This is a genomic window from Ensifer sp. 38_S197 (assembly GCF_056924495.1).
This window is the reverse complement of the sequence record NZ_JBXOVZ010000002.1, coordinates 2754587-2811894: the sequence shown is the minus strand read 5'-3', so window position 1 is coordinate 2811894 and position 57308 is coordinate 2754587. Positions and strand designations below refer to the sequence as shown.

General features: G+C 60.6%; 50 protein-coding genes, 1 tRNA gene, 1 pseudogene and 1 riboswitch (1 of these 53 cut by a window edge). Of the genes and pseudogenes, 18 read left to right on the top strand and 34 right to left on the bottom strand.

The features are described 5' to 3' along the window. The 3 genes from sufA to AC1Z3V_RS26685 all read left to right on the top strand — a co-directional run. Nucleotides 1-355 carry the 3' portion of a Fe-S cluster assembly scaffold SufA gene (gene sufA / locus AC1Z3V_RS26695; RefSeq protein ID WP_483502676.1) on the top strand. The gene continues 38 nt to the left of window position 1, outside the view, so only the last 355 of its 393 coding nucleotides appear in the window; its start codon lies beyond the left edge, outside the window; it ends in the stop codon at nt 353-355. A gap of 92 nt (nt 356-447) precedes the next feature. After that, nucleotides 448-1953, top strand: coding sequence for a sensor histidine kinase (locus AC1Z3V_RS26690; RefSeq protein WP_483502674.1), 1506 nt, complete (start codon nt 448-450; stop codon nt 1951-1953). 40 nt (nt 1954-1993) lie between these two features. Then, nucleotides 1994-2392, top strand: coding sequence for a response regulator (locus AC1Z3V_RS26685; RefSeq protein ID WP_483502672.1), 399 nt, complete (start codon nt 1994-1996; stop codon nt 2390-2392). Between the two features lie 165 nt (nt 2393-2557). Here AC1Z3V_RS26685 and gcvP read toward each other — a convergent pair whose 3' ends face one another. Genes gcvP through gcvT form a run of 3 tightly spaced genes read right to left on the bottom strand, consistent with a single transcriptional unit; the run spans nt 2558 to nt 6940 of the window. Continuing rightward, complete coding sequence (gene gcvP / locus AC1Z3V_RS26680) at nt 2558-5422, bottom strand: aminomethyl-transferring glycine dehydrogenase (protein ID WP_483502670.1); 2865 nt, start codon at nt 5420-5422, stop codon at nt 2558-2560. Then, complete coding sequence (gcvH, locus tag AC1Z3V_RS26675; protein ID WP_429815373.1) at nt 5422-5784, bottom strand: glycine cleavage system protein GcvH; 363 nt, start codon at nt 5782-5784, stop codon at nt 5422-5424. The genes gcvP and gcvH overlap by 1 nt, the downstream gene beginning before the upstream one ends. A gap of 16 nt (nt 5785-5800) precedes the next feature. Next, the gene (gene gcvT / locus AC1Z3V_RS26670) at nt 5801-6940 is read right to left on the bottom strand and encodes a glycine cleavage system aminomethyltransferase GcvT (protein WP_483502668.1); all 1140 of its coding nucleotides are present in this window, start codon (nt 6938-6940) and stop codon (nt 5801-5803) included. A gap of 141 nt (nt 6941-7081) precedes the next feature. Beyond that, a riboswitch (glycine riboswitch) is annotated at nt 7082-7169 on the bottom strand. 222 nt (nt 7170-7391) lie between these two features. Between gcvT and AC1Z3V_RS26665 the strand changes: the two genes are divergently transcribed. Then, the gene (locus tag AC1Z3V_RS26665; protein ID WP_483502666.1) at nt 7392-7781 is read left to right on the top strand and encodes a hypothetical protein; all 390 of its coding nucleotides are present in this window, start codon (nt 7392-7394) and stop codon (nt 7779-7781) included. A gap of 97 nt (nt 7782-7878) precedes the next feature. After that, nucleotides 7879-8865, top strand: a complete 987-nt coding sequence (locus tag AC1Z3V_RS26660; protein WP_483502664.1) for a DUF1775 domain-containing protein — start codon at nt 7879-7881, stop codon at nt 8863-8865. A 22-nt stretch (nt 8866-8887) separates the two neighbouring features. On the opposite strand, the gene AC1Z3V_RS26655 is transcribed toward AC1Z3V_RS26660, so the two are convergent. Further along, a complete protein-coding gene (locus tag AC1Z3V_RS26655) occupies nt 8888-9244 on the bottom strand; it encodes a hypothetical protein (RefSeq protein WP_483502663.1) in 357 nt (118 codons plus the stop codon). Between the two features lie 209 nt (nt 9245-9453). Here AC1Z3V_RS26655 and AC1Z3V_RS26650 point away from each other — a divergent pair, with 209 nt between their 5' ends. Further along, entirely contained in the window at nt 9454-9915 is a 462-nt protein-coding gene (locus AC1Z3V_RS26650; protein ID WP_483502662.1) for a nuclear transport factor 2 family protein, read from the top strand. Here the strand turns inward: AC1Z3V_RS26650 and AC1Z3V_RS26645 are convergent. Both AC1Z3V_RS26645 and AC1Z3V_RS26640 read right to left on the bottom strand, forming a co-directional pair. Continuing rightward, nucleotides 9879-10193 carry a chaperone modulator CbpM gene (locus AC1Z3V_RS26645; RefSeq protein ID WP_429815359.1) on the bottom strand — a complete coding sequence of 105 codons (315 nt, stop codon included), beginning with the start codon at nt 10191-10193 and terminating at the stop codon, nt 9879-9881. The two genes, AC1Z3V_RS26650 and AC1Z3V_RS26645, sit on opposite strands and share 37 nt — an antisense overlap. After that, a complete protein-coding gene (locus AC1Z3V_RS26640) occupies nt 10190-11110 on the bottom strand; it encodes a DnaJ C-terminal domain-containing protein (protein ID WP_483502660.1) in 921 nt (306 codons plus the stop codon). Before AC1Z3V_RS26640 ends, AC1Z3V_RS26645 begins: the two co-directional genes overlap by 4 nt. A gap of 267 nt (nt 11111-11377) precedes the next feature. Between AC1Z3V_RS26640 and AC1Z3V_RS26635 the strand changes: the two genes are divergently transcribed. Both AC1Z3V_RS26635 and AC1Z3V_RS26630 read left to right on the top strand, forming a co-directional pair. Next, nucleotides 11378-11620 (top strand): hypothetical protein, encoded by a 243-nt coding sequence (locus AC1Z3V_RS26635; protein WP_483502659.1) that lies wholly within the window; start codon nt 11378-11380, stop codon nt 11618-11620. A gap of 317 nt (nt 11621-11937) precedes the next feature. After that, a complete protein-coding gene (locus AC1Z3V_RS26630; protein ID WP_429815351.1) occupies nt 11938-12063 on the top strand; it encodes a hypothetical protein in 126 nt (41 codons plus the stop codon). 160 nt (nt 12064-12223) lie between these two features. Here the strand turns inward: AC1Z3V_RS26630 and AC1Z3V_RS26625 are convergent, their stop codons facing one another. The 5 genes from AC1Z3V_RS26625 to AC1Z3V_RS26605 form a co-directional block, all read right to left on the bottom strand. Then, complete coding sequence (locus AC1Z3V_RS26625) at nt 12224-13897, bottom strand: ABC transporter ATP-binding protein/permease (RefSeq protein WP_483502658.1); 1674 nt, start codon at nt 13895-13897, stop codon at nt 12224-12226. A gap of 25 nt (nt 13898-13922) precedes the next feature. Then, nucleotides 13923-15242 carry a glucoamylase family protein gene (locus AC1Z3V_RS26620; RefSeq protein ID WP_483504159.1) on the bottom strand — a complete coding sequence of 440 codons (1320 nt, stop codon included), beginning with the start codon at nt 15240-15242 and terminating at the stop codon, nt 13923-13925. 126 nt (nt 15243-15368) lie between these two features. Beyond that, nucleotides 15369-17831: a phosphoketolase family protein gene (locus tag AC1Z3V_RS26615; protein ID WP_483502656.1), complete on the bottom strand. Its 2463-nt coding sequence runs from the start codon at nt 17829-17831 to the stop codon at nt 15369-15371. Between the two features lie 206 nt (nt 17832-18037). Next, a complete protein-coding gene (locus AC1Z3V_RS26610) occupies nt 18038-18703 on the bottom strand; it encodes a CBS domain-containing protein (protein ID WP_483502654.1) in 666 nt (221 codons plus the stop codon). Between the two features lie 346 nt (nt 18704-19049). Further along, nucleotides 19050-19125, bottom strand: a tRNA-Ala gene (locus AC1Z3V_RS26605). Between the two features lie 186 nt (nt 19126-19311). On the opposite strand from AC1Z3V_RS26605, the gene AC1Z3V_RS26600 reads away from it, so the two are divergent. Beyond that, nucleotides 19312-19995, top strand: a complete 684-nt coding sequence (locus tag AC1Z3V_RS26600; RefSeq protein ID WP_483502653.1) for an RNA ligase family protein — start codon at nt 19312-19314, stop codon at nt 19993-19995. 31 nt (nt 19996-20026) lie between these two features. Here AC1Z3V_RS26600 and AC1Z3V_RS26595 read toward each other — a convergent pair whose 3' ends face one another. The 4 genes from AC1Z3V_RS26595 to AC1Z3V_RS26580 all read right to left on the bottom strand — a co-directional run bounded on the left by AC1Z3V_RS26595 (nt 20027) and on the right by AC1Z3V_RS26580 (nt 23505). After that, the gene (locus AC1Z3V_RS26595) at nt 20027-20458 is read right to left on the bottom strand and encodes a GNAT family N-acetyltransferase (protein ID WP_483502651.1); all 432 of its coding nucleotides are present in this window, start codon (nt 20456-20458) and stop codon (nt 20027-20029) included. 413 nt (nt 20459-20871) lie between these two features. After that, nucleotides 20872-22065, bottom strand: a complete 1194-nt coding sequence (locus AC1Z3V_RS26590) for an MFS transporter (protein ID WP_483502649.1) — start codon at nt 22063-22065, stop codon at nt 20872-20874. 61 nt (nt 22066-22126) lie between these two features. Continuing rightward, entirely contained in the window at nt 22127-22726 is a 600-nt protein-coding gene (locus AC1Z3V_RS26585; protein WP_483502647.1) for an NADPH-dependent F420 reductase, read from the bottom strand. Between the two features lie 26 nt (nt 22727-22752). Then, nucleotides 22753-23505 (bottom strand): 3-oxoacyl-ACP reductase family protein, encoded by a 753-nt coding sequence (locus AC1Z3V_RS26580; protein ID WP_483502645.1) that lies wholly within the window; start codon nt 23503-23505, stop codon nt 22753-22755. 110 nt (nt 23506-23615) lie between these two features. On the opposite strand from AC1Z3V_RS26580, the gene AC1Z3V_RS26575 reads away from it, so the two are divergent. From AC1Z3V_RS26575 to AC1Z3V_RS26565, 3 genes are all read left to right on the top strand, one after another. Next, nucleotides 23616-24545: a LysR substrate-binding domain-containing protein gene (locus tag AC1Z3V_RS26575; protein ID WP_483502643.1), complete on the top strand. Its 930-nt coding sequence runs from the start codon at nt 23616-23618 to the stop codon at nt 24543-24545. A 491-nt stretch (nt 24546-25036) separates the two neighbouring features. Beyond that, nucleotides 25037-30205, top strand: coding sequence for a DUF3320 domain-containing protein (locus AC1Z3V_RS26570; RefSeq protein WP_483502641.1), 5169 nt, complete (start codon nt 25037-25039; stop codon nt 30203-30205). Nucleotides 30206-30363: 158 nt separating this feature from the next. Continuing rightward, complete coding sequence (locus AC1Z3V_RS26565; RefSeq protein WP_483502639.1) at nt 30364-31416, top strand: hypothetical protein; 1053 nt, start codon at nt 30364-30366, stop codon at nt 31414-31416. 208 nt (nt 31417-31624) lie between these two features. Here AC1Z3V_RS26565 and tnpC read toward each other — a convergent pair whose 3' ends face one another. The 3 genes from tnpC to tnpA all read right to left on the bottom strand — a co-directional run bounded on the left by tnpC (nt 31625) and on the right by tnpA (nt 34144). Next, complete coding sequence (gene tnpC, locus AC1Z3V_RS26560) at nt 31625-33274, bottom strand: IS66 family transposase (protein WP_483497905.1); 1650 nt, start codon at nt 33272-33274, stop codon at nt 31625-31627. A 64-nt stretch (nt 33275-33338) separates the two neighbouring features. Then, nucleotides 33339-33692: an IS66 family insertion sequence element accessory protein TnpB gene (tnpB, locus tag AC1Z3V_RS26555; protein WP_483497907.1), complete on the bottom strand. Its 354-nt coding sequence runs from the start codon at nt 33690-33692 to the stop codon at nt 33339-33341. Next, nucleotides 33689-34144, bottom strand: a complete 456-nt coding sequence (gene tnpA, locus AC1Z3V_RS26550; RefSeq protein WP_483497908.1) for an IS66-like element accessory protein TnpA — start codon at nt 34142-34144, stop codon at nt 33689-33691. The genes tnpB and tnpA overlap by 4 nt, the downstream gene beginning before the upstream one ends. A gap of 174 nt (nt 34145-34318) precedes the next feature. On the opposite strand from tnpA, the gene AC1Z3V_RS26545 reads away from it, so the two are divergent. After that, nucleotides 34319-34909 (top strand): hypothetical protein, encoded by a 591-nt coding sequence (locus AC1Z3V_RS26545; RefSeq protein WP_483502638.1) that lies wholly within the window; start codon nt 34319-34321, stop codon nt 34907-34909. Here the strand turns inward: AC1Z3V_RS26545 and AC1Z3V_RS26540 are convergent. Further along, nucleotides 34835-36418: an integrase catalytic domain-containing protein gene (locus AC1Z3V_RS26540; RefSeq protein WP_483497941.1), complete on the bottom strand. Its 1584-nt coding sequence runs from the start codon at nt 36416-36418 to the stop codon at nt 34835-34837. The two genes, AC1Z3V_RS26545 and AC1Z3V_RS26540, sit on opposite strands and share 75 nt — an antisense overlap. Nucleotides 36419-36445: 27 nt before the next feature. Here AC1Z3V_RS26540 and AC1Z3V_RS26535 point away from each other — a divergent pair, with 27 nt between their 5' ends. From AC1Z3V_RS26535 to AC1Z3V_RS26525, 3 genes are all read left to right on the top strand, one after another. Beyond that, the gene (locus AC1Z3V_RS26535) at nt 36446-36931 is read left to right on the top strand and encodes a hypothetical protein (protein WP_483502636.1); all 486 of its coding nucleotides are present in this window, start codon (nt 36446-36448) and stop codon (nt 36929-36931) included. Between the two features lie 100 nt (nt 36932-37031). Then, a complete protein-coding gene (locus AC1Z3V_RS26530) occupies nt 37032-37334 on the top strand; it encodes a hypothetical protein (protein WP_483502634.1) in 303 nt (100 codons plus the stop codon). Between the two features lie 338 nt (nt 37335-37672). Next, entirely contained in the window at nt 37673-38230 is a 558-nt protein-coding gene (locus tag AC1Z3V_RS26525; protein WP_483502632.1) for a hypothetical protein, read from the top strand. A gap of 440 nt (nt 38231-38670) precedes the next feature. Here AC1Z3V_RS26525 and AC1Z3V_RS26520 read toward each other — a convergent pair whose 3' ends face one another. The 8 genes from AC1Z3V_RS26520 to istA all read right to left on the bottom strand — a co-directional run bounded on the left by AC1Z3V_RS26520 (nt 38671) and on the right by istA (nt 47372). Then, nucleotides 38671-39177, bottom strand: a complete 507-nt coding sequence (locus tag AC1Z3V_RS26520; RefSeq protein ID WP_483502630.1) for a CFI-box-CTERM domain-containing protein — start codon at nt 39175-39177, stop codon at nt 38671-38673. Next, on the bottom strand, nt 39137-39397 hold the full coding sequence (locus tag AC1Z3V_RS26515) for an H-X9-DG-CTERM domain-containing protein (RefSeq protein WP_483502629.1): 261 nt from the start codon (nt 39395-39397) through the stop codon (nt 39137-39139). The genes AC1Z3V_RS26520 and AC1Z3V_RS26515 overlap by 41 nt, the downstream gene beginning before the upstream one ends. A gap of 959 nt (nt 39398-40356) precedes the next feature. After that, complete coding sequence (locus AC1Z3V_RS26510) at nt 40357-41040, bottom strand: hypothetical protein (RefSeq protein WP_483502628.1); 684 nt, start codon at nt 41038-41040, stop codon at nt 40357-40359. A 3-nt stretch (nt 41041-41043) separates the two neighbouring features. Beyond that, nucleotides 41044-42366 (bottom strand): biotin/lipoyl attachment domain-containing protein, encoded by a 1323-nt coding sequence (locus AC1Z3V_RS26505; RefSeq protein ID WP_483502627.1) that lies wholly within the window; start codon nt 42364-42366, stop codon nt 41044-41046. A 1470-nt stretch (nt 42367-43836) separates the two neighbouring features. After that, nucleotides 43837-44127 carry a hypothetical protein gene (locus tag AC1Z3V_RS26500; RefSeq protein WP_483502626.1) on the bottom strand — a complete coding sequence of 97 codons (291 nt, stop codon included), beginning with the start codon at nt 44125-44127 and terminating at the stop codon, nt 43837-43839. 73 nt (nt 44128-44200) lie between these two features. Then, nucleotides 44201-44671 (bottom strand): hypothetical protein, encoded by a 471-nt coding sequence (locus AC1Z3V_RS26495; RefSeq protein ID WP_483502625.1) that lies wholly within the window; start codon nt 44669-44671, stop codon nt 44201-44203. 353 nt (nt 44672-45024) lie between these two features. After that, nucleotides 45025-45801: an IS21-like element helper ATPase IstB gene (istB, locus tag AC1Z3V_RS26490; RefSeq protein ID WP_483497768.1), complete on the bottom strand. Its 777-nt coding sequence runs from the start codon at nt 45799-45801 to the stop codon at nt 45025-45027. Between the two features lie 17 nt (nt 45802-45818). Beyond that, a complete protein-coding gene (gene istA, locus AC1Z3V_RS26485; protein ID WP_483497769.1) occupies nt 45819-47372 on the bottom strand; it encodes an IS21 family transposase in 1554 nt (517 codons plus the stop codon). A gap of 162 nt (nt 47373-47534) precedes the next feature. Between istA and AC1Z3V_RS26480 the strand changes: the two genes are divergently transcribed. Both AC1Z3V_RS26480 and AC1Z3V_RS26475 read left to right on the top strand, forming a co-directional pair. Continuing rightward, nucleotides 47535-47861: a hypothetical protein gene (locus AC1Z3V_RS26480; protein ID WP_483502623.1), complete on the top strand. Its 327-nt coding sequence runs from the start codon at nt 47535-47537 to the stop codon at nt 47859-47861. Between the two features lie 44 nt (nt 47862-47905). Then, nucleotides 47906-48409, top strand: a complete 504-nt coding sequence (locus AC1Z3V_RS26475) for an IS66 family transposase (protein ID WP_483502622.1) — start codon at nt 47906-47908, stop codon at nt 48407-48409. Here the strand turns inward: AC1Z3V_RS26475 and AC1Z3V_RS26470 are convergent. The 7 genes and pseudogenes from AC1Z3V_RS26470 to AC1Z3V_RS26440 form a co-directional block, all read right to left on the bottom strand. Beyond that, nucleotides 48406-48600 carry a DUF2199 domain-containing protein gene (locus tag AC1Z3V_RS26470; RefSeq protein ID WP_483502621.1) on the bottom strand — a complete coding sequence of 65 codons (195 nt, stop codon included), beginning with the start codon at nt 48598-48600 and terminating at the stop codon, nt 48406-48408. The genes AC1Z3V_RS26475 and AC1Z3V_RS26470 overlap by 4 nt on opposite strands. A gap of 18 nt (nt 48601-48618) precedes the next feature. Then, nucleotides 48619-48774 (bottom strand): annotated as a pseudogene (locus tag AC1Z3V_RS26465) (IS66 family transposase); the annotation flags it as partial. Nucleotides 48775-49055: 281 nt separating this feature from the next. Continuing rightward, on the bottom strand, nt 49056-49625 hold the full coding sequence (locus AC1Z3V_RS26460) for a hypothetical protein (RefSeq protein ID WP_483502620.1): 570 nt from the start codon (nt 49623-49625) through the stop codon (nt 49056-49058). 190 nt (nt 49626-49815) lie between these two features. After that, the gene (locus AC1Z3V_RS26455; RefSeq protein ID WP_483502618.1) at nt 49816-50382 is read right to left on the bottom strand and encodes a Pycsar system effector family protein; all 567 of its coding nucleotides are present in this window, start codon (nt 50380-50382) and stop codon (nt 49816-49818) included. Nucleotides 50383-50396: 14 nt separating this feature from the next. Further along, nucleotides 50397-51122, bottom strand: coding sequence for an E2 domain-associated cysteine-rich protein (locus AC1Z3V_RS26450; protein ID WP_483504158.1), 726 nt, complete (start codon nt 51120-51122; stop codon nt 50397-50399). A 61-nt stretch (nt 51123-51183) separates the two neighbouring features. Next, complete coding sequence (locus AC1Z3V_RS26445) at nt 51184-52710, bottom strand: adenylate/guanylate cyclase domain-containing protein (RefSeq protein ID WP_483502616.1); 1527 nt, start codon at nt 52708-52710, stop codon at nt 51184-51186. Nucleotides 52711-52967: 257 nt separating this feature from the next. Beyond that, a complete protein-coding gene (locus AC1Z3V_RS26440) occupies nt 52968-56765 on the bottom strand; it encodes a vitamin B12-dependent ribonucleotide reductase (RefSeq protein WP_483502614.1) in 3798 nt (1265 codons plus the stop codon). Between the last annotated feature and the right edge of the window lie 543 nt (nt 56766-57308).

The following is a 57308-nucleotide window of genomic DNA, read 5'->3' as shown; positions in this document are numbered from 1 at the left end:
CGACCGCGTCCGTTCGATTGTCGAAGGCGCCGGCGCCGATGCCAAGGGCATTCGCGTCAGCATCAAGAAGGGCGGTTGCGCCGGCATGGAGTATGCCGTCGATCTGGTGACCGAGCCCAATGCGAAGGACGACCTGATCGAACATCAGGGCGCCAGGGTCTGGGTCGCGCCGGAGGCCGTGCTCTATCTGCTCGGCACGCAGATGGATTTCGAAGTCACGACGCTGCGTTCCGGTTTCACCTTCAACAACCCGAACCAGACATCCGCCTGCGGCTGCGGCGAATCGGTCGAGTTGAAGCCCGCCGACCTCGCGGCACTCGCCGCGCGCGGTGACGCCGTGGTGCGTGCCAACTAAGTTTCTCTGTTCCTTCAAACGGATAGGTCGGCCCGGTTTTCGCCGGGCCTTTTTTCTGCTGAGATGCGCGGACATGGAACAGGGGATTGGGCATGGCGGCGTTCAATGAGGATCTCGTCTTCAAGGCGCTCTACGAGGCCTTTCCCGATCCCGTGATCATCGTCGACGCCGAACGGATTATCCGCTCCGCAAACAATGCCGCCCTTCGCCAATTCGGTTATTCCGCCGAAGAGTTCATCGACCGCTCGGTGCGGCTGATCTACGCCAATGACGCGGAATATGAGAAACGCCTGCGCAACCGCGCGGCGCGCGTCGATGAAACCGCCGCCCGGACGTCGAACTATCTCTATGTCAGGCGCGACGGATCAACCTTTTCCGGCCACCTTCGCACGACGCCGCTGCTCAACGACCAGGGCGAAGAACTGGCGCTCATCGGCATCATCCGCGACGTTTCGGATTTGACCGAGGCTGTGGGCGAGCGGCAGAAGGCTTCCGAGATGCTCAATGCAGCGCTGGAAGCGATGCCCGAAGGCTTTGCCATCTTCGACCGGCAGGAGCGGCTGGTCGTCTATAACAGGGCCTATCAGGCCATCTGCGGGCCGGCAGGAGCTGCGCTGAAGCCCGGCATCACCGCCGAGGAGATTCTGCTTCTGGGGCGACAGGGCGGCCACTATCCCGATGCCTTGCCGGGCACCCGCGAAGGCGACGAGTGGATTGCTTCGCGCCTGCGCGATTTTCGTCACCCCGATGGTCGCCCCAAAATCTACCGCTATGCCGAAGATCGTTGGCTGCGCGTGGAGAACATCAAGGCGAAGGACGGCAACACCGTCGTCGCGCGCGTCGACGTCACGGATCTCAAGCGCGCCGAGCTGGCGCTCGAACGCCAGCGGCAGGAACTCGAACACAAGAATGAGGCGCTCGATCAGTTTACGGCTACGGTCTCTCACGACCTGAAGGCGCCGCTCAGACACATATCCATGTTCTCGGAGATGATCGAGGACGATCTGGCAGCAGGCGACCAGGCCGAACTCGCCGAGAATGCGCGTCATCTACGCGACAGCGTGAAGCGGATGAACAGGGTGATCGACAGCCTGCTCGACTATGCGCAGATCGCGCACCGGATCAGCCATTGGACAAAGGTGCGGCTGGCGGACATCGTTGCCGAGACGCTGACGATGCTTGCCGGCGACGTGCAGGAAGCGCAGGCAACCTTCGAGATCGGCGACCTGCCGGAGGTGGATGGGGATCCGGAGCTGCTTCGCCGCCTGGTCCAGAACCTGATCGGCAATGCGATCAAGTATCGGCACGCCGACCGCCAGCCGGTGATCCGCATTCAGGGCGGCGTCGCCGATCAGATCGTCGAACTGGTGGTCGAAGACAATGGCATCGGCATCGATCCGCGCTTTTCGACACGGATCTTCGAGGTGTTCCAGCGGCTGCACAAGGATGAATCGGTCTATGGCGGCACGGGGATTGGTCTGGCTCTGGCCAAACGCATAGCCGAAAGCCACGACGGCTCGATCCGGCTTGACACCACCTTCCGCGAAGGCGCACGTTTCATCGTGCTTCTTCCGAGGCGGCTACGGAAGGCAAACTAGGGCGGAACAGGTGGTCTCGACGCCAAAGCGACTGCTCTTGGTGGAGGACGACGCGCACGACGCGCGCTTCGTGATGCGTGCCTTCGCGCAGGTGGACGAGACGATCGACCTGGTGCTGGCTGCAGATGCAGACGAAGCGATCGCCCAGCTTGCTCAAACCCATTTCGACTATGTGCTCCTGGATATCAAGCTGCCCGGCAGCGACGGTATCGAGCTTCTGCGGCGCATCCGCAGGGGACAGGCAACCGTCCTTGTTCCCATCATCGTGTTGACATCGTCCAGCAATCCGACCGACGTACTCCATTGCTATCGCGCCGGCGCCAATGCCTATGTGGCCAAACCTGCCTCGGTCGCCGGCTACCGGCACTTTGCCGAGGCCTTCGTCCGCTTCTGGATTGAAAATACCATCCCGCCTCCCGGAATGAGCTCGCGTCGGTAAGGGCGCGGTCCGCAAGGACGACCGCGGACGACCGCTACACCTCCTGGTGCCGGTCTTTGTCGATTTCGGAAACGAACTGGATGAGGGGCACGTAGGGCGCGCTGTCACGCTCGCCGGATGGCACGGGGGGAACCGGCGGAGCGAGCCCCGCCGGTTCGTTTGTCGTTACTCTGCCGCTTCCGCGTAGCTTTCCAGCGGCGGGCAGGTGCAGACGAGGTTGCGGTCGCCATAGACGTTGTCGACGCGGTTGACCGGCGACCAATACTTGTCGACACGGAAGGCGCCCGGCGGGAAGCAGGCCTGCTCGCGCGAATAGGGACGATCCCAATCGCCGACCAGGTCTTCGACCGTGTGCGGAGCGTTCTTCAGCGGATTGTTGACCTTGTCCATGCGACCTTCCTCGATGGCGCGGGCTTCCTCGCGGATCGCCAGCATCGCATCGCAGAAGCGGTCGATTTCAGCCTTGGTCTCCGACTCGGTCGGCTCGATCATCAGCGTTCCGGCAACCGGCCAGCTCATGGTCGGGGCGTGGAAGCCGCAGTCGATCAGGCGCTTAGCCACATCGTCCACCGTGACGCCGGCACTTTCGACCAGCGGACGGGTATCGATGATGCACTCATGCGCGACACGCCCCTTCGACGACTTGTAGAGCACTTCATAGGCGCCCTTCAGCCGGGCGGCGATGTAGTTGGCGTTGAGGATCGCCACCTTCGTCGCCTGGGTCAGGCCTTCGCCGCCCATCATCAGGCAGTAGCTCCAGGAGATCGGCAGGATCGAAGCCGAGCCGAAGGGAGCTGCCGAGACCGCGCCCTCGTGTCCGTCCGTTTCCGGATGACCGGGCAGGTAAGGGGCCAGATGCGCCTTGACGCCGATCGGACCCATGCCGGGACCGCCGCCGCCATGCGGAATGCAGAAGGTCTTGTGCAGGTTCAGGTGGCTGACGTCGGAGCCGATGTCGCCGGGGCGGGCAAGGCCGACCATGGCGTTCATGTTGGCGCCGTCCATGTAGACCTGGCCGCCGTGCTTGTGGACGATCTCGCAGACCTCGCGCACGTTCTCCTCGAACACGCCATGGGTCGAGGGATAGGTGATCATGCAGCACGAGAGGTTTTCCGCGTACTGCTCTGCTTTTGCACGGAAATCGTCCATGTCGATGTCGCCGTTGTCGCTGACCTTGACGACGACGACCTTCATGCCGGCCATCTGGGCCGAAGCAGGATTGGTGCCATGCGCCGAGGTCGGGATCAGGCAGACATCGCGATGGCCGTTGCCATTGGCGATGTGATAGGCGCGGATCGTCAGCAGACCGGCATATTCGCCCTGGGCACCGGAGTTCGGCTGCATCGAGATCGCGTCATAGCCGGTGACGGCGCAGAGCTTTTCCGACAGGTCCTCGATCATGTGCTGGTAGCCAGCCGCCTGATCCTTCGGCACGAAGGGATGGATCTCCGAGAATTCCGGCCAGGTGATCGGCAGCATTTCCGCGGTCGCGTTCAGCTTCATCGTGCACGAGCCGAGCGGGATCATCGCCCGGTCGAGCGCGAGGTCACGATCCGACAGACGGCGGATGTAGCGCGTCATCTCGCTTTCGGCGCGGTTCATGTGGAAGATCGGATGCGTCAGGTACTCGCTGGTGCGCAGCAGCGCTTCCGGCAGGCGGTAGTCCGGGTCGAACTGCTCGACCTTGAAGTCGCCGCCGAAGGCGCGCCAGACCGCCTCGAGCGTAACCGGGCGCGAACGCTCGTCGAGGCTGATGCCGATCTTGGTGTCGCCGATCTTGCGCAAGTTGACTTCCTCGGCGACCGCGGTCTTGAGGATGATACCCTGCAGCTTGCCGACTTCGACGGTGATCGTGTCGAAGAACACGTCGGGCTCGACGGTGTAGCCGAGCTTTTCGAGGCCCATGGCGAGACGGACGGTCTTCTGGTGAACGCTCTGAGCGATCGCCTTGATGCCCTTCGGGCCGTGGAAGACGGCATACATCGAGGCCATGACGGCGAGCAGCACCTGCGCCGTGCAGATGTTCGACGTCGCCTTTTCGCGGCGGATATGCTGTTCGCGGGTCTGCAGCGACAGGCGATAGGCGCGGTTGCCGCGCGCATCGACCGATACGCCGACAAGACGGCCGGGCATGGAACGCTTGTGGGCGTCCTTGACCGCCATATAGGCGGCATGCGGACCACCGTAACCCACCGGGACACCGAAGCGCTGGGTGCATCCGATGGCGATGTCTGCACCCATTTCGCCGGGCGATTTCAGCAGCGCCAGGGCCAGCGGATCGGCGGCGACGGTGGCGACCGCCCCGGTCTGGTGCAGACGGGCGATCAGCCCGGTGAAATCATGCACGTGGCCGTATGTGCCCGGGTACTGGAAGATGGCGCCGAAAACGTCGACCGGATCGAGGTCGGTGAACGGATTGCCGACGACAATCTGCCAGCCGAGCGGCTCGGCGCGCGTCTTCAAGAGAGCGATCGTCTGCGGGTGGCAGTTCTCGTCGACGAAGAAGGTCTTGGCCTTCGACTTCGAGACGCGCTCGGCCATGGCCATGGCTTCGGCGGCGGCGGTCGCTTCATCGAGCAGCGAAGCATTGGCAACGTCGAGGCCGGTCAGGTCGCAGACCATGGTCTGGTAGTTGAGCAGCGCTTCGAGGCGGCCCTGGCTGATTTCCGGCTGGTAGGGCGTGTAGGCCGTGTACCAGGCCGGGTTTTCCAGGATGTTGCGCTGGATGACCGGCGGCGTGATCGTGCCGTAATAGCCCTGACCGATCAGCGAGACGAGCTTCTGGTTGCGGTTGGCCGTTTCGCGCATCTTGTCGAGCGCTTCGCGCTCGGTCATCGGCGCCCCCCAGGAGAGCGGGGTCTTCTGGCGGATCGACGGCGGGACGGTGTCGTCGATCAATGCATCGAGCGTCGGATAGCCGACGACCTTCAGCATCTCATCCATTTCGGCCGGCGACGGGCCGATATGACGCCGATTGGCGAAGTCATACGGCTTGTAGTCGGTAAAGGTGAAATCCTTGGGCATGCTCATCAGGCGACGAGCTCCTTATAGGCCGCTTCATCGAGAAGGGCGTCGGCATCGCCGGGATTGGCGAGCTTGAGCTTGAAGAACCAGGCAGCCCCTTGCGGGTCGCTGTTGACCAGCGACGGATCGTCGACGATCGCCTGGTTCACTTCGACGATTTCGCCGTCAAGCGGACAATAGACGTCGGACGCTGCCTTGACGGACTCGACGGTGGCAGCGGAATCGCCCTTCGAGAAGGTCGAGCCGGTTTCCGGCAGTTCAACGAAGACGAGGTCGCCAAGCTGGCCGGCGGCGTGCTCGGTGATGCCGACGGTCGCGACACCAGCTTCGATCTTCAGCCACTCGTGTTCCTCAGTGAACTTCAACATGTGCGCTCTCTCCTGATCAGCGTTTATAGGTTTGTTTGATAAAGGGCAGGGCGGCGACCGCTACAGGCAGGTATTTGCCGCGCACTTCCGCAAAAAGGGTGGTGCCGTTTTCGGCGTGGCCGACGTCGACGTAGCCCATGGCAACCGGACCATCGACGGAGGGGCCGAAACCACCCGAGGTCACCTGGCCGACCGAGGTCTTGCCCTCGGCGTCGGCGAAGAGCTTGGCGCCGCCGCGAACCGGCGCGCGGCCCTCCGGCTTCAGCCCGACGCGACGGCGCGAAGCGCCATCGGCCAACTGGCCGAGGATGCGATCGGCACCCGGGAAGCCGCCTTCGCGGGCGCCACCGGCGCGGCGCGCCTTCTGCATCGCCCATTCGAGCGCTGCTTCCACCGGGGTCGTAGTCGTGTCGATGTCGTTTCCGTAGAGACAAAGGCCGGCTTCGAGGCGCAGCGAATCGCGGGCGCCGAGGCCGATCGGCTTGACGTCGGGATGTTCCAGAAGGCGCTGGCTCACATCCACGGCGGAGGCGACGGGAATGGAGATCTCGAAGCCGTCTTCGCCGGTATAGCCCGAGCGGGAGATAATGCAGGTGACGTCGTGCAGGTCCGCCTCGGCAACGTCCATGAAGCGCATGTCGGAGACATCGGCCCAGAGTTCGCCAAGAACAGCTTCGGCACGCGGTCCCTGAAGCGCGATCAGCGCCCGATCCTCGATCATCGTCACGTCGCAGGTGTCGGAAAGGCCCTTCTGCAGCAGGTCGAAGTCGGCGTCCTTGCAGGCGGCGTTGACGACGAGGAACAGATGGTCGCCGCGATTGGTGATCATCAGGTCGTCGAGGATGCCACCTTCGGCATTGGTGAAGAGGCCATAACGCTGGCGTCCTTCGGCGAGGCCGAGCACATCGACCGGTACCAGCTTTTCGAGCGCCAGCGCCGCGTCTTCGATCTTGCCGGACTTCGGCCGGACGATGACCTGGCCCATGTGCGAGACATCGAAGAGACCGGCGGCAACCCGGGTGTGCTGGTGTTCCTTCATCACGCCATCAGGGTACTGCACCGGCATTTCGTAGCCGGCAAAGGGCACCATGCGCGCGCCCAGAGAAAGGTGCAGCGCATGCAGCGGCGTATGTTTCAAATGAGGATTGTCTTCCAAATCCGGCCTCCAGGTCTGGCGCTCTCGCGCCGGCTCACACTTCCGGCGTCAATCGCCGTCGATTCGAGCCCCCTCTGTCCCTTTGCCTGAGATTGTTATCCCTTCGGCGAGCGCAAAAGCGCTTCTCTCCAGAGTCCTACCGGCACCTTGCTGGTCCTTTGGCCTGAGAGTTTCCGGGGCGGTTGCTCCTTCGGCACCGGAGTGAACCGGTTTCTCCCAACAAGATCGTCTCCAGATAACGGCGAAGGCGGGAGCTTGGCAAGGGGGCGGTGTCGCGGTGAAACACATTTTTGTCGCATGACCAAAAGACGCAGCCGAGGCCACTGCGGCAATTCTGCCTTTGCTTTCTTCTCCGGTTGAGGATAACCCAAGATCGATACGAGAGCGGGGATGGGAAAAATCTGTGCGGTTTTCCATCCGCATCCCGCTCTAACCCACAAGAGTCGATCGGATGACAGGGCGCGAAGGCAAATTCGGGATAGCAGTGCGGCTGATCGCCGTATTTGCGCTCGTTTTCCTGACCTTTGCCCACAAGCCGCTCAGCGCCAAGACGCTGACACCGGCCGAGATCGCCGCCTATCAACTGCCTGACGGCACGCTCGCCGAAATCTGCTTCGGCATGGACGGCGTCGGCCACCAAAGCGGCAAGGGCCAGTCCATGGCCCCGGTCTGCGAAGCATGCCGCCTTTCGAGCGCGATCCTTCTGCCGGTTCCACCGGTGGAAAGCGTTCGCGCTGATACAGGCACATGGCCAGTTTCGCCCATCCTGATAGAAAACGATGCTGCCCATCAGCATCTGCGCCTCCTGCCGCCTTCGCGCGGGCCGCCGGCGCATTCGTAATCCTCCCTCTCGCATCCCATTCAATACGCCGCCGTCAGGCGGCTTCGACCACCGGAAAACCGGGCAAGGGCCCGGCGCGTGGTCAGGAGATTACGATATGACAAAGACCAGGATCGCTTCGCTTTCGCTCGGCCTTACCCTTGCCGCAAGCGGCATTGCCCGCGCGCATGCCACGTTTGAAAACAACACGGCGCCGGTTGAAAGCACCTTCAAGGCGGTGCTGCAGGTACCGCACGGCTGCGACGGCAAGCCGACGACGGAAGTGCAGATCAAGCTGCCGGAAGGATTTGTCCTCGCTCAACCGCAGCCGAAGCCCGGTTGGGAAATCGAAATCATCAAAGGCGACTACCAAAAGACCTACGACAATCACGGCAAGAAGGTCTCGTCCGGCCCGGTGGAAGTCCGCTGGAAGGGCGGCAGCCTGCCGGACGAATATTACGACACCTTCGTCGTCCGCGGCAAAGTATCGGGCTTCGACAAGGAGACCGTGCTTGCATTCCCCACCACGCAGCTTTGCGGGACCGACGGCAAGGTCGTCTGGGACCAGGTCGCTGCCGAGGGCCAGAATGCGCATGACCTGAAGAGCCCGGCGCCGACCGTGACGGTAACGATGGCCGATGCAGCCGATCCCCATGCCGGCCATGGCGGGCACATGGCTGCTGCCGACGGGTCGGCAAAGATTGGCGATCTCGAGATTTCGGGCGGGTCGCTGAAAGCGATGCTGCCCGGCGCCAAGGTCGGTGGCGGCTTCCTGACGATCAAGAATGGGGGGCCAAGCGAAGACCGGCTGGTCGCCGTCGAAAGCCCTGCGGCTGCGCGTGTCGAGATCCACGAGATGAAAATGGAAAACGACGTGATGAAGATGCGCAAGCTCGAGGACGGCGTTGCCTTGCCGGCCGGAGAAACGGTCGAGCTCAAGGCCGGCGGCCTGCACCTGATGTTCATGGACGTGAAGACGCCGTTCAAGGAAGGCGATGCCGTTCCCGTTACGCTCGTCTTCGAAAAGGCCGGCAAGGTCGATGCGACGTTCCCGGTCGGCTCCGCCAAGGGCGGCGAAGCGGCCGACGGCCACAAGCATCAGTGATCAAGAGACTGCGACGCGCGCCTTAGGCGGCGTCGCTTTCATCCTGTTGGCCGGCGGGTTCCTCCTGCCGGCCTTCGTCTCCCCGCTCTTCGAAACCATCGTCGCCATCGCGCATGAATTCGAGATAGCGGCGCAGGGCTTCGGCTTCCGAGCGTTCCGGCAAACGGCCGTCGGCACTTGCCAGCATGAAGGAGAGGGGCAGGGCACCCTTGGCCTTGGGTATCAAGACCGGCGCCAATGCCGGCTCCTCGGGGCGCTTGATCGAAAGCAGCGTGATCGCTTCATCGGTCGGGCCATCACCACTTACGCGCGCCGACGGCTTCAGCGCTTCCGCCGCATAGGCCGCCGTCGTCGCGGATACTGTGACGACCTGTGTCACGTCTTTCCTGCCTTCCCGTTGTCAGTCCTTTCTTGTCGCTCAATTCCACTTGCAGGCGTGTAAAAACCAACGTCTGCCTTTTAATAGAATCCTAACGATGACCACATTGGCGGCGCTTACGGCAAAAGAATCCCGAAGCGCAGGCCTGTACTTGCGATATTGCTAAAGTGCGCGCACACTCGCCCAGATAGAAAACGGGGAGGCTTCCCATGACCGAGCGAAGCGTGCTGGAAAGCAGAGTGCAGGCCCTATACAGCGCCCGCAATGTCAATGACCTCGATACCATAATGGCGCTGCTCGATCCCGACTTCAGCTTCCGCATCGTCGGAAGCGCCAGGCTCGGCACGATGGCCCTCGCGGTCAACACGCCCGAGACCGTGCGCGGCAGTTTCCAGGCGCTCATAGAGAGCTGGGACTTGAGCGGGATGGAGATGGTCGGCGCCTATGCTGACGGCGACACCCTCGTCGTTCACCGCGCCGGTGTCGTTTGCTTCGTTCCCTCGCAAACCCGCGAACGGACCGAAATCATCGACAAGTTCACGTTCCGCAACGGCCGGATCGTCGATCTGACGGAGTTCGTCGACACCTTGTTCGTCGCCGAAACGGTCGGGCTGCTGGACGCGCAGAACAGAGACTATTCGCCCTCAACGCTCGACAGGATGAGCCTTTGAACCTCCGGGTCCTGGGAGCGGATGGCGTTCATCAACTCGGCGAGGCGGCCGCGCAGGCCGTGGATCTGGTCGAGCAGCCGCATGGCGACGTCGACGCCGTCGTCGTTGACACCCATCGGGCCGGTCAGATCCTGGATCAGCCGGGCGCGGGCAAGATCGGCCTCCTCGAAGAGCCAGCCGGCTTCCGCCTCGCGCGGCATCAGCCAGCGCTGCTCGACCCAGACGCGCAGGACCTTCACCTCGATGTCCAGATTTTCGCAGAATTCACGGTCGTTCATGCGTGCCCTCCCATGCCTTTGCGCGGGTCTTCCGTTTTTCCGGCTGCCCAGCTTTCGACGAAAGCGGACAACGCCGGATCGGGGGTCTGCGGCAGCACGATCTTCAGGCTGACATAGGCATCGCCATGGCCGCCGCCCGGTTTGTGCAGGCCCTTGCCCTTCAACCGCAGGGTCTTGCCGGTGTTGGAATGCGGCGGGATCGTGACATTGACTGCCCCGTCGATCGTCGGAACCCGAATCTTGCCGCCGAGCACCGCTTCACTAAGCGAGATCGGCACCTCGTAGCGGACGTCGTCGCCATCGGCTGCAAACAGAGGATGGGGCCTGACGCGAATATCGATCAGTGCATCGCCTGCCGGCGCGCCGTTAAACCCGGGCTCGCCCTTGCCACGCAGCCGCAGCGTCTGGCCGTCGCGCGTGCCGGGCGGGATGGTGAGATCGAGCGCCGGTCCGCCGCCCGGCAGGCTGATCTCGGTCTTGGTACCGTTGGCCGCATCGAGAAAGCCGATCTCCATGGAAAAGCGATGATCGCGGCCGCGCTGGCCTCGCTGCTGGCCGCCGCTGCGACGGGAAAAGAAACTCGAGAAGATATCGTCCGCATCCGCGAAATCCGAGAAGCCATGCGCGCTCTCGTAGCGTCCCGCCGTATCCCCGGACGCGGCATAGTCGCGGTAGTAGTGACGGCTCGCAGTCTCCGCACCCGTCTCGTCGATTTCGCCCCGATCATATTTGCCGCGTTTTTCCTCGTCACTGAGGAGAGCGTAAGCCGCCGAAATCGCCTTGAAGCGATCCTCCGCTCCTTTGTCTCCCGGGTTTAGGTCCGGATGCAATTTCTTGGCGAGCTTGCGATAGGCGCTCTGAATGTCCTTCAGTGTCGCATCGCGGCTGACGCCGAGCGCTTCGTATGGGTTCGTCATGCGATCTCCTCAGACGGCAACGGTTGCAGGCACATCACCGACGCCTTCATGCGCTGCGATCAGACACCTTCAACCACTCGCCTAAGAGCATAGGGCGGATTTTCGCGTGCGACAGGGGCGGCGCACGATGCGTGACGCATTGTCGCCCGTGCGGCCCGTTGCGGCTCTGCGCCCAGCGCCATTTCGCGCATTCGCGATCCCTGGTACAATCAGCGTCGGGAATTGCGTTCGAGGCGCGATGTGGCCTCGAAGCTCGGGGAGGTCGAAATGTCCGTCCGCCTGCAACTCGCCATCATGGTCGGCCTGATGATCAATGCCATTCTGTTCGGGATCGGCATCGTGACGGTTTTGTCGATCCCGGTCCTCGCCGACAACGCCAAATATTCGATCCCGGTGCTGGTCGTTGCCTGCTTTGTAACGACGCCGTTCGTCGCCTGGATCATGGCGCCGCGGCTTCGCCTCAGATACTGGCAGGAGCGCGAGCAGGCGAACAGGCAGCAGCCGATCTAGAGCGCCGTGCGTTCAGATGAACGCACTAAGGTCGCTCTAGCACTTTTGATTCCAGAGCATCTTTCCGCTTTCGAGTGTTTCCACTTGAAAGCGGGATGCTCTAGCCCGCGCGCTCATCGATCATTGACCACGTTTCACGTTCATCCATGAATTTCCAGCTGCGCGAGGCGCCAAGCGGCCGTCGGCATAATTTACATCTTCAACGATCAAGCGTTTTGTTATACCACCGACTGGATGCCGCTTGTCCTGTGCGATAGTCCTTATATACCCACTAGTCTCAAGGACATAGCCGCCAAGGCCCGAAAGGAATCGACTTCATGAGAACGATCGTATTGCTGCTCGCACTCGCCACCCTGGCCGCTTGCTCGCAGACCGGCGGCGGTGGCCCGCGCTTTGTTGGCGGTGATGGCGATTACTACCAGGGCATCGTCGCCCCCCGCTAAGGCGATCGTCTCCGTCGATCATTCGGCGAGTGCGGGCGGGCTTTCGCGACAGGAACGAGCTGTCCGGGGAGCCGCCGCCGGGCTGGCCCCGAAACCGCAGGCGGTGGGGGGCCATCTTCTACCGTGGCGCTCCGCCGTTTAGGCGACGGCTTGAGGCCCATTATGATCGACGATGGGTCCATGTCCAGCGGCCATCCTCCTGGCAATCCAGTATGGCCTCGTAGAGATCACGGGCATCGCTCTCTTCGCCGTTGGTGATGCAGGTGATCCCGTTCTCGGAGAGCAGGCTCAGCACTTTCCGGAACGTCTCGTGACCGAGGGTTGCCTCGAGCCGGTCAACAAAGACATATCGCGGTCTTGCGAGAAGCACCTTGGCCACAGCCAGGAGCTGTTGCTGCCCCAAGGACATTTCCCGATCCAACTCCTTCTCCAGTGCGTGAGTGTCGCAGGCAAGGCTCTCGAGACCAACGCTGCGCACGACCTCAAGGATACGACTTTCGGAGATGTCGTCCGGTTTGTCGGCGGGCAGAAGAATCTGCCGAAGCGAGCCCGGCGGCAGGTAAGGTCGCTGCGGAAGAAACAACAGGTCGTTCGGACGTGTGATCCTCCCGTTACCGCTGGTCGGAATTCCGGCGGTTGCCCTGAAGAGCGCTGCGCCTGCAGCCGCATGCGATCCCGATATCAGCACCGGCATTCCCTGCGGGATCGATATTGACAGGTCGTGCAGGAAGGCGTGACCGCCAGTTGAACCCAACGTCACATGCTCGAAGACCAGATCGCCCTCCCGCTTTACCAGTTCAATACCAGTCGCACCTCTTGTTCGGCTCTTCTCAATGGCTTCCAGCAGGGAACTCAACCGGGACACCACCGCGGCGAAGTTGGAGATAGAGTTGAACTGCCGAACGATCAGGGAGAACGCGCCCACGAGCATCGCGAAGGCCGCACCGGATTGCGTGATGACGCCGAACTCGATTTCTCCTCGCATGAAAGCGGGCGCGATGATCAGGTCCGGGATGATCTGTATCATCCAGTTATAACCGCTCGTAAAATAGGCGAGGTTCCGGTTGACAGCGGTGATGATGCGAATGTTGCCCACGAGGTCGTCGAGGCGTTGGATCAACCTTGTTCTTTGCTGCCCCTCGACGCCCGTCACCATCACCGACTCGGCGTTCTCGCGGACATGCATAAGGCTGGATCTGAAGCTTGCTTCCTTGTCGAGCCGTTCGTAGTTCAGGCCGATGAGAGGGCGTCCCAAGACGATCGTCATGTACGAGCCGCAGGCGGCATAGAGCACGGCCACGAAGAATAGCAGCGGGCTGATGGACCATAACACGCCGGAGAACGTCACCACCGTCAGCGTGCTGCTGAACAGCATGATGATGTAGGAGAGCGTCGTGACGGTGAACGCCTGGATGTCTTCGGATATTCGCTGGTCCGGATGGCTCAGCGTGCTCGAGACCTCCACGCGGTAGTAGGTCTCATTCTCCAGATAGAGATCGACGGCGCGCCGCGTCATGAATTCGCGCCAAAGCAGCGCCAATCGTTCCTCGACAAAGCGTGCGATGACACCGGTAACGGTGAGGACGGCAAACACGCAGACGTAAAACACGGCCTGCCGAATGAACTCGTCCATCTGCCGTTCGGCGATAGCGGTCATGAAATTGCGACCGACGTAGTTGTTGACGACATTGAGGCCGTTCAAGCCAAACAGCAGCGCCATGAGACCGACGAACATCCATCTGGCCCTGCCACCGACTTCGGAGGTCAAAAGCATTCGAACAGCCCGTGCAAAGCGCAGTGCGGTTGTTCTGATCGGCACTGGCTGGCTGTCCATCAGAATACCTTTGTTGATTTGGCCCTTAGAGCCAGCCGCCGGAGAAACCTGCTCGCCTCAACCCCACCACGATCGGCGCGCACCGGCGCATGATGTTCCACAGCAGGCCGGTTCGGTAATTCTCGATCATCAGAACCACCGGGCCCTGGTCGATGCCGAAGTGGTAGGGGCTGACCCACCAGCCCGATTCGCTTCCCTCGACGGGAAAGCTTCGGTTGAAGGACGGCTTGAAGCCGTAAAGCTTGGTCATGCCGAGGTTCATGCGGGCGCAATTCCAGACTGTCGGGATGACAATCTCCGGCGCGAACGGCAGCGAGGCGACGACGGCCCAGGGCGACACAGTTCCATCGTCCGGGCCGAAGGGGGCGCCGCGGGCGAGGTAGTCGAAGAACTCTCGTTCGGTGCCGTTTACATTGCGCTTGGTCCAGCCCGGTCCGTCGCTCGCCGTGAAGCCCCAGCAATGCTCGCCATAGCCTTCGAAATTCAGCGGGTTGCGGATGGCATATTGCTGCTGGACGAAGGTCGCGTGCCGGCTGTTCTGGAAGTAGTCGCTGTTGTGCTCGCGCATGAATTCGTCGCGGATGCCGCGGAAATCGATCCACATGTGCGAGAGCTGATGCGTAAATAGCGGCCCCGAATAGAGCAATTCGCGACCATAGAGGTTTCGCCAGTCGTAGCTCGCCGTATAGGCAGCATAGGCTTCCTCCGGTAGCGGATGGGTGGGGGAACCCAGCCCGAGGATATAGAGAAGCAGGCCTTCGTCGTAACCGCGCCAGCGATAGGGAATGAAACCGTTTTCCGGCCGCCAGCCGTGGGTGAGCGTTAGCCCGTGGTCGCAGGCCCAGTTCCAGTCGGCCCGTTCATAAAGTGCGTTTGCCGACCTGCGGATTTCGACTTCCTCGGCATCGTCGCCGTCAAAAAAGGCGGCCACCGTCAGAGCACCGGCGAAAAGGAAGGCGGAGTCGATCGTCGACAGTTCGCACTCCCAAACGCGCCTGCCGGTTTCGATATCGAGAAAGTGATAGAAGAAGCCCTTGTAGCCGGAGGCATCCGGCTCCGGCCCCTGCGGGCATTGCAGCAGAAACTGCAGCCGCCGACGCGCGATCTTCGCGGCAAACTTGCGAATGACGATGCCGCGCTCGACAAGCACGGGGATCGTCGCGAGCGCCATGCCGATCGCCGCGATGCTTGCGGGCGCATCGTCCTGCGTCTTGTCGCGCACGAGCCCGTTATCGGGATTGGTGCAATGCAGGTAGTAGAGCAGGGTGGTAAACTGCAGCCGGGCTAGATCCTGCTCGGTCGGCATCCGGTTCAGTTCGGGATCTGTCGACAGCAATTCCGACATGGCCAGCCAGCCGCGATTACGACGAGGGTTCATTCATCCGATGTGAGCGAGACGCCCCTGCCGGAGCGGCTCGCCGGCCCGATCAAGCGATCGGAGCAAGGTCGTCAATCCGGTAGCGCATGGCCCCTAGACATTGTCGCCCTCCGTCGACGTCGCCGGCTTCGCCTGCTGCGCATCTTTAACGCCCCATTTCCAGCCGCTGATCGACGGCATGTCGTCGCCGTGCTTCTCGATATATTCCCGATGCTCGATCAGCTTGGCCTGTATCGCCTGCTTGAAATAGGCGGCACGGGCGCCGAGCTGCGGCAGGCGGTCGATGACGTCGCCGGCGAGATGGAATCGATCCAGCTCGTTCAGCACCACCATGTCGAACGGCGTCGTGGTCGTGCCTTCCTCCTTGTAGCCGCGCACATGCAGGTTGTCGTGGTTGGTGCGGCGGTAGGTGAGACGATGAATCAGCCAGGGGTAGCCGTGGAAGGCGAAGATGATCGGCTTGTCCCTGGTGAAGATGCCATCGAAATCGCGGTCGGAGAGGCCGTGGGGGTGCTCTTCCGCCGGCTGCAGCTTCATCAGATTGACGACGTTGACCACCCGGACCTTCACTTCGGGAAGATGCTCGCGCAACAACTGCACCGCTGCCAGCGTTTCGAGCGTCGGAACGTCGCCGCAGCAGGCCATGACGACGTCCGGCTCGCTGTTGGCATCATTGCTGGCCCAATCCCAGATGCTGACGCCCATGCTGCAATGGCGCACGGCCTGTTCCATCGTCAGCCATTGCGGCCCCGGTTGCTTGCCGGCGACGACGACGTTGATGTAGTTGCGGCTGCGCAGGCAATGGTCGGTGACGGAGAGCAGCGTGTTGGCATCCGGCGGCAGGTAGACGCGGATGACATCAGCCTTCTTGTTGACGACGTGATCGATGAAGCCGGGATCCTGGTGGCTGAAGCCGTTGTGGTCCTGCCGCCAGACATGGGAGCTCAGGAAGTAGTTCAGCGACGCAACGGGCCGGCGCCAGGGAATCTCGTTGCAGACCTTCAGCCACTTGGCATGCTGGTTGAACATCGAATCGATGATGTGAATGAAGGCTTCGTAGCAGGAGAAGAAGCCGTGGCGGCCGGTCAAAAGATAGCCTTCGAGCCAGCCCTGGCACTGGTGTTCGCTCAACACCTCCATGATGCGGCCATCCGGTGAGAGATGATCGTCCTCCGGATAGATCTCGGCCATGTAGCAGCGATTGGTGACCTCGAGCACGTCCTGCCAGCGGTTGGAATTGTTTTCGTCCGGGCTGAACAGCCGGAAGTTCCTGGAGTCCATGTTGGACTTCATGACGTCGCGCAGGAACTTGCCCATGACGCGGGCGGCTTCCACGGTGGTCGCACCCGGACGCGGAACGTCGACGGCATAATTCCGGAAAGCCGGCATCTTCAGGTCGCGCAGCAGCAGGCCGCCATTGGCGTGCGGATTGTCGCTCATGCGGCGATGCCCCGTCGGCGCCAGCGCTGCGATTTCCGGCTTCAGCCGGCCCTCGTCGCTGAAAAGCTCCTCGGGGCGATAGCTCTTCATCCACTGCTCGAGGATGCGGATGTGCTCGGGCTTGTCCATTTCACCCATTGGCACCTGGTGCGAGCGCCAGTAGTCCTCGCATTTCTTGCCGTCGATCTCCTTCGGGCAGGTCCAGCCCTTGGGCGTGCGGAAGATGATCATCGGCCAGGCCGGCCGCTTCAGGTTGCCCCTCACGCGGGCGTCGTCCCAGATCTGCCGGATCTCCGCCATGGCCGTATCGAGCACGCCGGCCAGTTGCTGGTGCACGCTATCCGAATCATGCCCTTCGACGATATAGGGCTTGTAGCCCATGCCCTCGAAGAACTTCTGCAACTCGTCGCGCGGAATGCGCGCGAGGAAGCACGGGTTGGCGATCTTGTAGCCGTTCAAATGCAGGATCGGCAGGACGCAGCCGTCGCGGGCGGGGTTCAGGAACTTGTTGCTTTGCCAACCGGTCGCAAGCGGCCCGGTTTCGGCCTCGCCATCGCCGACGATGCAGGCGACGACGAGATCCGGGTTGTCGAAGGCCGCGCCATAGGCGTGGCTCAGCGCATAGCCGAGCTCGCCGCCCTCATGGATGCTGCCGGGCGTTTCCGGCGCCACGTGGCTCGGTATGCCGCCCGGAAAGCTGAACTGCTTGAAGAGCCGTTGCATGCCCTCGGCGTCTTCGCCGATATTCGGATAGAACTCGCTATAGGTGCCTTCGAGATAGGCATGCGCCACCAGCGACGGTCCGCCGTGCCCCGGCCCGATGATATAGATCATGTTGAGATCGTCGCGCTTGATCACGCGGTTGAGATGCACATAGAGCATGTTGAGGCCCGGCGAGGTGCCCCAATGGCCGAGCAGGCGTGGCTTGATGTGTTCGCGTTTCAGCGGCTCGCGCAGGAGCGGATTGTCGAGCAGATAGATCTGGCCGACGGAAAGATAGTTCGAGGCCCGCCAATAGGCGTCCATCAGACGGAGTTCTTCTGATGGCAGCGGAGTTGCTGAATGCAATTTTCCGGATGCCGTCTCTTGCATCGATGCCGTTTCAGGCGAAACCATCTGAACCTCCCGATCATTAGGACATTGCCTGGATTGCTCAGGCTTGCGGCGGTGCAAGCCACTGCAGTCTTCTGAATTCGCGACAGTCGTTGCTGTTTCCCGATGGCGGGCGGAATGGTGGAACGCCTGTCTTCGGACGACAGCGGCAAGGATCGTCTTGCTATTTCAGCGTCGCGGACACCTGCGTTCCGCGGCGGTGTCACGCTCTATTGCGGATATGGTTCCGAGAAATGCTCGACCACCGCCCGTACGCCGCGGACATTTTCCGCGACGATCCGTGCGGCTCTCCGGCACTCGGCAGTCTCCACATTGCCCCAGAGATGGACGGTGCCGTCGGTCACCGCGACCTTTATATCCAGCCCTTCGAGGCCGGTATTCTCGCCAAGGCGCACGAGAATGCTGCGCCGGATGGCTTCATCGCCTGCGGCGGTCTCGTCCTGTTTCGCTTGCAAAAGCGCCTGCAGCAGGTCGGCGCGGCTGACGATGCCGACCAGGACACCATTTCTCAGGACAGGAATGCGCTTGATGCCGCGCTCCCGCATCACCGCGGCCACACGCGCCACGGACGCATCCTCACCGATCGTCACCGGATCGGCCGTCATCGCGTCGCCGACCCGCCAGGAAGACCGCCGCACATAAGCGTTGGCGCGCTCATCGGCAGCTATCGTCACATCCACCATCGGGATGCCGCCTCCGAGTTCGGTCCGACGGATGAGATCACCCTCGCTGATCAAGCCCACCAGACGACCTTCATCGTCAACGACGGGGAGGCCGCTGACGTGATTGTCGATCATGATCCGGGCTGCCTGTCTGACGCTGTTGTCAGGGGATAGCTTGACGACCGATGTCGTCATTACATCTTTGACGCGCATGTCGATCCAACCCCGAATAGGACCTTGGTACCGTCATCAGCAGGCGTAAGGTAAACCTATCGCGGCTGTTCGACAACCGGTTCGCGCGATGCAATTTCCAAGAAGACAGGGACCAACTGCATCTTCTAGACGAAGAGACATTCCGCCGGCGTTCACTATGAGAGCATGTGGTTGTCCCCATGTCTCAGGGACAAACTGTCACCTATGTCTCCGGGTCGGACACTGAGCGGATGGTAGCGGGGGAGGGATTCGACCCGCCGGCCTGCTGATTACAAATCAGCGGCGTTTCCAACCGAGCAACCATTCTCGCTGCGGAAACGCAAGGCATGATATCTGCAGGCCCTCCTGGTGGAGCCGAAGGGAGTCGAACCCTCGACCTCCGCAGTGCGATTGCGGCGCTCTCCCAACTGAGCTACGGCCCCATCCCAAGTGGGATCATGTACAAATCTACGGTCTTTGCAAGGGCAACGTAGCAGACCTTGGTCCGTTCAGAACGTAAGAAGCGAGGCCGGTCATCCGCCAAAAGTCGTCTTCGCGAATGCAACTTTGACAGGCAGCCGCATATTCTCGTATCGAGAAGGCAACTCGGTTCGAGCAGGGGCGCATTGATGGACGATTTGAAATACCCGCGGACCTACCACCTGCCCACAAGCCCCGGGCTCCAGAACGACGACAAGCGGATACCGGATCTTGCGGTCTTCCTGGGAAAACGTGTGATCATCACCGAAAAAATGGATGGCGAATGCACGACACTGACCGCGGCCAGAGCCTATGCCCGATCGCCGGACAGCGGCTATCATCCGTCGCGTGATTGGCTGCGCGCCTACCACGCGCGCCGCGCACCTGATATCCCGGATGACTGGCGGATTTCGGGCGAATATCTCTATGCTCGGCACTCGGTCGCCTACACACGTGCATCCGGCAACGCGCTGCAGTCATTCTTCTATGGCTTCGGTGTATGGGACGACCGCAACGAGCTCCTCGACTGGGATACCACGCTGGAAATCCTGACGATGCTGGAAATCGCGCCGGTGCCGGTCCTCTATGATGGATCGTTCGGCAAGGGCGTCATTCAAAAGGTGGCGTCAGGCTTGGATACGTCGCGCCAGGAAGGCTTTGTCATCCGGCTTGCCGATCGGATGCCTTACCCAGCGGGAATGGGCAGCGCTGGTCGGTTTTTCGATAGCATCGCCAAATGGGTTCGGCCTGGCCATATCACGAGTGAACTCCACTGGATGGCCGGACCCGTCGTCCCGAACGAACTGCGCGAAGGGCTCGATCCGACGCCGTAGGCCGAAGGTCCCCGCCGCCGCGCGGTGTTCGTTATCCGAATCTCTTCTTCAGGAAATAGCGCGCAATCGCGCCTTCACCGCCTTCGAGTTCACCGAAGACTTCGAATCCGAGCTTTTCGTAAAAGGGGCGGGCCTGGAATTCGAAGGTGTCGAGCCATAGGCCGATATAACCACGCTGCCGCGCGATGCTCTCCGCTTCCTCGATCAATCGCCGGCCAAGGCCCTGGCCGCGATACTGCTCGGGAACGGCGAGGTAGCGAATAAAGGCCCAGCCGTAGCCGTCCGTTGCGTAAAGCCCGCCGATTGCGGTCCTCGTCTCGTGTTCCCTCACGACGATCGCAAATCCCGGCAGATCAGCCATGCCGCTGCGGGCATCATTGTAGGCATTGAGCGTCGCAGTGATGCCGCGCAGGTCTTCGGCGCTTGGGTCGGTCAGGATGATATCGAGGATCGGGACAGTCAAAGGAACTCCGTTCTCGGTGAGTGGCGCGTACGGCAGATCGGCTCGTCCTCAGTCCACCCGGAACGACATTCATGTTTCGTTCCGCCTAACGATCCAGCCCGAAGTACAACTTCGGGCTGGCGCAATTATTGTCAGTCAGCAGCGGCCGAGCGAGGGGGGGGGGGCCTCTGCGAAGCCAATAGAATTGTCCTAAGCACCCAAACGAAATCAGTGGGTTACCAGTACACTGTGCCAGCGTGAAATGTCCCAGTTGAAAGCTTGGATTGTCCCAAATTTCTAAGGCAATGATTCTATTGATGTTTCGGGGGATGGCGGCTATGCGCTCGCCTATCGCGTAACGCTACTGTCGAAGGACGCACGAACACGATCGTCCGTCGGACGTAAACCGGGCCGGCTTACGCAGCGGCGACTCACTATCGGTTTACTGAAGACACACCGACTAACAGAGCGGTGAGAAGGGCGGCCCCGCCACCGATCACTAGCGCGCTTGCGACTCCAAAGTGATCGACCGCTAAACCGCCAACCAATGCTCCTGCTCCAATGGCCATTTGTGCAGTCGAAACAAACAATGCCGCCACGCTTTCGAGTTGGTCAGGCGCGGAGCTGAACATATAGGTCTGCATGGCGATAGGAAGCATTCCAAAGCCGAAGCCCCAAGCCAGCGTCCAGATCGTCGCTGCCACGGCGCTATCCCCGGTCGCCGCAAGGCCGAACGCCGACAAGCTGATCAACGCAGCAGTCCCGGACAAGGCAAGATTCAGGTGTTTGCCTACCGCCCAGCCGCCGAATAGATTCCCGAGGAAGCCGGCAATACCGTATCCAAGAAGGAGCGCGCTGAGCGCGGCGGCGTCGATATGCGATACCTGATTGAGAAAAGGTGTGATGTAGGTGTAGGCGGCGAATTGCCCGATGAATATCAGCACAGCGGCAAGCAGGCCCACTTGCGTCTTTCTGTTTCGAAGTACGGCTGGGACTTGGGCCAGTCCGGATGACTGCTGTGGCTTGATCGAGGGTAAGAGCAACAGGAGTGCCGCAACTACGAAAATGGCTACTCCAGATGCCAGTCCGAACGACAGACGCCATCCCAGTAGATTCCCGACGAGTGCGCCCGCCGGAACCCCGGCAACCGTTCCCAGCGACACACCGGAATAGATCAGTGACGTCGCACGTCCACCCTCCGCTCCGGGACGAAGGCGCGGACCAAGTGACCCCCCGATCGTCCAGAAGCCACCGACCCCGATCCCCAGCAGCACGCGGCCGAACATCAGCGCCTGGAAACTGGTCGCCATCGCAACAATTGCATTTGACAGCACAAGCAGCCCCAGAAGAAGGACCAGCACGTGCTTGCGGTCGAACCGACCCGCAAGACCTATGGTGAGAGGGGCGGCGATGGCGGCGAGGATGCCCGGTGTCGTGACCATCAGGCCAGCCTGTCCCTCGCTGATTCCAATGTCCGCTGCGATCTGCGGCAATAGTCCAACAGGCAGGAATTCCGTCGTGACGAGAGCGAATGCGCCAACTCCGACGCTGGCAACTGCGGCCCAGGACGCAAGCGGGGTATCATGCGCACGAGTTTGTGCATAGCTGGGTGAAACAGGCATATCCATTTGAAGGTCCCTTATCAGTGAGAGCGTTCGGCCGGAGGCGTGAGCTTCCGGCCGAAGTTCGTCATCCAAATTTCACAAGGTTGAGTGCGGGGAGCGGACCGCCCGGGAACTGCACGAGCTTTCCGCCGACCGAGATCGGACCGAGATCGATCCCCGCGAAGCCCAGCTTGGCGATCAGTGCACCAACTTCGGCCTTCGACCTCGCGTCGTCCCCCGAGTAAAAGAGGACTCGGCTTCCCCCCTCGGCGCGCGGATCACCAGAGAGCAGATGCGGAGGGAGATGGTTGAAGGCCTTTACGACACGAGCGCCCGGGACCAGATCAGCGAAGACTTCCGTTGACAGACGGCCATTGAGTTCGGCCGGCTGGAAGAGAGGGCGCTCGATCGGGTTGTTGGCGTCGATCACGATGCGGCCGGCCCAGTCGGGAAGGCCCGCCAACGCCTTTGGCAGCTTCGACCACGGAACGGCGACGAGGACGAGATCGGCCTCGGCCGCTTCCTTGATGGTGCCTGCCGTGATGTGAGGCGACAGTTCGACTGCCAGGTCCCGAAGCGTGTCGGGACCGCGGCTGTTGGAGATCGTCGCGGCGATCCCGTTTTGTGCAAGCGCGCGGGCGAATGCGGAGCCGATCTCGCCGGCTCCAATGATGCCAATAGACATTGGTGGTCTCCTGGATGGATTGATGATCAGGCGGTGAAGCCGCCATCGGCGACGATGTCAGCACCGGTCACGAAGGCGGCCTCGGGGCTTGCGAGATAAGCCACGACGCTGGCGACCTCGTAGTCCTTGCCATAGCGACCGATTGCCATGCCGGGGCCGACGATCTTCGAGACGGGACCTCCGTCGGGATTCATGTCGGTGTCGGTCGGGCCGGGGTGCACGGTGTTCACCGTGATGCCCTTCGGGCCGAGGTCACGCACGAGGCTGCGGTTGAAGCCGGCGACCGCTCCCTTGGTCAGTGTGTAGAGAGAGGCTGTCGGAAAGGCCGCATAGCGGACCATGGAAGAGCCGATGTGAATGATGCGGCCGCCCGATTTCATGCGGCGTGCAGCTTCCTGCGTGCCGACGAACACACCCGTCACGTTCACCGCGATCATGCGCTCGTAGTCTTCGAACTTGATGTCCTCGATCGGACCGCCGAGCGCGATGCCGGCATTGTTGACGAGGATATCGAGGGAGCCGAAGGTTTCCTCCGTCTTGGCCACTGCGGCCCGGACGGATTCAGGGTTCCCGGAGTCGGCATGGATGGCGATGGCACGACCGCCTGCGTGTTCGATTTCCTTCACGACTGCGGCTGCCTTTTCCGGCGAGGCGCTGTACGTGATGGCGACTGCGGCTCCATCTGCCGCGAGGCGCTTTGCGATGGCTGCACCGATCGAGCGCGAACCGCCTGTGACGAGAGCGGTCTTGGCGGACAGTTTCAGAGAGATGTTGGTCATTGTGGTCACTCCATTGCTTGGTTCGATGGAGTGAATATCGCCCTCTTATTCCTCTATGATTAGACGGTATTGGCTGTTATTAATTTCAAGCAATCATTGAAAGCTGCGTCATGGAAACCCTGGCTAATCTGGAATCCTTCGTCCGCAGCGCCGAGCTTGGCAGCTTCTCTTCGGCAGCCCGCAGGCTGGGGCTGACGCCAGCGGCTGTCAGCAGGAACGTCGCCGCCCTCGAATCCAACCTGAAGCTTCGGCTCTTCCATCGCAGCACGCGAAGTCTGACGCTCACGGAGGCTGGCGAGCGCTTCCTTCATTCGGTGCGTGATCACTTGGAGAGCCTCCAAGGTGCCATTGTCGAGGCATCCAACGATCAAGCCGAACCAGCGGGCGTGCTGAGGCTCAGTATGAGTGCGACATTTGGAGTTGAATACATTCTTCCGACCTTGCCAGAATTCATGCGTCGATACCCGCAGATCAGGCCTGAATGGATGTTTGAAAACCGTCAGGTGGACCTGATCGCCGAGGGGTACGATGCGGCCATCGGAGGTGGCTTCGCTCTGACCCCGGGCATCATCGCAAAGACACTGGCCTCCGCCCACATCGTCGCGGTTGCCTCTCCTTCATACATGCATGATCGCATTCAGCCACACGACCCATCTGGCCTGATCGAGCTGGACGGCATTGTCATGCGCTCGATGCGCACTGGTCGAATCCGGCAATGGCAGATGCGAAACGTTGCCGGCGAAGAGCAGCCAGCGGCGCTGAAGGAAAGGATCGTCGTCAACGACCCAGCAGCAATGCGGTCGGCTGCGGTTTTCGGACTTGGCGTCGCCATGATCGCGAAACCCGATGCACTACCCCACCTGGAGAACGGCGAGCTTGTCCGCTTAATACCTGCATGGTACGCGGACGCTGGTCCAATTTCGATCTACTATGCAAACCGGACCTTGCTGCCCGCAAAAACTCGCGTGTTTATCGACTTCATCGGCGAGGTCTTTCAACGCGAGAGGTGGCCGGAACGGTTCGCAGGTACGCTGGGCTAGTGTCCGCTGTCGCTGACGCTCATCGGACGAGGTCCGACTATAAGCGCAGGGCTCCAACTAAACGAGGTCGACGTCTGCACCTCAACCTCAGCTTCTGCAAGTTGGGAAATTTTCTGGAATTGCTCCTTCGATTCAGTGACGTAGGACGGCTTTGGTGGACTTCGCTACCTGAAGTCTGCCGTAAAGCATCGGCGGCGCAGCAGGCTATCGTAGCGAGACTGCGCGGCCAGAACCTCCACGCTGCCGCCAGGAATGTTCTGCTCGACCCTCCATGAGTTGTCTGGCGCAAGGGAACGAGGCGTCCCAGTTCAACGACGCTAGGTGTCACTTTTCAAGGCGAATAGTCGATCCGCCTCGCGGGCGCAAAGGGCAGGGCGCCAAAGGAAGGCGAGAAGGAGGAGGAACTCGTCGAACTTGCGCTTCCCGACGACGAAGACAAGGACGAAAGCGGCCGCCTGGTCCGCCACGCGGACACGAAGCTGCAGACGCGGATGACGCCCAGCGCGTTGCAAAAGCGGCTCCTCGACCTCTACTTCGACGCCCGCACGCTCGAAGAGGAGCAGGGTGTCAACATTCTGTTCCTCGGCCTCGGCACCCTGAAATGGATCGACCCGAACAATGCCGAAAATGTCCGCTATGCGCCCCTGATCCTCGTGCCCGTGTCGCTCGAGCGTGGGAGCGCCGCCGAGCGGTTTAAGCTGAGAGTTCGACAGGACGATTTCGCATCCAACCTCTCGCTCGAAGCATTTCTCGATCGCGTCCACAAGATCACGATGCCGTCATTTGAGGCGTCGGACGAGTTTTCCTTGGAGGACTACGTTGCCAAAGTGGCGCAAGCCGTGTCCCTGAAGCCTACATGGAGCGTTCAGCCCGATGACATCGTTCTAGGTTTCTTTTCGTTCGCGAAGTTCCTGATGTATCGCGACCTCGATCCAGCGCTCTGGCCCGACACTGCAAGGTTCACGGATCGCCCGCTCATCACCTCGCTGGTCTCCAACGGCTTCTCGCGCACGGAGGCGCTCTTGGCCGAGGACGCCAAGATCGACGAGCACATCGCCCCGAGCGACATGACACACATCGTCGACGCGGACAGCTCGCAGACGATCGCGATCCATGAGGCACGACGCGGCCGCGACCTCGTCATCCAGGGACCGCCGGGCACTGGAAAGTCGCAGACGATCGCGAACATCATCGCGGCGGCGGTCGCCGACGGTAAGTCGGTGCTTTTCGTCGCGGAGAAGATGGCGGCGCTCGAGGTCGTCAAGCGGCGCCTCGACCAGGCCGGGGCGGGAGACGCCTGCCTCGAACTCCACAGCAACAAGGCGAACAAACGAGCGCTCCTTGCCCAGTTGCACCACACCTGGGATCTTGGCGCTCCAAAGGGCGATGCCGGCGGGGCGCTGGATCAACGGCTGACGGAAGCGCGGGACGCGCTGAACGCCCATCCGGCGCGCCTGCATCAGGTCTACATGCCGTATGAGCTTTCCCCGTACCAGGTCATCGGCCATCTCGCCCGCCTCCGCCGGCAGGGCATGCCGCCCTCCGAGATCTACTTGTCAGACGCGACCAAGTGGTCCCCCGTGACCAGAGAGCGCGTCGTCATGCTCCTGTCCGAACTCTCTGAACGCATCAGGGACATAGGGCTGCCGACCGGACACCCTTGGTATGGAGTCGGCCTGACAGGGATCACGCCGCTCGATCTCGAACGGTTGATGAGACGTCTCGCCGACGTGAGGATCGAGCTTGCGAAGGTCGTGGAAGCGATCGGCGAGGTGTCGGAGCAGTTGCACCGCCCGGCGGCTGCGACGCTCCAGGCATTCGCAGAGGAGGCGGCGCTGGCTGCTAGACTTGCCACTTGCCCGGAGCAGGCAAGCAACGAGGCGCTGGCAGGCCCCGCTTGGGCCACACGTGGCAGCGAGGTCGCGAAGGTCCTTGAGGACGGATCCACGTTCGAACGGCTGTCGCAACAATTCGCGTCGTTGATGGCTGACGGCGCCTGGGACCTCGCACCGGGGCCACTCCTCGCTCAATTCGAACGGCTACCGAAGGACTTTCCGCATTCAGGCTTCGATACCCTAGCGCAACTCACGGGATTGATCCCGCGCTTCCTGACCGCGGCGAACGGGTTGCGGACGACCCTCGGCGTCAACGCGTCCCCGACGCTGGCTTCCATCGAGCGGCTCATCGCGATCGGACAGCGCGTCGCCGAGGCGCCGGACGCCAGCCCCGACGCCTTCGTGGCAGCTATCTGGGAACGCGGCCTTGATCAGGCGAACGACGTCGCGGAGGCCGTCGCGACCTTCAGGCAGATCAGCGCCGAACTGAGCGGGAAGGTCTCGGATCAGGCTTGGGATACGGACCTTACGGCCGCGCGAGCAGCGGTCGCAATGCACGGGACCCGCTTCTTCAAGTTCCTTAGCGGCGAATGGAGAAAGGCAAAAGCGCTTCTCAGAACGGTCATGCCGGAAGCGGCTCCGGAAGAAACAGTACGAATCCTTGATCTGCTTCACAAGGGCAAGCAGGCACGGGCCGCCATAAAGGAGGGGGATCCTCTCGGACGCTCCGCATTCGGCGCCGATTGGCGCGGCGAGCGCACCGATCCGAAGCCACTGGAGAACCTCGTCCTTTGGATGCGGAGCCTGCGCGGCGTGAGCGCCGAAGCACGCCTCATCGCCAGCAGATTGACCGACAAGCAGGCGGTTGCGACCCGATGCGATCAGGCCCAGACGCTCCTGAACGAGACCAGGCGCCATCTGATTCAGCTTTGGATCGACCTCGGCGAAGGCGCCGCGAGTCTGTTCCCGGACACGGTCGATCCGCAGGAAGTGGGGCTCGTTCAGGCCACGCCGGTCCTCCGAGATATTGCCGAGGCGGACCGCGCATACGCGAGCCAGACGCGAGCGATGCCTGAAAATGCGGGCGGGCGCGTGCAGATGCTGCGCCTTCTCGCCTCGCTTCAAAAACTCAAGACGACGATCGACGACGCGGCTGAACTGGGACGCGCGACCTTCGGGCCGGAATGGCAAGGTTCGGGCTCCAACTGGGGTTCTCTGTCCGAGATCAGCAAGTGGATTTCCGAAAACCCGGACATACGTCTGCTGGCGTCTCGCGTGGCCGACCGTCGGCGCGTCGCGGCGATCGCAGCGGAAACGCTCGCCGCGAGCGATGCCTTCTCGGCAACCGTGACGGACATCCTCGAATTCCTGAGGGCCGACCTGCCCCTCGTGGCAGGAGCTTCGAGGGTCGCCACCCTGGACCTTGCCCGGCTCGACGGAAAGCTCGCCGAGTGGATCGCCACCGAGGAGCAGCTATCGAAGTGGGCCGCGTACAAGGGACGGGCTCAAGACGCGGTCGGGGCGGGCGTTGGAGAAGTCGTCCACCGTCTCGAAGACGGCCGGATCGCTCCCGACGATACGATCGTCTCCTTCGAGATGGCCTTCTACGAGGCCATCCTCCGGGATCAGCACAGCCACGATCCGGAGCTGGCGCGTTTCGATGGCGAGGTCCACAACCGACTCGTCGGGGAGTTCGCGAACCTCGACCGCAGCAGGATGGCACTTTCCAGGCTTGAGGTCGTTCGCGCGCACCACAGGAAAATTCCGGCGATTACAGGGATGGGGCCGGTCGGCATCCTTCGAGGCGAGATGGCCCGCCGTCGCGGCCACATGCCGATCCGGCAGTTGATGCAGCGTGCCGCCCCCGCCGTCCAAGCATTGAAGCCGGTCTTTATGATGAGCCCCTTGTCGATAGCTCAGTTCCTGCCTCCGGGCGTGCTGGAGTTCGACCTGCTCGTGATGGACGAGGCCAGTCAGATCCAGCCGGTCGACGCTCTCGGCGCGGTTGCAAGGGCCAGGCAGGTCGTCGTCGTCGGCGACGAGCGGCAGCTCCCTCCCACCCGCTTCTTCTCGAAGATGACGTCCGGAGGCTCTGAGGAGGATGACGATCAAGACGGGGCGCAGGTCTCCGACATCGAGAGCATCCTCGGTCTGTTCTCTGCAAGGGGCCTGCCGGAACGCATGCTCCGCTGGCATTATCGCAGCCGCCACCAGTCCCTGATCGCAGTCTCGAACTCTCAGTTCTACGATAGCAAGCTGTTCATCGTGCCGAGCCCCTACACGAAGGAAGCTGGCATGGGTCTGCGCTTCCATCACGTGCCGAACGGAATCTTTGAAGACGGAGCGAACAAAGTGGAGGCCAAGGTCGTCGCCGAGGCCATCATCCGCCACGCGCTGCAGTCCCCAAACCTCTCGCTCGGGGTCGCAGCGTTCTCTATCAAGCAGCGGCGCGAAATCCAGGATCAACTGGAATTGCTGCGGCGGCACCATCCCGAAACCGAGCAGTTCTTCCATTCGCATCCGAACGAGCCGTTCTTCGTGAAGAACCTCGAAAACGTGCAGGGCGACGAGCGTGACGTGATCCTCATCTCCGTCGCCTACGCCCGGAATGCGCAGGGATACATGGGCATGCGGTTCGGCCCCCTCGGCGCCGAGGGCGGGGAGCGGCGGCTCAACGTTTTGATCTCCCGTGCAAAGAGGCGTTGCGAGGTTTACGCATCGATCACCGACGAGGACATCGATCTCGAGCGCGGGAAGGGCAAAGGCGTCTTTGCCTTCAAGCTCTTCCTTCACTATGCCCGTACCGGGCGCCTTTCGATCTCCCAGCGCACCGACCGGGGGATGGACAGCGTCTTCGAAGAGCAGGTGATGGGGGCGCTGCAGGAGCGGGGCTACCAGGTGCACCCACAGGTCGGCATCGCCGGATTCTTCATCGACCTTGCGATCGCGGACGACGAGGTTCCGGGAAAATACCTTCTCGGCATCGAGTGCGACGGTGCGGCCTATCACGAATCGCGGTCGGCCCGTGATCGCGATCGGCTACGCCAGGCGGTTCTTGAGGACCACGGGTGGTCCATCCACCGGATCTGGAGCACGGACTGGTTTCAGCGGCCGAAGGCCGAACTCGAACGCCTTGTCGGTGCCATCGAGCGGGCGAAGACGTACGCGCTGTCCGACAGCAAGCCGCGGGCGCCGTCGCATGCCGTTCCAATCGAGGTGGTGACGATAGAGCGCGACGACGTCACGGAGATCGGTCTCCAGCCGATCGCAAAACGGGACCAGGACAACCTCTACCAAGAAGCCGAACTGCGCCCGGAGATTTCCGGAGAGCTGCACGAACTGCCGACAGGCCGAATGGTCGAGCTCATCAAGGAAACGGTAGCGGTCGAAGGACCGGTTCACCGAGACGAGATCGTCACTCGAATCCGGACTGCCTGGGGACTTCAGCGCGCTGGCAACCGCATCGACAACCACGTGGGCAACGCGATCCGCGTCGCCGTGAATGGTGGCGACATCCTCAGGTCGGGAGAATTCCTGTTGTGGCCCGGAGCAGGCATCACGCTCCGAGATCGTAGCAATGTCACCTCCCTGGGGCTCCGTCGCGTCGAGATGCTTCCGCCGATGGAAATCGACGAGGGTCTGAAGTCTGCCGTGCAGTCGAGTTTGGGTGCGACGCCCGATGAGGCCATCAACGCGGTATCCAGAGGCATGGGCTTCAAGGCGACCAGCAGTCAGCTACGCGACGCGATCGCTTCGCGCATCGAGCACCTGAAGGGTCAAGGCGTGCTGGCTGAAAGGGATCAGATGTTGGTGTCCGGGAGCTAAATGCGACTTCGTCACCGCCGTCCCCCACGCCATGCCTTCGCCTTTACGTCTTCAATGCGAGATCACTGCTAATGCCGTTTCCAATCCGACACGCGTGGGTGAGGACGGTCACTCCGTCCCACGACCGAACCTCGATAGCGGCGATCAGCATGTGGCGCATGGCACTTGCGGCGTCGCAGGAGACCCTCCAGACAGGTCTCCTGACGACCGCATGGCTCCGGTTGTTTTCCGAGCAACTTAGCCAGAGCGATACCTATTGGCTGAGGTGGCAGGATATGGGCAACAGCGCGGAAATACGGCGTGCGCAATCCGGGTTGTACGGTCGATATCTTGCAAGGGCGATGCTGGGAGCGCGCACGTCAGCGCGGTTCTTCGTTCCCCTGCAGCGCAACACGACGCTGTTGAGCAACGGGACCCAAGTGAAACGGAATGCCTCCGGCGACATACCGGACTGGATCGCCTGGAGCGGAACCTCCGATGACTTTATCCTTGGTGAGGCGAAGGGCGTCCTGTCGGGCGGAGACAAGCAGTTTAAGCCTCCCGAAAAGCCGACCTGCGTGAAAAATGGCGAGGATCAGTTCGACCGGATCGACGTCTTCGACCCAGCAGGAGCCTCCTTAGCCGCAAAGGGCTGGGTGGTCGCGAACTTTTGGGCGACGGACCGTAAACAGCACGATCCACACATCGTTATGTGGGATCCCCCAGGTCGAGGGCGATCCCTTACAGACGACGAGGCATCGAGCTATCGGGGAGGAATTGCGCGAACCTGGCTCGCCTCGATGGCGGAAGGGCTGGGCAGGCCCATGCTTCGCAGTCTGCGGAGAAGCGACAGCACAGTCGATCCAGGTCCGCTGTTTAGGATCAAGGCGCAGCCGGCGGCTCGAGACCTGTGGGATCGGTCAAAGGAAAACACGACTGCAAGCGATATCTCGCTCTCCGATTTGCCATCTGAACACCCGCACGAGGGCGTCTACTCGATAGCAGTCGCTGGGCGGTTTGGAATTCGGCCAGTCAACTCCTTGGCCGACTTGGGAAATATACGCATACCTTCAATCAGGAGGCGGCGGACGGCGATGGTCATCGCACTTGATCACCTTGCGATAGCAAAGCCTGGGACCATTCGGCAGGACTGGCTGGGCGAGGACGGAATTGTAACGAGCGAGGGCTACGCCGTGTTCGATCTTGCAAGTATTGACATCCAGCCAGCCTGATTTCCCCCGCACGATGACGGGCAAGAACTTCAGAAAGTACTGCTTGAGCGGTCGGAATGGTTCCAAATTCGCTGGCGCCCGACTTCAACAATATTACCCTCAGTCGTTCAGTATGCGGCGTCTCCGCCCCATTGATTTTGCGGTTGCAACGGCGATGTCGATCGCTTGCGGAAGGTCCTGTGAGCTCATCGGGGAGTCCCGGACGAGCTCATTGTGAGGCGCTGCGTTGCGCATAGGCCCAGGGCATGAGGGCCTCGATGTCTTTGGCGAGGTGGCCGTTGGCGAGGCTGATGAAGAGATCGCGCAAATAGGCATAGGGCTCGACACCAATCATCTTGCATGTGCCGATCAGGCTGGCGAAACGGGCCCAATTACGGCCGCCTTCATCGTGCCCGGCAAATAGCGCATTGCGGCGGTTCATGGCGGGGCTTCTGATCGCGTTTTCGACGAGGTTGGAGTCGATGTCGACGCAGCCGTCGTCCAGGAACAGTCGGAAGCCGTCTTGACGTCTCAGCATATAGGCCATGGCTTCGCCGAGGTCGGACTTGCGCGAGACGCGTTTGGCCTGAGCTGCCAACCAGGTGAAGAACTCGTCCACCAGCGGACGGGACAGGTTCTGGCGGACAGCCCGGCGATGATCGGGATCGCAACCGCGGATGCTATCCTCGATCTTGTAGAGGGCGGCGATGCCCAACAGCGCCTCGTCGACGATGGGCGACCCCTTCTTGGGTTTGGCCTTAATCAGCTTTCTGCGACCATGCGCCCAGCAGAAGGCCAGCTTCAACGGGTCCCCGCCCGTGCGGTCTGGCGTAGCCAGGTGCGAGTAGCCACCGTAGGCATCGACTTGGATCGTGCCGTTGAAGCCGTCGAGGATTTCTGCTGCATATTCGCCTTTACGCCCCGGTCGATAATGGAACACTACGCCCGGTGGCGCAGATCCGTTCCAGCCGCGGTCGTCGCGCAGCACGGCCCAGAGATAACCGGTCTTCGTCTTGCCTCGCCCGGGATCCAGCACCGGAGCCGTGGTCTCGTCGACATAGAGCCGCGCGCTTTCCGACATCAGCCGTTTGGCCATGTGGTCGACCACCGGCGCGACCGCAGCACCTGTCCGACCCATCCAATCTGCCAGGACCGTGCGGTCGATCGGCACTCCGTGTCGGGCCATGACCGCGGCCTGCCGGTTCAGCGGCATATGTTCGGAATGCTTGGACACGGCGATCTGCGCCAACAGGGCCTCGGTCGGCCAGCTGCCCTCCAGCAAATGCGCCGGCGCTCTGGCCTGAACGACGCCCGTGCGCCCCTTGGGGCAAGCGTATTTCGGGCGGACCGTGACAATCACCTGATAGCGTGCCGGAATTTGATCGAGCCGTTCCGTCCGATCTTCGCCGATCCGAACCATGTTGCCGCAACCACAGGGACAGACAATGCTGTCGGGCTCGATCACCCGCTCGACCCGCGGCAGGCTCTGGGGCAGTGCGCGTGGCCTCCGCTCCTTGCGAGGAACAGCCTTTGCGGGATCAACGGCGCTGGCCGCGATCTTTTCCTCGACGAAGGCGATCTGGGCCTGCGTTTCGGCAATCGCCGTCTCCAGGTCCTCCAGCGCCAGTTCCATCTGCGTCGGATCAAGCTTTTCCGATTTCGGCCCGAACTTCGTGCGCCGATAGTCCTGAACCTGGCTCTCCAACCTCTCGATCAGCTGCTTCAGCTCGCTGATGAAGGCGTCCTTTTCGGCCACCACCGCCTGCTCATGCTGGCGTGCCGCACGCTCGACCGAAAGCTCGAACTGCACTGCCGCAAAGGCATTCAATACCTCGGGAGGGAGGTCCGGGAACTGGCTGAGATCGATCGGCTTCGACATGTGTCTTCATAGCAAAGCGAAGCAGAAAAGCCCAATAAAACAATGCCAAAATTAAGCTGGTGAGTCATCCTGCCGCAGCCGGGGGCACCACTCGCCGCGCCATCACGCGTCGCCAGTCAAGCCCTTCGAACAAGGCTTCAAACTGTCCCCGCGACAGCCGCATCGTTCCATCCTGCACCTTGGGCCAGGCGAAGCTGCCCTGTTCCAAGACTTTGTAGGTCAGCACCATTCCGGTGCCATCCCATACCAGGATTTTCAGACGATCCCCGCGCTTCGACCGGAAGATCACCGTCACCCCGGAATGCGGATCAAGCTTTAACTCGGTCTGCACCATCAAGGCCAACGCCTGATGGCCACAGCGGAAGTCCACCGGCCGCGTCGCGATCAGGATCGGCAAGCGTTGGCCCGCGACGATCATGCCGGCGCTCGCATCGCACGCACCAAGGCCGCCACCCGATCAACCGGTACATCGCCGGGAACCCGCATCACGAGGTCTGCCCCTATTTCTACCGTCACGATCTGCGAAGCGGCCGCGACCGGCTCCGGGGTCGGCAAAGCATCACAAGTCATGTTCGGCTCCGTCGTAATCGCCAGTGGCACGAAGGCAGGTTCGATAGATCCGTCCGCAAAGGCCGGCATGACCGGCAGCAGCTCAGCAGGCAGCGCCAGAAGACCCTGACGCGCCTGTCGTCGCCAGCTCGAAAGCTGATGTGCAACGAGATCATAACGACGCGCTACGTCAGCGACCCGGGTTCCAGGCTGAAGGCTCTCCGCAACAATCCGCGCTTTCACAGCATTGGGCCAGCGTCGGTTTCCCCGACGAGGCTCCACCACTTCGCATCGTCCGACAAATCCTTCACCATCCGCCATGCCAAATCTCCAGCTCTTGCCGAAAACATTCTGGCAGAAAGGCAGAAACCTCAATGGTCACAAACACGCAAAATCAATGGGGTGGAGGCGGCGCATACGTCGTTCAGACACCGACAACGACTGACCCTTCAGGATGGAACGCGATCACTTCTCGCAAAAAAAAGGATGCAAGCCATGAGCCTGATCACCGGCCTAGGCGATCGATACCAGCACTTCGGATTCGGCGACCGCCCATTGGCGATCGAGTGCGGCGATGGCTGGCTGGGCATCCTGCACGCATTCTTCGCCGATGCCGACAAAGCGATGACTGCAGGAGGCTCGTTCACGCTGCTACACGTTAAAGAGAAGATGGGTGGTTTGCGTATCCACTATGCCACGGCAGACGTCGCACCTGATGCTCGCCGTGCGATCGATGAGGCCCTCCAGCTGGCCTCGGCGCGATCTTTTCACATCTGTGAGGTCTGTGGGCGCCGTGGACGTCTGCACAGCTTCCACGGTCTTTGGAAGGTCGTCTGCAGCGAGCACGCTGACGGTGAGTTCGGCAAGGGCGTTCCTTTCGCAGGCCCCCTTAATGCTCGCGATCCCTATTCCCCTAAGGCAGATCCGTTCGTAGCAGCTCGGCCGACCGCTACAGAATTCGACGCTGCTCCGATTGTCAAGCGAATCGAAGAATTGACCCCCCCTATTGCCTCACCCACGAATGTTACCGAAGTTTTGTGCGCTGAGATGGCCGTTATCTTCTCCTGCCGCGGCGGGAGAAGATAACGGCGCGCGCTTCATCCAGTCTCCATCGAGAATAATCTGCCCGGCTGTTTCGATACGCCAAGCCTTGACGGCCATCTGCACCGTCCGCAGGCTTTTCTGCGTGAAGCGTGACGGATCGGCGCTCATCAGACGCTGCAGGACCGAGGCTGCCGAGAGCGCCGGATCCGCCTCAAGCCACGCTCGAATCTGGGGCTCGAATGGCTCCAGCATGCTCGGCCTTTTCGGGTAAGGCTTGGTCCGACGATATGGCCTCCGATGTGTCGGCCGTTTCTCCCCAACCTGCCAGGCTGTCTTCAGGCTCAAGGTGAAGCGTTGCAGATCGACGGCGAGCGGTTCTTCGGATCTGGCGTTTAGGCCACGCCGATCGACCCGCCTTCCGAGCTCCTCCTGGGCGGCGCGGATCCCGGCAAACAGTATCACTGGATCCGCCCTTTCCAACATCGCCTGCAGCCGCTCCTTGTCGGCCTCGGCCACACCGGAATGGGCCAGCACCCGCGCAACAGGCGGCACGGGCGGATGGTAGCGTTTGATGACACGAGCGCCGATCCGTGTCTTCTCCCGCAACTTGAACGAAGGTTGGAACAGGTTGCCATGCAGACGTACCGCCTCATAGAGGCGAGCCAGTGCTGCCGTCGCCTCCGCGCCGACGAACCTTCCGTAACCGACAAGCCTTCGCACGATCGCACCATTCTTCTGCTCGACCCAGGCTTGATCGTTCTTTCGATAGGCGCGCGAACGCGTCACCTCCAATCCCTGGCTCCGACACCAGCAGACCACCAGTTCGTTCATGAAGGCGCTGTCATTGTCGAAGTCGACGCCAAGCAGCGGAAATGGAAACTGCGAGCGGGCTTGCTTTATGGCAGCGATCACGAGACCGCTTTCGCGCGTCCGCACCGGCACGCACTCGGTCCAGCCCGTAGCGATATCGGTCAGCACCATCGTCTGCGCGAAGCTGCCGGACGAAGAGGTACCCGAATGGGCCACGAAATCGACCTCGACATAACCGGGCAGCGGATCGTTCCAGTCCCCGAAAGTGCGCACCGGGACCGACCGGCGTACCGCAGAACTCATTCCGGCACGCCGACGCTGGCCACCGCGAGCCACCACACGTACCTCTGACAGCAACCGATCCATCGTCGCTGCACTGACGATTAGCAGTTTATCGCGAAGCTCGGTGTTCAGCTCGAGCCGGCCATGACGCTCAAGGGCTGGCAGTAAAATAGGAATCAGCGGCTTCAGGCGTTTCGAGCAAAGACGATCGGACGCTTCCCACAGAGCCACCAGCGCTTCCCGAACCTCAGGACCATACCGGACAGCATATTGCCGAGCGCAAGGCGGCTCGGCCTCACTAGGGCGGAGCACTCGGATCGCATGCTTGCGGTGATATCCGGTAACCGCGACGAACTCATCTAGGATCCTTTGCTTGTCCACCCGACAGCTCGATCGATATCGTTCGATGATTGCCTCGACCAGTTCCGTCCGTGTCGCCATGCTGATCCGCCGTGTCATCCATCCCCCGAGCCGGGACAGAGAACCATGACCATCCCATCGGGAGCATCAACACTATCGGTAACATTTTGCTTGAGGCAATGCGGGGTCAGTTTTTCATTTCGCCCGACACCGATCATTGAAGCATGGCTTATCGAGGAGCGGAGCGAGAGCGGCCGCCCATGGCTGTATGGCTGGTTCTTCAACCAACCTGATATCACCGACGGTGAGCATGGGCACACGTCTCCCATCGTGCAGATGGACGATATGGTGCCCCCGCGCTGGGTTCGGACAGACACTCGGCTTTACCGCCTCGGCATGTATTACCGTCCCGCCGAGCGCGAGATCCGCTACTGGGCGCAGAAGCAGGCTCGACGTCCTGTGGGCTATGGCGAGCCTCCCGGTGGCAGCAACGACATCGAGGCGATGCTGATCTTCCTCCGCTCGACCGGTCGCCTCCGATCGACGAAGATCGACCGCATGGAACGGGCCTACCGCGAAGAGCAGGAATATCACAACCTCAGTCGCGGCTGAAAGAGACCAGAGCTGGTGATATCCGTCCCTAATTGCTATTGAGCTCAAACGTCGGCGAGCCCATATCTGACGACCAAAGTCTTGATGGAGGAGTCGCTCGATGGGACATAGTAAGCAGATGATGCTAGAGCAGGAAGGCTACATGGCCGATGCGACGGATTACCTCGTTCACACCGGCCACCTGAAGAAATGCCCATATCATGACTTCGTTTATGGCGGGGAGTGGAAACTCGAACGCGATTTCTATCGAAACGCCATGGCCGACCGCAATCGTGGCCAGCATGGCCCCATTCCGTGGGCGGCTGACTTCGAAGCCGTCGAGTTCACGGATCTCCTGAAGAGATCTTATGAAGACCATCCCGCTGACGAGTGCAACTACTGCGCCAAGAACGCGATGGACTGACCGCGTCCCGATCGTCCGCGGACGCGGCTCTACATACTGCTGACGATCAGCAGGATCACTAGTTCATGACGAAAACGTCGCGGTCGAAACCTGTTGCCGAAACCCCATCGCGATCGCGGCGCCAGCGCCTCACGACCCATGCCCTGCGTATCGTGCCATGCGCCCGGAAAGACAAGCCGCCGAACGACCCCATTACTGCATCGCCAAGACGGATCCGGATCTGACCGCATACGATGGGGCACGGGAGTCGAGGAAGCACGTGATGAGTTTCGGGATCAACCTTTCGCTAAGTGCGATGTGGGAAAAGTCATTTCCACATCCAAGAGAGCCAGCACGAAATGTTCTTCTTCTTCAAGGATCAACCCGTCCTAAAGTTGACCATCTCCAATGAAAGCATCATCAGCGCGAAATCCTATACCGCTTTGATATCAACTCTAGCCTTTGAATACGCTGGTCTTTCTCCGGGGCGCGAACTTGCTGTGGCGAAGGTCGAAAATGGTTCGATCATCACGTACCTGACGGATTTGGCCGCTTCGAGCCTGAGTGGCTTGGCGGCGGCCGGAAACGCCGCCGAGTCGATCCGGAAGCTGTTCGATGCGGCCGAAGGGAAAGGTAAGGACGCACGCGAGGGTAGAGTTCCGGCGCGGCCAAATTCCATTGATCATGGCCTGAAATCATTGGAAGCCATCACAAACACTGTCGCCGCAGTCGGCGGTAGCGTCTCACTGGAAATAGAAGCTGAAAAGCTCAAGTTCACTATGGATGCCACCGAGGCGCTCAGGCTCCGCGCGGACGGCAGACTGCCTCTTTTGCCCTCGTCCCGAATTGCACCGAACCGACCGTCCCTTATCGCACATAGATCATCGCCTCCGCGTCCGAAGCGTCCTCCGAAGTAGAACGATGGGTGACCGAACCGCATTCCATTCTGTCATGGAAAAGCGAGGTAAAGTGGTAAAGTCAAAAGCCCGCCACGGTAGCATCTCTTGAATGATGGCCAGCTTCTCCGCCGTACTCCAGCGCCGTCGCCGTTCCGGACCCGAAAGGACTTCCATCTTAAAGTTGCTACTAGTCATATTACCAACATTACTCCTTCCCACTTAGCTAAGTGGGGGAGCATGTCCGGGCCTTTCGGGGGCTAATTCAGCCCGTTTGACGTTCCATGGCTCGTAACGCATGGCGGCGAGCCAGCCCGCGTCAAAAGTTGGCGACGGGGAAGGCAGCGCGCCACGACTGAGCGGGCTGTACCGTCTCGGGCTGGTTGAGTTGTAGCCAAACCCGTTCACGCCTCGCCTGACGCGCGCCGCATATGAAATTGATCGCCAAGGTCCTTCGCGGCCTACGTCACCACGAGTCGTGGATCTCGCTTCCAGTGATATAACGAGCCGTCGTACGACAACGTCACCCCAAATCGCGCCGCAAGTGATCTTGTCATGTCCAAGTAGTAGCCCAGGGCTTCTTCGTTCCTGTCATCACGAATGGCAGCCACGGCAGGATCTATCCATGTTCTCCGTATTTCCCGCCAGACATCGCGGTCACTGCTTCGCTCAATGGCCTCGACGATCGTTGGCGCGCGTTCGAGGTAGGTCAGGAGCAGCTTCCTTCCCTCCGGCCGCGTCGCGACATACTCGTCCCGGAATCGACGCAAAAGTGACAAGGTCGGTCCGTCGTCCCGTTCTCCTAACGTTCGGGTCACAGCTTCTGTAATAAAGCATCCGACTCTATCTCCGACCCATTCAGCCGCGTCACCGACTGCCTCCACGATTTTACCACCAACATAGATGACTCCGCCGACGACAGCTCCCTCAACGGCGCCTACGACGACGTTGTAGGTAAATGCGGCCATCGCCCCAACAGAAATTACTGCCGCCGCGATGTCGAGAATGACGTTGGCAGCACTTCCTATCCAGCCCACGGCTTTTCCCACATCTCCGCCAATGGACTGGCCCATGCTTTGAAAGACGTTGGCAAAGCCGCGCAGAAGCTGAAAGCCGAACCCAACTGCCGCGATCCCGAGCCGGAACATCAAAATCCGCCCATACAGCGCCGTGATTGCTCCCGCCCAAGCGAGGTCCGTTACCAGGGTCCTTTGGCCGGCCCCTCCCGAATAGAAATTGTTCGAAAGGCCTTCTCTTATGTTGTACCAGGATCCCGCGATGAGTTTTGCGTCCGACCAGGCGAGCTCGAGCTGCATCGCCGGATCCAAAGAGGTCGCGTTGCCGGCCCAGCCGAAGTATTGCACCAGCATGGGCTCGTCTTCGAGGCCGAACATGCTCGCGAACGACAGGCCATATTCGAACTCGCTGTACTGATACCTCTGATAGATCTCAGCGTACTCGGCGTCATGAACATAGGCCGCCTTGTCCACCGGAGTGAGAGGAAGGCCGGGATTCGGATTCGGTGACGACGGTCCCACGTAGCGCCCGTAGAACGGACCGGAGCCCAGATGGGGATTGAGGAGCCCAGGCTCCTCCTCTAGGACAGGATCCGGAGCATCCACACTATTGCTGAAGGGATCGCGGAACGCTCTCCAACCATGCAAAAGCGGGCGACTCTCAAAGCCGTGTACAAAAGCAACCTCTGGCTCGACCCTTTCACGGCTTCGGAAGCGTCGTTCGCGTTCCTGGGTGTCCGCAGGCAGCGGAGGGAACTGGTATTCCATGGACGCGCCTTTTTGCGCGGCAATCGCGTCTCCCGCAGCCCGCCTTGCGCTGACCTTTTCCGCAAGACCCGCTCGGATCGCCATGGAGGTCGGCGATCCACCGCGAAGCGATTGCTTGACGTCGACATCGTCAGATCCAGGCGGAGAATCGGAAACAAAGCGATGTTCGAATTTCTGCAGGCCTAGTTGGGGAGCGCGCTTGTGAAGCGGGGCCAGTCCATTGTGGCGTTTGGCACTATCGTCGACGGGGCGTCGCTCGAAGCACGATCGCTCGCGGCCGATGGGTTCGCGTTCGGTCACGGACAACCGATGGGCGGGGGTGTATGAGTGTCTGGACGCGGTGAAGTTAGATATTGGCATGGATCACCCGGTGAAAAAACGTATACCCATGAATTTCCGTGCGGCGTGCTGGCTCGCCGTTCGCGCCGCTTCGATACGGCTAGGTAGTGCGCCCACGGGAGAGATCGCGAATGGCCCGTATGCGGACGTCGCCGGGCCAAGCTCCGACTCATTCTGACCCAAGAGGGTCGAAGGAGTTACGAGTTGCAACGAGTATTCTTTGATCACACCGAAGGTGTAGCCAGTGTCCACGAATGTGTCCTCTGGCATGGCTGTTTCTTTCAAAAGGACCCAGGAGCCCCCGGCTTCTCGACGAAACAGCCGGACCTGTTCCGAGCCGGCGCCCGGCCATCCCCCCATTTTCGACCAATGGATCACGATCCCCCAGCCTTGTAAGTCGTAGGGCAAGCGCGGCGGGGCATCTGGAACGGGCGGGCGAGTGACCGTCGGGTACGCAGCAGAAAGATCGGAACTGGCATAGCCGCTGGCGCGCGCCTGCACCTGCAAAGCGTATTCAGTGTTGACGTTTAAGGGGTGGATCCATGAACCGGAGACAATCGGCGTAGGCCATTCGACATTATTGACCCAGACGAAGTACTCCTCTGCGTCCGTTACGGCATCAAATGCGATACACAGCCTCGTCGCCTCGCGGCCCGCGACCTCGTCCGACAACCTTACATTCTGCGGTGTTGCAAGTTTCGAAATCATCTCTCACAAGGCCTTGAAGACGTCGGTGTCGGGATCGAAATGATAATTGAGCGGTAGCACCCTCTGTCCGGAGTGCGAGGTCGGATTTTGACAACGAAAGATTATCTCCCATTCATCGTTGTCGTTCTCGTGTCCTCGTATCGCAACGATCGGACCCGATATTTGATGCGAACTTCCATCTTCAAATATCGACTTCAGTTCGATAGCGACCTGCCGGTTTACCCATAACGGACCTTGATGGTGAACACGCCCAACCACGTAGATGGTAGTGTCGTTTTCGATGCGGATCACAGGTTCACCTGGTTCAACCGTTTCACCTACATCCTTGAAAACTCCGGTGACAATTCCGTCTAGCGGCGCGGCGAGGTAGGTATGCACGAAGTTCAGTTGCAGATTGCGGACCTCTAGATCCATCGCATTCAACTCACTCGATAGGATCGTGGAGATGTCAGCGAGCTTGAGCTCCGTCGTCTTTTGGCGGAGCAACTCAGGAAGGAGTGCGACCATCGCTTGATTGTAGCCAAACACGTTCTCGAGCTTGGGATGGCTGTAAGCTGGTAGGTCGCTGATCATGTCCTGCGGCCCGGCGGTGCGGGTCTCTACGATCTGAGTATCAAAGGGCGCGCTCGCAGGTGTCCAATTCGTCCCTTGAAGCGTGGCCGGGGCGCCAACTGTGCGCGGGGTTTTCTGCGTCTGAACCGTCGTATTACTTCCATCAAGCACCGTTGTCTCAATCATCCCGGCAATTGGTTGATTGTCGTCTTTAAGCGCAGTCGTGATCGTACTAACTGGATTGACACTGGTTTTGCTCGTCGTCACCGGGGCAGTCGTCTGAGTTCTTGTCGTCTTTACGACGCTCCCCGCCCCATATGCCGCGTCGATTTGTTGAAATCGATTGGTACCCGCCGTCTCCATCGCAGTCACGTGGCCGATCATGGCAGGAACGAAGGCGTTCATTTGCGTCTGAATGGCGTCTCTGTGCTTGAACTTGTCGAGATACGCTCCGCGCCGTTGCTGAAGCATCTGATCGAGCGAGGCCCCCAATCCGGCGTTACGAATGACGAAGAGCGAATTCCCCTTAAGGACTCGCGCCAACTCGGAAGCGTCATATTTTAGCATTCCTTCGATCGAGTCGTGAGGCGTGTTGAGAACCGGGTAGACCTGACTCTCGACGTCGAACTTAGCAACGCGCTGCCCAAGATTTGCAGGGCCAGAAAGAGCGTTGTGATCATAGTTTTGCCAGGCGATGACCCCTGGCATGTTGAAGGCGAGATCGACGCTTTGGCTTGCCTGCACGCGAAGCGAACGGATAGAGCTCTTGGCCATGGGTCTTGCTCCTAGGTGTCACGAGGTTGCAAGGATTGAACAGTGAACTCGGAGGTCCTCGTCGGCCTCGGCCCAAACGGCCTTTAGATCGAATAACTGTAATGCATGGACTTGCGATGGTTGCAGCGTACAGATGTCGATGTCGGCGTGACCTCTACCTTTTGCAGTAATCTTGACTGGCGCTCCTTCCGGGTCGACCCTGAATACGATGATGCATCTAGCGTCGAAATACCGATCGACACTATCCGACCCAAACAGGTAGGTTTTTGCCAGCGTTGTTTTCGCTTTTACTTTGACGGTATAAGATACGCCGCCTGGTTGCGCGCCCAAAGTCATCGCGTCACCTCTTCTGAGACATCGACTACGGCGTTGAATGGCTGCCCCACTATGGATTCGCGCCAGACTCCGTCTTCCGATCGAGCGGTGGGGCCGGACAGTCGAAAACCGCCGCTGCACCTCGCTGTTATCGATTCCAACGCAAGGGGAGAAAAAGTTATCTCGGCCGCTTTCTCTGTTTCGTGATTAAAGGGCGCATATCCGACGCCTACCGTCGTGCGGACGTTTCGACCGCGCGGCACGCGCGAGATTGCTCCGAACACCTGGGCACGGAAATCGGCGATCCGATATCCTCGTCCGGTGTCACTTAGGACCAAGCGCCACTTGGCGTAATGAGTTTGGTACTGATAGAAAACGCGTCCGCCAATTTTAATCACGCCTGTCTTGAATGCGAGATCGGGTCTAGCCCTCCAAGCGCTTTCGTCAGAGAAAGCGCCGATTGTTGGTGCGCACCGAATAAGGGCGTCAGAGACCTCTTTCGAAAATGGCCCCTGCTGATCTCCGCGCGTTTCCTTCAAAGGCCCCGGTACGAGCACGACGTAGGAAACTTCCCAAGCGCCTGGGTCCATGCCTTGCTCACTTTGTGAGGGCCTTACCGCTCTAAATACGCGTGGCCCCTTGCTGGCGACCGGTTGAAGTCGGACGTCTCCGACAATTGCGCCCTCGACCGACGACCACCGGTCGCCAGGAAGCCCAGTATTTGGGGTTGTCGAACAGCCTGACACACCTATGAGCGTGCCTAGGACCGTAGACTTCAAACAGAGGCGGAAGATTTTCGATGAAACATTTGCCAAGCTGCCACTCACGCGCAGGCCCTCACAACACGTAAACAACTGGAACGTTAGGAAACCTTAAAATACACTCTCGATTTATTTTTGCAACTTAGGAATGATCTCGGTACGGCAATTCACAGGACCAGCGGTTGCTTAAGCGCAAACAGGGCCGCCTGCTTGCGACCTTCCATCGCGATTAGCCGATCCAAAAATCCGCCGACCGCCACCTTTCGTCGGCTACTTCCGTCCGGCCGATTGCAACGTCGTCTTCCGGTCAGTCGGCGGAAATGCAATGCGACACGAGCACGACGGCAGCATGACATTCCTTATGCAGCGCGCGACATCGGAAAAATCCGTGATCTCATTCCTCCCCATCCAGAATGATGCGCAACGTCCTTACAATGTCGGCGGGGTCGAGCAGCGCCGCACTTACATAGTCGTCATTGCGCCGCTCCATTGTCGCCGCGGTGGTCTGCAGGTCGATCACAGAATCCGCAGTCGTCCGGCTCGGCGGGATGCCGACTTGGTCGCGCATCTCGCGAATGGTGACAACGGCGCGCTCGAGCGATCTCCGCTTTTCATAGGCCGTCAGATGGTCGACCTGATTAGCCTCCCAGACGTGTTCGGAGATAAAAGCGGTGGTGAGGCTCATGTTGCCTCGTTGTAATAAGGCCAATTCGCACTATAGCATCTCCCAAGGCCCCGAAGGCGATAGCGACACGCACTTAGCGGGGCCGCGTCGGTGTCGCATGAGCTGTCGAAGCCAATCGAAGCGCTTTCCAATCCCGCTTGTGCTTCTTGCAGAACTTGCGAATACACTCAAACGTGTCGGACTGATCAATGGCCAGTGCGGCATTCTCAAGAAGCTTTTCATTGGTTTCGATCGAGGCGAGAATATCTTTCAGGAAGGTCGTAGCGATTCTTCCCGTGTGACCGCCGAACTGGCCGTCAAAGTAGATCCCACAAGAGATTTCGATCTCGTTCAATAGGTTGCTGGTCGCCTCAAAGAGGTCATCTGGTTTCGCCTCGGCGACATTATCTATCTCATGCCTGATATTGGTGACGATAGTCGCGAGAGCAGATGAAGAGGCTGCAATTCTAGCGCGACGAACTTGGTGTCCTGCATACCCCAGTCCGATTATCGTTGCCACATCCGCGGCAAAGCCTATGGTCTCGGTCCAGGCCGGGCCAGCCACCGTCAGCTCGCGCTCTTTTTCTCTCCACTGGACCCAGCCGACTCCGTTGCCCCACTGTCGGAACTCTTGTCTTGGCCAGCGGCAGACAGTTTTTCGCGCATGGCGCCAGTTGCGACGCTGACGTCAACCTCTCGTTTTGCTACAGGCTGATGACCAATCGCGTTGAATTCGCCGGTACGAGACATGGCCTACCCCTTGAACGAGTGCTCGAAACCGCAGGATATCCTCATCAAGGATAAGCGCAAGCTGCGGATTTCGGATTAACGGGACACCGATTCCGGTAAATCGCGGACAGTCGTTTCATTAATTCCCGGACAGTTTCACGGGATCGACTTTCGTCCGCCTGGTTGATGTCAGCGGCTATTGATTTCGTCGTTTTGCGTTGTGGTCAAGAGCAGCCGTGATTTTGGTTTTCGCATGCTGTCGCCTTCGAGGGCAATTCGATGGGCGTTGTGAACGATACGATCGAGAATAGCGTCGGCGATCGTCGGCTCGCCGATCATCTCATGCCATTGGGCGACCGGCAGTTGCGCGGTGATGAGGGTCGATTTCCTGCGATAGCGCTCTTCGAAGATTTCCAGGAGATCGCGCCTCTGCTGATCGGTGAGGGCATGCGTGCCCCAATCGTCGAGGATCAGCAGTTGGACGCGGGCGAGCTTGTCGACCAGTCGTGGGAAGCGGCCGTCGAGACGGGCGAGCGCCAGATCTTCGAAGAGCCTGGGCATGCGGACATAGAGAACGGAATAGTCGAGCCGCGCGGCCTGTCGTCCGATGGCGCAGGCGAGCCAGGTTTTGCCTGTTCCCGTTTGTCCGGTGAGGATCAGATGTTCATGGGCTTTGAGCCAGGCTCCTTGCGCGAGCGAGAGGATTTGCCGACGGTCGAGCCCCCGTGTTGCGGCGAAGTCGATGTTCTCGATACAGGCGTCGGGGAAGCGCAGTTTGGCGGTTACCAGCCGATTGGTCAGGCGCTTGTCGGCACGAACGGCGATCTCCCGGTCGAGCATCAGGCCGAGCCATTCATCGCGGCTGAGATCGTTGCCCTGCGGCTGGTCGCTCAGTTCGCGATAAGCTGTCGCCATGCCGGACAGGCCGAGCGCGATCATCTGGTCGAGGGTTGGATGAGTGAGCATTGAGAGGCTTCCTTTCTTCACTGGTAATAGGAGCTGCCGCGGATGTTGTTGTGTGGAGGAGCGGGCTTAACCGGCTCGGCGGCGGGCGGAGCCTGATCGAGACCGGATTTGAGGATGGTGCTGACGGACGAATAGCTGAGCGCATTGATCGTCAGCGCCCGTTCGCATGCCGCCTCGAGACGCTCGGGGCCGTAGCGACGCGAGAGTGACAGAACGCCCTGCGCGGCGCGGTATCCCTGCTGCGGATGCGGCCTGTCGCGCATCAGCCGCTCGACCAGAATCGCCGTATTGCCGCCGACCTTCGCGGCCTGCTTGATCAGGCTCGCCGGCGTGGTGTTGGCGTAGTGCTGATGCGTCTTCGGCATGTGCTCGCTGACGGTGACGTGCCCGGCGCGCTGCGAGGTGCGGCGGTGGCTGGCGACACGCTTGTGATCGTGGAAGACTTCGACGATCCGGGAGGTCAAGCGAACCTCGACCTGCCGGCCGATCAGGCGATGCGGCACAGAGTAGAAGGCCTTATCGACCTCGACATGGTAGTCGGGATGGACCTTCGCCGATTTCCATTCGGCATATTCGAAGGCGGTTGCCGGAAGCGGCGCAAGTGCCGCGCGTTCGATCTCCTCGAAGAGCCGACGCCGGGACTTGCCGATGCGGCGCATCGGCCGATTGTTGAGATCGTCGAGAAGCTGGCTGATCCGGATGTTGAGGTCGGCAAGGCTGAAGAAGTGCTCGTTGCGCAGCCGCGCCAGGATCCAGCGCTCGACGATGAGGACGCTGCCTTCCACCTTCGCCTTGTCCTTTGGCCGTTTTGGACGAGCAGGCAGGACCGTCGTGTCGTAATGCTCGGCGAAGGCCGCAAACGTCGCGTTGATCGTCGGCTCGAACCACAAGGGCTTGGCAACGCCCGCCTTCAGATTGTCGCAGACGATGGCTTTCGGCACGCCGCCGAAGAAGCTCAGCGCCCGTTGCTGGCCCTCGATCCAGTCCGGCAGCCTCTGGCTGAAGCTCGCATAGGCAAAGGTCAAGAGCGACGCCGGCAGCACCGCGACGAAGATCTGCGCCGGCCGGATCTCGCCGCTTAGAGGATCGATGATGGCCACGGTCTGTCCGGCATAATCCGTCTGTATCGCCGCGCCGGCGGTGTGGCGATTGCGGAAAGTCGCATTGGCTCGCTGTTCGAAAGCGGCAAACCGCTCGCAGAACCATGTGTATCCATAGCCATTCGGGTGCCGCTCGCGATATTCCTGCCATAGCAGTGTCAGCGTCACCCCTTTGCGCTTCAGCTCGCTGGCGATGTTCGCCCAACTGGGCTCGTCCAGATCCTGCGGCGGCCGCCCGCGGCGGTGGAACAGGCGACGCTGCAAAACGGCGTCGTCATCAAGGCCGGGCGGCAGGGGCCAGCATGACAGACCCTCTTCCCGAGCCCGCAGAAGGTAGGTCGACACGGTCGTTTTGCTGATCTTCAGCCGTTCCGATATCGCCCGAACAGAAAGCCCTTGTTCGTGCGCCAGTCTCAAAATCGATCGAATGTCCTTCACACTCGTAAGTCTCGCCTGCTTCCGTCTCGCCATTCACCCCACCTCGCTCAAATCGAGGTGCAGAATGACAAAGACGGCGCGGGCGAAAGTCGATCTTTTGTCGCCGAGAAAACTGTCCGGGATTTACCGAAATCGCTGTCCGGGAATTAGCGAAATCCCTGTCCCGGATTTAGCGAAAACGCTGTCCGCGATTTAATGGAATCGCTGTCCGCGAATTACCGAAACCCGCAGCGCAAGCCAGGTCGGGTCGGCAAAGTCGGGGTGGATTCCATCAACATTATGATGTTCCCCCTCAAGCCGTCGCTCTTGATGTTCCGGGGCCTCGCGGACGAACGCGAACAGGTTCGAGAATATCTCCGGGGAGCGACGCCTTCATTTAATAAGGATTTTGCCCTCAATCATTGGAGAGCAGCCGTCGTCCTCAGCCTGTCGGAATGCAGGCCCTTTCTCGACTATCCGTGGATTTATCTCGACAAGCCGCTCGTCCTGACGACGGAACCTGAGGACGAAGAAGTCGGCTAACGGAAGCAGCCTGCTGGGTCCATGCGAGGCGGCCCTTTTATGCGATGGCCGACGTCGATGCGAATGCGCGCCGGAGAGCGCAGGGCAAGAAGCCGGCCGTCATCTCGCCGATCGCCCTAGAAATGGTGCAGCGGATCGACGCTCTGTTCGGCATCGAGCGCGACGTCCACGGTCCGAGCGCGGAGGTCCGAAAGGCCGTTCGTCAGGAGCGCAGCAAACCCTTGGTCCTGGAGCTGGAAGCGTGGATGAAGGCTCAGCGTGCCAAGCTGTCGCGCGATCATGATCTCGCCAAGGCCTTCGATTACCTGCTGAACCGCTGGCCTGCCTTCACCTTCTTCCTCGACGATGGGCGTGTTTGCCTCTCGAACAATGCCGCCGAACGCGCCCTGCGCGGTATAGCGCTGGGCAGGAAATCCTGGTTATTCGCCGGTTCGGACCGCGGTGGCCAGAGGGCCGCTGCCATGTACAGCTTGATCGTCTCGGCCAAGATGAACAACGTCGATCCGCAAGCCTGCCCCGCCGATGTCCTTCACCACATCGCCGGTTAGCCGGGAATTTCATTCGCTAGGAGACCTCTGTATGCAGGCTCTGATAAACCGTCCGCTTCGTATAGTTCCAGATATCGCTTGAAAGTAGGCCACTCGACCTCGGCCCAAACACCCCAGCCGAACGCACCAGGGTGATCGGTAAAAGGCACGAGCAGGATACATCGTATGAAGTTCGCTCGCCGAACTGGCAAAGATCGCTATCGAACCGCGCCTTCGAAGAGGGCGTTCTTGCGATTCAGGGCCATCGGCCGGATGGTTCTCTCGACGGTGTTGTTGTCGATCTCGATGCGGCCGTCGCTGAGGAATAGGCAGAGGCCATCCCAGTATTTGGCGATATAAGCGAGTGCTTCGCCGAGCGGGGATTTTTTGCACGGCGGTGAAGGTCTTCTGCGTTCAGCGTTTGCGCGACTTAGTACTTAAGTTGAGCTTTCTTTCCCTGTGCGTCTTCGGCGAACACCGGTCGCCCCCCCACTTCGTCCTCCAGGTTATCTGCCAACGCCCATAACCCAGCGTTCAAAGAACGTTCCCGGTTTCTATACTCTTCAACTCGGCGTGCAAGTTCGTCGTCCGAGGGAGTGCGCCCAACGGCACTGGAACCCTTGGAAGATAGCTTGGTCTGTAGCTGTAGCTTTAGGGACTTCATCGCTCATATCCTCAGGCTGCAATATCGCACATTAGCGCGAGTCATCGCAAGTTCGAAGCCTAACTGCTCGTAGAGCGGGATCGCGTCATCGACGGGCCTCATAAAGGCCAACTGCCGACACCCAAAAACCGTTCCGAAAGCTAAACCGATTTCGGTCACGCAGTAAGCAATTCTGTTCTTTAGTGGGTGATTGGGATCCGGAGAGCCCTCGAGCACGTCAATGCGAAGATATTCTCGGCCCTTAGTGGCGCATCCAATCATCAAGCCACAAAGTATGCCATCCGCCCAAATGGCTGCGTCCGTGCACCTTAATGTAGTTCGCCAACCTTGTCTTTCAACACGCCAATCCCAATCATACCGCCGCCCATCATGGTTGGCCCAGTCTTGCTCCCAAGTCGAGAGCGCGGCTTCATCGATCGGAGTAACGTCGATCTCGACACCCTGATACGTTCGGTGCGGGCCGTCCAAAAGGCCATCGTCAATTAGATCCTGCAGCTTCTCTTTGGAGATCATTCGCGCGACGCCGCGCATATCTGCATATCTTACTATCGCGGGCGTGTTGTGGTTATTCACGAACTTATCCCAAATTCCTTAGGGCTGCTTCCTTAGGTTGAGAAAATTAAAGTGGATTTAACGCCGTGGGTGCTGGGGCTTCCCTCGGTTGCTCCCGGCCCGACTGCGACTGCCCCCGATCCTATGGTGATCTCGTCCGAGTGGTGCATTCCCCTTGATGTCTTCGGCGATCGTCATCGATGCCACTCCTTCAGCAGGGGAACTGGGCGATCACCCAGCGCAACCAAGCGACAATTGGCGGCAACGCCATGACAACGAAAGCAATCAACACCAAGGATCCGGCCCAATGGAACATCCGGAATTTGCGATAGGCGATCGACGCCTGGATAGCGGTCTGTACTCCAAGGTCACGCACGTAAGTCGGCGTGACGGACTCGCCCTCTGAAGGCATGTACTCTTTCTGGGTCATCTCCGGGTAGTCTTTGACCCCGCCTTTCACGATGTCCGCGAAATAGAGCAGGTTCACCACGTCGTCGTCACTCTTGTACACCTGGTTCAGGAACCGGGGCAGCAATGACTTTAGGCAAAGGACAGCAGCGACCGCGAGCAGGGGAAGCGCTGCTTGAAACGCATATTTGTACCCGAAGGGAAGCTCGTCCGGCGACTTGAGGAGGTTGATGATCGCACCTATCCACACGGATGAGAAAGTCAGCAGCGCAGCATTCTTCGTCTCCGCGAACTTCACGAAATCGATCATCCGGCCATGGTTCGCGGACATCAATTTTTCAAAGGCTTCCTGCTGATCGTTCTTCGCCATCGTCAGGTTCCAGTCTAGTGTTTCGCCAGCGGGCAGTCTTCCATCGTTCCGCAACAGACCTGATTGGTCGATCGCAGGTAGTCGTAGAAGGCCAGCTCGGACCTCCTCCATCCTTCAAGGTTGAGGGCCAGATTGGCGAGTTGACGCGCATGATCACCGCAGGCGCTGAGGGGCAGGTGGCGCGCACCGGTGTTGTCGCACTTGCAACGCTGGCGAAGCGTCATGACCCGGTGCTCCTCCCGCAGGACCGTGATGAGCTTCCGGCCATCGCGGAGGAGGGCAATTCGATCTCGTCGATGACCACGGGCCACACGAAGACGATCGTCCCTCACCGCGTCGAATATCTGTGATCCGAGCTCTGAAGCGTTCTCCTCTGCCAACGCCTGAAACCTGGCTGCTGCCGAGCCGTGAGCGCGAGCGTCCGCCTTTCCCGGCCAACGTCGTAGCGCGGCGGCCGTCCCTTGCCGGAGGAGGAATGTCAACAGCTTTCCCCACCAGACCTTCGCATCTTCCCGACACTTGATCGCTGATGGTTCGGCCTCACCCCAATAAAGACAGAACGTACCCCCCGGATTGATGTGCCGTTCTGCGCAGAAGGAGGGGAGCAGGATTGGATGCTGCTCCTTTACACTGACAGCGTCTCCCTCCCGTCGGATCTCAAGTACGAAGTCTGGAGAAGGCGCGCCGGATGGGCTTGGTGGGCGGACACAATAGATAGCATGGTCGCGCTCCGATGACACGAGGCGGGCATGGTTTTCAAAGGCAACGCTGTTTAGGTACTCGATAGGCGACAACGCGAGCTCAACCGATTTTCAAGTGGGGGCGGAAAGGCGTTTCCGCCGCCTTGACGAGGGCAGGACTGCTGGCGGCGTAAAGGGCCGCGCGCACGGCCTTCGCCGTCTCATCATCTTCGGCCGCGAGCGCTTCGAGTGCGACGTCATAGGTGAGATTGGAGATACGTCGGGAGGACCCAAATAGCTTCCTAACCGACGACGGGCCGTCGTCATACGCCACCTGTCCGATTGCCGTCTGAACTCCGTTGCAGCGCTTTTGCTCCTTTTCGGAAATTAGCACCGATCTCCCAGTCGAACAGCGAACGCGGCTCCCCTGCATTCCCAGACGCGTGATCGAGCCGGGGCCAAACTCGAAACCAATGGCAAGGCCAAGATCGTCGGTGTCCACACCGTTATCTTTGAGGCGATCCAGCGCAAGTTCAAAACTGCTTCGAAGACCGCCTGCACAAAGGACAGCCGTCGAAATCGTGGCTTCCTCATAAGTGGTGTGGGCGGTACCTTCGAGAAGGTGCCCGTGGATGCAGTCGCCGATAAAGCGGATCCGGCGGCCGGAAAAATCCGAGCTTAGAACCCGGTCGAGTTCTGCACGGATCACATGAAGACAGCGCACGACGTCTTCCGCCTCATTGTCGATATGTGAGTCCACATACGCCGTGAAGTTATCGACGTCCGCGTAAACGGAAACCATCTCCATGCGACGGGAGTTTGCCGGGGTGAGCACCGTGATATCGAGGTTCTTCAGCGGCGGCGTTGCCCGAGAGAAGGAGAAGGATCCAATTGGGTTCTTCTCGTTGTCCTTCCGCCACTCCGAAACGATGGAATCTTTATCGAGACCGAGCTTGGCCTCATCCTCGCACTTCTTGACCTCCTCGTCCGAAAGTTTGGTCTTCGCCGGCTCATCGACGGTGTCGAGTTCGATCGCTTCGCGCGCTTCATTACTCAGGTAGATTCCAACCGCCTTGTTGTTGGACGCAAGCTTAGCTGCAATGTTGGCAGGGCGGCCAAGGAACAGAGGCTCTCGATATCCGTTTCTGCCGTTGTTGACGGCAAGCGCTTTGCCGGTATCGATTCCGACACGCAGTTTCGCGCTCGGGATCTTCTCGTCGTCGTCTCCGGTTTCTGCAAGAACGTCCACGATCAGTTTGGCAATTGCTACTGCGCGGTTGACACGATCGTCCTCCGCTTCCTCGCCATAGGGCTTTGCCACAACTGCGTGCAAACGTTGGTTATGGAAATCGACTCGGATCGCATCGGCATCGGAGAGAATCCGATGGACGGCGCGGTAGTGTAGATTGAGGAAGCGAAGGGCGCGTTTGTGGCTTGTCTCGCCTTCCGTGTCAGTCGACCAAAGCATGTCTTCAAAATTGACGATGTCGACGTAAATGTGGACGCCGTTCAGTCGATAGGCCTTGTTGGTCGGGATCGACTGCAATGACGTGGTCCGCGTGTAATCGACTACAGTGACGTTTTCGACGTCTTTAATGCGTGCGTCGATGGCCGTTTTCGCCCGGTCATACTTCCATGAATTCGCCATTTGCCGGTCAACTCCAAATTACACCGAATGTAAGCGGAGACCCAACCAATGCGATTGTTTCACCGTTTGTTCTGAGAGGCATTTTCCGGGCACCTTCAGTGCCCGGACATTGCGCTGAACGCGCCCAGTCAAATCAGTTTCCGCTGTACGGAAACTTCAGTGCGACACTGCGTGACATTTTTAACGGCTCAATCTGTCTCACATTCTGGGCTCCGCGACATTTGTGCGGAGCCCATCCAAGAGGGCCCGCGTTACACTCAGCTGCAGCCGCTCGTCGCGCCGCAGGTGTCGCACTTCTCGCAGGTGCCGTTGCGCACCATCGTGAAGTTCTGGCACTCGGTGCACATGTTGCCGGTGTAGCCCTGCATGATCGAGCGGGCGCGGCGTTCGGCTTCCACCTTCTTGGCATCCGTCTTGGCCGATGCCGCTTCTGCGGCTGCCTTGTCGGAGAAGAGGGCGGTCACTTCCTGCTCGACTTCGCCGGCGATCTCTTCCGCCAGTTCCGCGGCGCGCTCTTCATAGTCGCGCTTGAAGGCGACGACTTCCGAGGTGGTGACCGCTGCAGTCGTCTCGAGCTTGCGGGCCGCGTTGCCGGCAATTGCCGTCACCGTCGCGCCGGACGAAGCGCGGGCAGGGGCTGCCGTGGACGAGCCCTTGGGCTCACTGGCCGCACGATCCGCCGTGCCGCCGACGATCGTCGGCTTGTAGCCGCGGGTCCAGCCCGTCGAGATCAGGTTGGTCTTGCCTTCCTGGATGCCCTTGCCGAGCGCGGTGTTGCCGAAGTCGGAGGTGTCGACATGGGCGAGGTCGTGACGGCCGAGATAGGAGACCGCCAGTTCGCGGAAGACGTAGTCGAGGATCGACGTCGCGTTCTTGATCGCATCGTTGCCTTGGACCATGCCGGCCGGCTCGAACTTGGTGAAGGTGAAGGCCTCCACATATTCTTCGAGCGGCACGCCGTATTGCAGGCCGAGCGAGATGGCGATGGCGAAGTTGTTCATCATCGCACGGAAGGCAGCACCTTCCTTGTGCATGTCAATGAAGATCTCGCCAAGGCGGCCGTCACCGAATTCGCCGGTGCGCAGATACACCTTGTGACCGCCGACGACGGCCTTCTGGGTGTAGCCCTGGCGGCGGTTCGGCAGCTTTTCGCGGGCGCGGATCACTTTTTCGATGACGCGCTCGACGATCTTTTCGGTGATGGTGACGGCCTGGGCGGCGGCCGGCGCCTGGATCAGGTCTTCCAGCGCATCCTCGTCCTTGTCGTCCTCGATCAGCGAGGCGTTCAGCGGCTGCGACAGCTTGGAGCCGTCGCGGTAGAGGGCGTTCGCCTTCAGCGCCAGCTTCCAGGAAAGCATGTAGGCGTTCTTGCAATCCTCGACGGTCGCCTCGTTCGGCATGTTGATCGTCTTGGAGATCGCGCCCGAGATGAACGGCTGCGCCGCCGCCATCATGCGGATGTGGCTTTCGACCGAAAGGTAGCGCTTACCGATCTTGCCGCAGGGGTTGGCGCAATCGAAGACCGGCAGGTGCTCGTTCTTCAGGAACGGCGCGCCTTCGAGCGTCATGGCGCCGCAGACGTGGATGTTGGCGGCCTCGATGTCCTTCCTGGAGAAGCCCATGTGCTCCAGCAGGTTGAAGTCCATCGCGCCGAGCTGCTCGTCGGTGACCTTCAGCGTGCCCTTGAGGAAGTCGGCGCCGAGCGTCCACTGGTTGAAGACGAACTTGATGTCGAAGGCGCTCTTCAGCGCGGCGTTGACGGCTTCCACCTTCTCGTCGGTGAAGCCCTTGGCCTTCAGCGTCGTCGGGTTGATTGCCGGCGCCTGGTTCAGGTTGCCGTGGCCGACTGCGTAGGCTTCGATCTCGGCGATCTGGCTTTCGCTATAGCCGAGCGAACGCAGCGCTTCCGGAACGGCGCGGTTGATGATCTTGAAGTAGCCGCCGCCGGCGAGCTTCTTGAACTTGACCAGCGCGAAGTCGGGCTCGATGCCGGTCGTGTCGCAGTCCATGACGAGGCCGATCGTGCCGGTCGGCGCGATCACGGTCGCCTGGGCGTTGCGGTAACCGTGCTTCTCGCCGAGTTCCAGCGCCTTGTCCCAGGCACTCATGGCGTGGATGATCAGGTCCTGATCCGGGCTGTCGGCATGGATGAGGGCGACCGGGTTGACCGAGAGCGCCTCGTAACCGGTCGTCTCGCCATAGGCGGCGCGGCGGTGGTTGCGGATGACGCGCAGCATGTTTTCGCGGTTCGGTGCAAAGCCCGGGAACGGGCCGAGCTTCTCAGCCATTTCGGCCGACGTAGCGTAGGAGATACCGGTCATGATCGCGGTGAGGGCACCGGCGATGGCGCGGCCTTCGGCGCTGTCATAGGGGATGCCCGAGGACATCAGCAGGCCGCCGATATTGGCGTAGCCGAGGCCGAGCGTGCGGTATTCGTAGGAGAGTTCGGCAATCTCGCGGGACGGGAACTGCGCCATCATCACCGAGACTTCGAGAACGATGGTCCACAGGCGGACGGCATGTTCGTAGTCGGCGATGTTGATGCGCTTGGTCGCCGCATCCTTGAACATCATCAGGTTCAGCGAGGCGAGGTTGCAGGCGGTGTCGTCGAGGAACATGTATTCCGAGCACGGGTTCGACGCGCGGATCGGGCCGGCGGCCGGGCTCGTGTGCCAGTCGTTCATCGTCGTGTTGAAGTGCAGGCCCGGATCGGCCGATGCCCAGGCGGCGTAGGAGATCGACTCCCAGAGGTCACGGGCCTTCAGCGTCTTCAGGACACGGCCGTCCTTGCGGGCGGTCAGGTGCCAGTCGCCATCAGCTTCGACGGCGCGCAGGAAGTCGTCCTTGATCGAGACCGAGTTGTTGGAGTTCTGGCCCGAAACCGTGAGGTAGGCTTCCGAATCCCAATCGGTGTCGTAGGTCTTGAATTCGAGATCCTTGTAGCCCTGCTTGGCGAACTGGATGACGCGCTGGACGTAGTTTTCCGGAACCAGGGCCTGCTTGGCGGCGCGGATCTCGCGCTTCAGCGCCGGATTCTGCTTCGGGTCATAGCAGGCGTCGTCGGTGCCGTCGCAGTTGACGCAGGCCTTCATAATCGCCTTCAAGTGCTTGGCGACGACCTTGGAACCGGTGACGAGGGCGGCAACCTTCTGCTCTTCCTTGACCTTCCAGTTGATGTATTCCTCGATATCCGGATGGTCGATGTCGACGACGACCATCTTGGCGGCGCGACGGGTGGTGCCGCCCGACTTGATGGCGCCGGCGGCGCGGTCGCCGATCTTCAGGAACGACATCAGACCCGAGGACTTGCCGCCGCCCGAGAGCTTTTCGCCTTCGCTGCGCAGATGCGAGAAGTTGGAGCCGGTGCCGGAGCCATACTTGAACAGGCGCGCTTCGCGCACCCAGAGGTCCATGATGCCGCCTTCGTTGACGAGATCGTCGGCAACCGACTGGATGAAGCAGGCATGGGGCTGCGGGTGCTCGTAGGCGGACTTGGACTTCGTCAGCTTGCCGGTGAAGGGGTCGACATAGAAGTGGCCCTGGCCGGGGCCGTCAATGCCGTAGGCCCAGTGCAGGCCGGTGTTGAACCATTGCGGCGAGTTCGGCGCAACGCGCTGGGTGGCGAGCATATAGGCGAGTTCGTCGCGGAAGGCGGAAGCGTCTTCTTCCGTGTCGAAATAGCCGCCCTTCCAGCCCCAATAGGCCCAGGTACCGGCCAGGCGATCGAAGACCTGGCGGGCATCGGTTTCGGAACCGTACTGCTCTTCCTTCGGCAGCGCCTTCAGCGCATCCTGATCGGGAACCGAGCGCCAGAGGAAGGAGGGGACATCGTTCTCCTCGACGCGCTTCATCTTGGCGGGCACGCCAGCCTTGCGGAAATACTTTTGGGCGAGAATGTCGGCAGCGACCTGGCTGAATTGCGCCGGAACGTCGATATCGGCAAGGCGGAAAACGATCGAACCATCGGGGTTCTTGATCTCACTCGTAGCCTTGCGGAATTCGATCTCCGCATAGGCGGATTGCCCGGCCTTGGTGAAACGACGTTCAATCTTCATTGTCCCTGGTCCTTCGTGTTGCCTAGCGCCCGCCACAGGCGCAATTGTCCCCGCCCGGCCGCGAGGGGCATCCCGCAGCCAGTCTCAGCTTCCGTCCTTGGAGAGAAACCCATAACTGGGTGACCCTGTATCTTGTGAGATAGGCTGACTGCAAGCACTAAATATAGTGTTAACAGCTGATTTATGCCAGCCAAATGTTGCTCAAGCGGGCCACAAAGATCGCACAAAAATCCTCACGGCGACCGCATGGTGAAATCCATGACTGCCGCCTGTCAGAACCGACGATTTGGTGAGATGAACCGGGCGCTAAACAATCCGGTCCGCCGCCGTCGCAACGTGAAATCCATTAACCGTGAATCGTCCGGGGGCGTCAAGGGGTGGTTTGTGACGGAAGTTTGGGCGCTAGATGTTGTGTGGACCGACTGTGGAAAACGGGGACATCGGCCAACACCATGAAAATCAGGCACTTCCAGAGGTTGCCTGTGAGACTGCCGCAACGGTCAGCGCGAAATCAAAAAATTGACGGGTAAAAAACTGCATAAA

Bases quoted from the DNA above. Each gene is read 5' to 3' on its own strand.
- AC1Z3V_RS26665 (WP_483502666.1), top strand. From the start codon at position 7,392: ATGACAGGGCGCGAAGGCAAATTCGGGATAGCAGTGCGGCTGATCGCC.
- AC1Z3V_RS26545 (WP_483502638.1), top strand. From the start codon at position 34,319: ATGAGCCTGATCACCGGCCTAGGCGATCGATACCAGCACTTCGGATTC.
- AC1Z3V_RS26510 (WP_483502628.1), bottom strand. From the start codon at position 41,040: ATGATTTCGAAACTTGCAACACCGCAGAATGTAAGGTTGTCGGACGAG.
- AC1Z3V_RS26650 (WP_483502662.1), top strand. From the start codon at position 9,454: ATGACCGAGCGAAGCGTGCTGGAAAGCAGAGTGCAGGCCCTATACAGC.
- AC1Z3V_RS26475 (WP_483502622.1), top strand. From the start codon at position 47,906: ATGGCCGACGTCGATGCGAATGCGCGCCGGAGAGCGCAGGGCAAGAAG.
- istB (WP_483497768.1), bottom strand. From the start codon at position 45,801: ATGCTCACTCATCCAACCCTCGACCAGATGATCGCGCTCGGCCTGTCC.
- gcvH (WP_429815373.1), bottom strand. From the start codon at position 5,784: ATGTTGAAGTTCACTGAGGAACACGAGTGGCTGAAGATCGAAGCTGGT.
- AC1Z3V_RS26530 (WP_483502634.1), top strand. From the start codon at position 37,032: ATGGGACATAGTAAGCAGATGATGCTAGAGCAGGAAGGCTACATGGCC.
- istA (WP_483497769.1), bottom strand. From the start codon at position 47,372: ATGGCGAGACGGAAGCAGGCGAGACTTACGAGTGTGAAGGACATTCGA.
- gcvP (WP_483502670.1), bottom strand. From the start codon at position 5,422: ATGAGCATGCCCAAGGATTTCACCTTTACCGACTACAAGCCGTATGAC.
- tnpC (WP_483497905.1), bottom strand. From the start codon at position 33,274: ATGTCGAAGCCGATCGATCTCAGCCAGTTCCCGGACCTCCCTCCCGAG.
- AC1Z3V_RS26630 (WP_429815351.1), top strand. From the start codon at position 11,938: ATGAGAACGATCGTATTGCTGCTCGCACTCGCCACCCTGGCCGCTTGC.
- AC1Z3V_RS26575 (WP_483502643.1), top strand. From the start codon at position 23,616: ATGGAAACCCTGGCTAATCTGGAATCCTTCGTCCGCAGCGCCGAGCTT.
- AC1Z3V_RS26645 (WP_429815359.1), bottom strand. From the start codon at position 10,193: ATGAACGACCGTGAATTCTGCGAAAATCTGGACATCGAGGTGAAGGTC.
- AC1Z3V_RS26660 (WP_483502664.1), top strand. From the start codon at position 7,879: ATGACAAAGACCAGGATCGCTTCGCTTTCGCTCGGCCTTACCCTTGCC.
- AC1Z3V_RS26445 (WP_483502616.1), bottom strand. From the start codon at position 52,710: ATGGCGAATTCATGGAAGTATGACCGGGCGAAAACGGCCATCGACGCA.
- AC1Z3V_RS26640 (WP_483502660.1), bottom strand. From the start codon at position 11,110: ATGACGAACCCATACGAAGCGCTCGGCGTCAGCCGCGATGCGACACTG.
- tnpA (WP_483497908.1), bottom strand. From the start codon at position 34,144: ATGGCGGATGGTGAAGGATTTGTCGGACGATGCGAAGTGGTGGAGCCT.
- AC1Z3V_RS26455 (WP_483502618.1), bottom strand. From the start codon at position 50,382: ATGGCGAAGAACGATCAGCAGGAAGCCTTTGAAAAATTGATGTCCGCG.
- AC1Z3V_RS26585 (WP_483502647.1), bottom strand. From the start codon at position 22,726: ATGTCTATTGGCATCATTGGAGCCGGCGAGATCGGCTCCGCATTCGCC.
- AC1Z3V_RS26565 (WP_483502639.1), top strand. From the start codon at position 30,364: ATGGCACTTGCGGCGTCGCAGGAGACCCTCCAGACAGGTCTCCTGACG.
- AC1Z3V_RS26610 (WP_483502654.1), bottom strand. From the start codon at position 18,703: ATGCGCGTCAAAGATGTAATGACGACATCGGTCGTCAAGCTATCCCCT.
- AC1Z3V_RS26500 (WP_483502626.1), bottom strand. From the start codon at position 44,127: ATGAGCCTCACCACCGCTTTTATCTCCGAACACGTCTGGGAGGCTAAT.
- AC1Z3V_RS26590 (WP_483502649.1), bottom strand. From the start codon at position 22,065: ATGGATATGCCTGTTTCACCCAGCTATGCACAAACTCGTGCGCATGAT.
- AC1Z3V_RS26540 (WP_483497941.1), bottom strand. From the start codon at position 36,418: ATGACACGGCGGATCAGCATGGCGACACGGACGGAACTGGTCGAGGCA.
- AC1Z3V_RS26440 (WP_483502614.1), bottom strand. From the start codon at position 56,765: ATGAAGATTGAACGTCGTTTCACCAAGGCCGGGCAATCCGCCTATGCG.
- AC1Z3V_RS26580 (WP_483502645.1), bottom strand. From the start codon at position 23,505: ATGACCAACATCTCTCTGAAACTGTCCGCCAAGACCGCTCTCGTCACA.
- AC1Z3V_RS26620 (WP_483504159.1), bottom strand. From the start codon at position 15,242: ATGTCGGAATTGCTGTCGACAGATCCCGAACTGAACCGGATGCCGACC.
- AC1Z3V_RS26600 (WP_483502653.1), top strand. From the start codon at position 19,312: ATGGACGATTTGAAATACCCGCGGACCTACCACCTGCCCACAAGCCCC.
- AC1Z3V_RS26535 (WP_483502636.1), top strand. From the start codon at position 36,446: ATGACCATCCCATCGGGAGCATCAACACTATCGGTAACATTTTGCTTG.
- AC1Z3V_RS26525 (WP_483502632.1), top strand. From the start codon at position 37,673: ATGTTCTTCTTCTTCAAGGATCAACCCGTCCTAAAGTTGACCATCTCC.
- tnpB (WP_483497907.1), bottom strand. From the start codon at position 33,692: ATGATCGTCGCGGGCCAACGCTTGCCGATCCTGATCGCGACGCGGCCG.
- AC1Z3V_RS26615 (WP_483502656.1), bottom strand. From the start codon at position 17,831: ATGGTTTCGCCTGAAACGGCATCGATGCAAGAGACGGCATCCGGAAAA.
- AC1Z3V_RS26480 (WP_483502623.1), top strand. From the start codon at position 47,535: ATGGAATCGCTGTCCGCGAATTACCGAAACCCGCAGCGCAAGCCAGGT.
- AC1Z3V_RS26690 (WP_483502674.1), top strand. From the start codon at position 448: ATGGCGGCGTTCAATGAGGATCTCGTCTTCAAGGCGCTCTACGAGGCC.
- AC1Z3V_RS26570 (WP_483502641.1), top strand. From the start codon at position 25,037: ATGACGCCCAGCGCGTTGCAAAAGCGGCTCCTCGACCTCTACTTCGAC.
- AC1Z3V_RS26520 (WP_483502630.1), bottom strand. From the start codon at position 39,177: ATGGCCGCATTTACCTACAACGTCGTCGTAGGCGCCGTTGAGGGAGCT.
- AC1Z3V_RS26635 (WP_483502659.1), top strand. From the start codon at position 11,378: ATGTCCGTCCGCCTGCAACTCGCCATCATGGTCGGCCTGATGATCAAT.
- AC1Z3V_RS26625 (WP_483502658.1), bottom strand. From the start codon at position 13,897: ATGGACAGCCAGCCAGTGCCGATCAGAACAACCGCACTGCGCTTTGCA.
- AC1Z3V_RS26505 (WP_483502627.1), bottom strand. From the start codon at position 42,366: ATGGCCAAGAGCTCTATCCGTTCGCTTCGCGTGCAGGCAAGCCAAAGC.